The sequence below is a fragment of the Streptomyces sp. NPDC058664 genome (genome assembly GCF_042716635.1).
In the GTDB taxonomy this organism is placed as follows: domain Bacteria; phylum Actinomycetota; class Actinomycetes; order Streptomycetales; family Streptomycetaceae; genus Streptomyces.
The window spans coordinates 1-56,850 of the sequence record NZ_JBHXRW010000013.1; the positions used below are offsets into that span (position 1 = coordinate 1).

45 protein-coding genes and 3 tRNA genes (1 of these 48 only partly in view) are annotated in these 56,850 nt (G+C 72.0%); 24 read left to right on the top strand and 24 right to left on the bottom strand.

Annotated elements, in window-relative coordinates; genetic code table 11:
• Positions 1 to 190: 190 nt before the first annotated feature.
• A complete protein-coding gene (locus tag ACFWUY_RS13080; RefSeq protein ID WP_384106563.1) occupies positions 191 to 1,807 on the top strand; it encodes an MFS transporter in 1,617 nt (538 codons plus the stop codon).
• Between the two features lie 26 nt (positions 1,808 to 1,833).
• Here ACFWUY_RS13080 and ACFWUY_RS13085 read toward each other — a convergent pair whose 3' ends face one another.
• Both ACFWUY_RS13085 and ACFWUY_RS13090 read right to left on the bottom strand, forming a co-directional pair.
• Positions 1,834 to 3,066 carry a PP2C family protein-serine/threonine phosphatase gene (locus ACFWUY_RS13085; protein ID WP_384106565.1) on the bottom strand — a complete coding sequence of 411 codons (1,233 nt, stop codon included), beginning with the start codon at positions 3,064 to 3,066 and terminating at the stop codon, positions 1,834 to 1,836.
• Between the two features lie 112 nt (positions 3,067 to 3,178).
• Positions 3,179 to 4,015 carry a class II glutamine amidotransferase gene (locus ACFWUY_RS13090; protein ID WP_384106567.1) on the bottom strand — a complete coding sequence of 279 codons (837 nt, stop codon included), beginning with the start codon at positions 4,013 to 4,015 and terminating at the stop codon, positions 3,179 to 3,181.
• 491 nt (positions 4,016 to 4,506) lie between these two features.
• Here ACFWUY_RS13090 and ACFWUY_RS13095 point away from each other — a divergent pair, with 491 nt between their 5' ends.
• Positions 4,507 to 6,558: an acyltransferase family protein gene (locus ACFWUY_RS13095; RefSeq protein WP_384106569.1), complete on the top strand. Its 2,052-nt coding sequence runs from the start codon at positions 4,507 to 4,509 to the stop codon at positions 6,556 to 6,558.
• 75 nt (positions 6,559 to 6,633) lie between these two features.
• Here the strand turns inward: ACFWUY_RS13095 and ACFWUY_RS13100 are convergent, their stop codons facing one another.
• Positions 6,634 to 10,749: a tetratricopeptide repeat protein gene (locus tag ACFWUY_RS13100; RefSeq protein WP_384106571.1), complete on the bottom strand. Its 4,116-nt coding sequence runs from the start codon at positions 10,747 to 10,749 to the stop codon at positions 6,634 to 6,636.
• Positions 10,746 to 11,165 (bottom strand): hypothetical protein, encoded by a 420-nt coding sequence (locus ACFWUY_RS13105; protein ID WP_384106573.1) that lies wholly within the window; start codon positions 11,163 to 11,165, stop codon positions 10,746 to 10,748. Before ACFWUY_RS13105 ends, ACFWUY_RS13100 begins: the two co-directional genes overlap by 4 nt.
• A 224-nt stretch (positions 11,166 to 11,389) precedes the next feature.
• Between ACFWUY_RS13105 and ACFWUY_RS13110 the strand changes: the two genes are divergently transcribed.
• The gene (locus ACFWUY_RS13110; RefSeq protein ID WP_384106576.1) at positions 11,390 to 12,433 is read left to right on the top strand and encodes a substrate-binding domain-containing protein; all 1,044 of its coding nucleotides are present in this window, start codon (positions 11,390 to 11,392) and stop codon (positions 12,431 to 12,433) included.
• Here the strand turns inward: ACFWUY_RS13110 and ACFWUY_RS13115 are convergent.
• The 3 genes from ACFWUY_RS13115 to ACFWUY_RS13125 are packed head-to-tail and all read right to left on the bottom strand — an operon-like array spanning position 12,417 to position 15,978.
• Positions 12,417 to 13,127, bottom strand: a complete 711-nt coding sequence (locus ACFWUY_RS13115; RefSeq protein WP_384106578.1) for a sulfite exporter TauE/SafE family protein — start codon at positions 13,125 to 13,127, stop codon at positions 12,417 to 12,419. The genes ACFWUY_RS13110 and ACFWUY_RS13115 overlap by 17 nt on opposite strands.
• Positions 13,124 to 14,542, bottom strand: a complete 1,419-nt coding sequence (locus ACFWUY_RS13120) for an amidohydrolase family protein (protein ID WP_384106580.1) — start codon at positions 14,540 to 14,542, stop codon at positions 13,124 to 13,126. Before ACFWUY_RS13120 ends, ACFWUY_RS13115 begins: the two co-directional genes overlap by 4 nt.
• Positions 14,539 to 15,978, bottom strand: coding sequence for a uracil-xanthine permease family protein (locus ACFWUY_RS13125; RefSeq protein WP_384106582.1), 1,440 nt, complete (start codon positions 15,976 to 15,978; stop codon positions 14,539 to 14,541). The genes ACFWUY_RS13120 and ACFWUY_RS13125 overlap by 4 nt, the downstream gene beginning before the upstream one ends.
• 614 nt (positions 15,979 to 16,592) lie before the next feature.
• Between ACFWUY_RS13125 and ACFWUY_RS13130 the strand changes: the two genes are divergently transcribed.
• The 3 genes from ACFWUY_RS13130 to xdhC are packed head-to-tail and all read left to right on the top strand — an operon-like array spanning position 16,593 to position 21,299.
• Positions 16,593 to 18,074 (top strand): xanthine dehydrogenase small subunit, encoded by a 1,482-nt coding sequence (locus tag ACFWUY_RS13130; protein WP_384106584.1) that lies wholly within the window; start codon positions 16,593 to 16,595, stop codon positions 18,072 to 18,074.
• Entirely contained in the window at positions 18,071 to 20,488 is a 2,418-nt protein-coding gene (gene xdhB / locus ACFWUY_RS13135) for a xanthine dehydrogenase molybdopterin binding subunit (protein WP_384106586.1), read from the top strand. The genes ACFWUY_RS13130 and xdhB overlap by 4 nt, the downstream gene beginning before the upstream one ends.
• A 1-nt stretch (position 20,489) precedes the next feature.
• A complete protein-coding gene (xdhC, locus tag ACFWUY_RS13140) occupies positions 20,490 to 21,299 on the top strand; it encodes a xanthine dehydrogenase accessory protein XdhC (RefSeq protein ID WP_384106588.1) in 810 nt (269 codons plus the stop codon).
• A gap of 205 nt (positions 21,300 to 21,504) precedes the next feature.
• On the opposite strand, the gene ACFWUY_RS13145 is transcribed toward xdhC, so the two are convergent.
• Positions 21,505 to 21,930 (bottom strand): hypothetical protein, encoded by a 426-nt coding sequence (locus tag ACFWUY_RS13145; RefSeq protein WP_384106590.1) that lies wholly within the window; start codon positions 21,928 to 21,930, stop codon positions 21,505 to 21,507.
• A 143-nt stretch (positions 21,931 to 22,073) separates the two neighbouring features.
• Positions 22,074 to 22,733 (bottom strand): HdeD family acid-resistance protein, encoded by a 660-nt coding sequence (locus ACFWUY_RS13150; RefSeq protein WP_384106593.1) that lies wholly within the window; start codon positions 22,731 to 22,733, stop codon positions 22,074 to 22,076.
• Positions 22,734 to 23,191: 458 nt separating this feature from the next.
• Here ACFWUY_RS13150 and ACFWUY_RS13155 point away from each other — a divergent pair, with 458 nt between their 5' ends.
• From ACFWUY_RS13155 to ACFWUY_RS13180, 6 genes are all read left to right on the top strand, one after another.
• A complete protein-coding gene (locus tag ACFWUY_RS13155; protein ID WP_384106595.1) occupies positions 23,192 to 23,377 on the top strand; it encodes a hypothetical protein in 186 nt (61 codons plus the stop codon).
• Between the two features lie 34 nt (positions 23,378 to 23,411).
• On the top strand, positions 23,412 to 23,699 hold the full coding sequence (locus ACFWUY_RS13160) for an SHOCT domain-containing protein (RefSeq protein WP_384106598.1): 288 nt from the start codon (positions 23,412 to 23,414) through the stop codon (positions 23,697 to 23,699).
• 82 nt (positions 23,700 to 23,781) lie between these two features.
• Complete coding sequence (locus ACFWUY_RS13165) at positions 23,782 to 23,967, top strand: CsbD family protein (RefSeq protein ID WP_384106602.1); 186 nt, start codon at positions 23,782 to 23,784, stop codon at positions 23,965 to 23,967.
• Positions 23,968 to 24,200: 233 nt separating this feature from the next.
• Complete coding sequence (locus ACFWUY_RS13170) at positions 24,201 to 25,367, top strand: DUF2254 family protein (protein ID WP_384106605.1); 1,167 nt, start codon at positions 24,201 to 24,203, stop codon at positions 25,365 to 25,367.
• Between the two features lie 241 nt (positions 25,368 to 25,608).
• Complete coding sequence (locus ACFWUY_RS13175; protein ID WP_384106608.1) at positions 25,609 to 26,442, top strand: class II glutamine amidotransferase; 834 nt, start codon at positions 25,609 to 25,611, stop codon at positions 26,440 to 26,442.
• Positions 26,443 to 27,075: 633 nt separating this feature from the next.
• Positions 27,076 to 27,576: a hypothetical protein gene (locus ACFWUY_RS13180; protein WP_384106612.1), complete on the top strand. Its 501-nt coding sequence runs from the start codon at positions 27,076 to 27,078 to the stop codon at positions 27,574 to 27,576.
• Between the two features lie 408 nt (positions 27,577 to 27,984).
• Here ACFWUY_RS13180 and ACFWUY_RS13185 read toward each other — a convergent pair whose 3' ends face one another.
• A complete protein-coding gene (locus ACFWUY_RS13185; protein ID WP_384106617.1) occupies positions 27,985 to 28,485 on the bottom strand; it encodes a DUF6093 family protein in 501 nt (166 codons plus the stop codon).
• A gap of 26 nt (positions 28,486 to 28,511) precedes the next feature.
• The gene (locus ACFWUY_RS13190) at positions 28,512 to 28,742 is read right to left on the bottom strand and encodes a hypothetical protein (RefSeq protein ID WP_384106619.1); all 231 of its coding nucleotides are present in this window, start codon (positions 28,740 to 28,742) and stop codon (positions 28,512 to 28,514) included.
• A 129-nt stretch (positions 28,743 to 28,871) separates the two neighbouring features.
• On the opposite strand from ACFWUY_RS13190, the gene ACFWUY_RS13195 reads away from it, so the two are divergent.
• Positions 28,872 to 29,453, top strand: coding sequence for an HNH endonuclease (locus ACFWUY_RS13195; protein WP_384106621.1), 582 nt, complete (start codon positions 28,872 to 28,874; stop codon positions 29,451 to 29,453).
• A 42-nt stretch (positions 29,454 to 29,495) separates the two neighbouring features.
• On the opposite strand, the gene ACFWUY_RS13200 is transcribed toward ACFWUY_RS13195, so the two are convergent.
• Positions 29,496 to 29,969, bottom strand: a complete 474-nt coding sequence (locus ACFWUY_RS13200; protein WP_384106623.1) for a hypothetical protein — start codon at positions 29,967 to 29,969, stop codon at positions 29,496 to 29,498.
• 495 nt (positions 29,970 to 30,464) lie between these two features.
• Here ACFWUY_RS13200 and ACFWUY_RS13205 point away from each other — a divergent pair, with 495 nt between their 5' ends.
• Genes ACFWUY_RS13205 through ACFWUY_RS13215 form a run of 3 tightly spaced genes read left to right on the top strand, consistent with a single transcriptional unit; the run spans position 30,465 to position 32,923 of the window.
• Positions 30,465 to 30,905 carry a hypothetical protein gene (locus ACFWUY_RS13205; protein ID WP_384106625.1) on the top strand — a complete coding sequence of 147 codons (441 nt, stop codon included), beginning with the start codon at positions 30,465 to 30,467 and terminating at the stop codon, positions 30,903 to 30,905.
• A 30-nt stretch (positions 30,906 to 30,935) separates the two neighbouring features.
• Positions 30,936 to 32,402 carry a hypothetical protein gene (locus tag ACFWUY_RS13210; RefSeq protein ID WP_384106627.1) on the top strand — a complete coding sequence of 489 codons (1,467 nt, stop codon included), beginning with the start codon at positions 30,936 to 30,938 and terminating at the stop codon, positions 32,400 to 32,402.
• Positions 32,399 to 32,923 carry a hypothetical protein gene (locus tag ACFWUY_RS13215; RefSeq protein ID WP_150270512.1) on the top strand — a complete coding sequence of 175 codons (525 nt, stop codon included), beginning with the start codon at positions 32,399 to 32,401 and terminating at the stop codon, positions 32,921 to 32,923. Before ACFWUY_RS13210 ends, ACFWUY_RS13215 begins: the two co-directional genes overlap by 4 nt.
• Before the next feature lie 463 nt (positions 32,924 to 33,386).
• Here the strand turns inward: ACFWUY_RS13215 and ACFWUY_RS13220 are convergent.
• The 3 genes from ACFWUY_RS13220 to ACFWUY_RS13230 form a co-directional block, all read right to left on the bottom strand.
• Positions 33,387 to 33,460: transfer RNA gene (locus ACFWUY_RS13220), tRNA-Ile, on the bottom strand.
• Positions 33,461 to 33,625: 165 nt separating this feature from the next.
• Positions 33,626 to 33,698, bottom strand: a tRNA-Asn gene (locus tag ACFWUY_RS13225).
• A 5-nt stretch (positions 33,699 to 33,703) separates the two neighbouring features.
• Positions 33,704 to 33,776 (bottom strand) — tRNA-Asn (locus tag ACFWUY_RS13230).
• A 159-nt stretch (positions 33,777 to 33,935) separates the two neighbouring features.
• Between ACFWUY_RS13230 and ACFWUY_RS13235 the strand changes: the two genes are divergently transcribed.
• From ACFWUY_RS13235 to ACFWUY_RS13255, 5 genes are all read left to right on the top strand, one after another.
• Positions 33,936 to 34,247, top strand: coding sequence for a YtxH domain-containing protein (locus ACFWUY_RS13235; protein WP_384106629.1), 312 nt, complete (start codon positions 33,936 to 33,938; stop codon positions 34,245 to 34,247).
• Positions 34,248 to 34,277: 30 nt separating this feature from the next.
• On the top strand, positions 34,278 to 35,717 hold the full coding sequence (locus tag ACFWUY_RS13240; RefSeq protein ID WP_384106631.1) for an FGGY family carbohydrate kinase: 1,440 nt from the start codon (positions 34,278 to 34,280) through the stop codon (positions 35,715 to 35,717).
• Positions 35,718 to 35,790: 73 nt separating this feature from the next.
• Entirely contained in the window at positions 35,791 to 37,524 is a 1,734-nt protein-coding gene (locus ACFWUY_RS13245) for an ABC transporter ATP-binding protein (RefSeq protein WP_384106633.1), read from the top strand.
• Positions 37,524 to 39,467: an ABC transporter ATP-binding protein gene (locus ACFWUY_RS13250; protein WP_384106637.1), complete on the top strand. Its 1,944-nt coding sequence runs from the start codon at positions 37,524 to 37,526 to the stop codon at positions 39,465 to 39,467. The genes ACFWUY_RS13245 and ACFWUY_RS13250 overlap by 1 nt, the downstream gene beginning before the upstream one ends.
• Before the next feature lie 34 nt (positions 39,468 to 39,501).
• Positions 39,502 to 40,803: a TerD family protein gene (locus ACFWUY_RS13255; protein WP_384106639.1), complete on the top strand. Its 1,302-nt coding sequence runs from the start codon at positions 39,502 to 39,504 to the stop codon at positions 40,801 to 40,803.
• Here the strand turns inward: ACFWUY_RS13255 and ACFWUY_RS13260 are convergent.
• The 6 genes from ACFWUY_RS13260 to ACFWUY_RS13285 all read right to left on the bottom strand — a co-directional run bounded on the left by ACFWUY_RS13260 (position 40,800) and on the right by ACFWUY_RS13285 (position 48,763).
• Complete coding sequence (locus ACFWUY_RS13260; protein ID WP_384106642.1) at positions 40,800 to 41,975, bottom strand: RNA polymerase sigma factor; 1,176 nt, start codon at positions 41,973 to 41,975, stop codon at positions 40,800 to 40,802. The two genes, ACFWUY_RS13255 and ACFWUY_RS13260, sit on opposite strands and share 4 nt — an antisense overlap.
• Complete coding sequence (gene dnaG / locus ACFWUY_RS13265) at positions 41,918 to 43,813, bottom strand: DNA primase (RefSeq protein WP_384106644.1); 1,896 nt, start codon at positions 43,811 to 43,813, stop codon at positions 41,918 to 41,920. The genes ACFWUY_RS13260 and dnaG overlap by 58 nt, the downstream gene beginning before the upstream one ends.
• Before the next feature lie 26 nt (positions 43,814 to 43,839).
• Positions 43,840 to 45,102: an NAD(P)/FAD-dependent oxidoreductase gene (locus ACFWUY_RS13270; RefSeq protein ID WP_384106646.1), complete on the bottom strand. Its 1,263-nt coding sequence runs from the start codon at positions 45,100 to 45,102 to the stop codon at positions 43,840 to 43,842.
• Positions 45,103 to 45,221: 119 nt separating this feature from the next.
• The gene (locus ACFWUY_RS13275; RefSeq protein WP_384106648.1) at positions 45,222 to 46,553 is read right to left on the bottom strand and encodes a deoxyguanosinetriphosphate triphosphohydrolase; all 1,332 of its coding nucleotides are present in this window, start codon (positions 46,551 to 46,553) and stop codon (positions 45,222 to 45,224) included.
• 35 nt (positions 46,554 to 46,588) lie between these two features.
• On the bottom strand, positions 46,589 to 47,362 hold the full coding sequence (locus tag ACFWUY_RS13280) for a sirohydrochlorin chelatase (protein WP_384106867.1): 774 nt from the start codon (positions 47,360 to 47,362) through the stop codon (positions 46,589 to 46,591).
• A gap of 699 nt (positions 47,363 to 48,061) precedes the next feature.
• Positions 48,062 to 48,763 (bottom strand): hypothetical protein, encoded by a 702-nt coding sequence (locus tag ACFWUY_RS13285; protein WP_384106652.1) that lies wholly within the window; start codon positions 48,761 to 48,763, stop codon positions 48,062 to 48,064.
• Positions 48,764 to 48,838: 75 nt separating this feature from the next.
• On the opposite strand from ACFWUY_RS13285, the gene ACFWUY_RS13290 reads away from it, so the two are divergent.
• The 3 genes from ACFWUY_RS13290 to ACFWUY_RS13300 all read left to right on the top strand — a co-directional run bounded on the left by ACFWUY_RS13290 (position 48,839) and on the right by ACFWUY_RS13300 (position 52,561).
• The gene (locus tag ACFWUY_RS13290) at positions 48,839 to 49,588 is read left to right on the top strand and encodes an aquaporin (RefSeq protein ID WP_384106655.1); all 750 of its coding nucleotides are present in this window, start codon (positions 48,839 to 48,841) and stop codon (positions 49,586 to 49,588) included.
• A 65-nt stretch (positions 49,589 to 49,653) separates the two neighbouring features.
• Positions 49,654 to 50,343 carry a vancomycin high temperature exclusion protein gene (locus tag ACFWUY_RS13295; RefSeq protein WP_384106657.1) on the top strand — a complete coding sequence of 230 codons (690 nt, stop codon included), beginning with the start codon at positions 49,654 to 49,656 and terminating at the stop codon, positions 50,341 to 50,343.
• Between the two features lie 109 nt (positions 50,344 to 50,452).
• Positions 50,453 to 52,561: a molybdopterin oxidoreductase family protein gene (locus tag ACFWUY_RS13300; protein ID WP_384106659.1), complete on the top strand. Its 2,109-nt coding sequence runs from the start codon at positions 50,453 to 50,455 to the stop codon at positions 52,559 to 52,561.
• A 120-nt stretch (positions 52,562 to 52,681) separates the two neighbouring features.
• Here ACFWUY_RS13300 and cutA read toward each other — a convergent pair whose 3' ends face one another.
• The 3 genes in view from cutA to ACFWUY_RS13315 are tightly spaced (each overlapping or abutting the next) and all read right to left on the bottom strand, a layout consistent with a single transcriptional unit that may run on beyond the window.
• Entirely contained in the window at positions 52,682 to 53,404 is a 723-nt protein-coding gene (gene cutA, locus ACFWUY_RS13305) for a divalent cation tolerance protein CutA (protein WP_384106660.1), read from the bottom strand.
• Entirely contained in the window at positions 53,401 to 55,314 is a 1,914-nt protein-coding gene (locus tag ACFWUY_RS13310) for an ABC transporter ATP-binding protein (RefSeq protein WP_384106662.1), read from the bottom strand. Before ACFWUY_RS13310 ends, cutA begins: the two co-directional genes overlap by 4 nt.
• Positions 55,311 to 56,850 carry the 3' portion of an ABC transporter ATP-binding protein gene (locus ACFWUY_RS13315; protein WP_384106664.1) on the bottom strand. 194 nt of this gene lie beyond the right edge of the window, so the window shows 1,540 of its 1,734 coding nt (coding positions 195–1,734); the start codon falls outside the window, past its right edge; its stop codon occupies positions 55,311 to 55,313. The genes ACFWUY_RS13310 and ACFWUY_RS13315 overlap by 4 nt, the downstream gene beginning before the upstream one ends.

The window sequence follows — 56,850 nt, forward strand, 5'->3', positions numbered from 1 at the left end:
CGTTCGCGGAAGCCTACGCCGACCAGAACGAGCGCGACCACCAGGCCCTCGTCGACGCCGTAGCCGCGGGCCGGCTGCCCGCGGAGGAACTGCCGGCGGCCTGACCCGGGCACGCCCGGACGCCGGAGGCCGGGCCGCCGCGCACGGCGGGTTGCGCGGCGCAAATCCGGAATACAGGAACAATACGGTCATGACATCGCGAAAAGGGACCGCCGAAAGCTCTGCGAAGGCGCGACTCGTCCTGCTGACGCTGGCGGCCGGCCAGTTCCTGATGGCACTCGACAGCTCCGTCATGAACGTCTCCATCGCGACGGTGGCCGAGGACGTCGGCACGACGGTGGCCGGGATCCAGGGGGCCATCACGGCCTACACCCTGGTGATGGCGATGTTCATGATCCCCGGCGGCAAGGTCGGGGCGCTGATCGGCCGCAAGCGCGCGTTCATGATCGGGTGCGTCATCTACGGATGCGGCTCCCTGACCACCGCTCTCGCGCCCAACCTCCCGGTGCTGCTCGTCGGCTGGGCGTTCCTGGAGGGCATCGGGGCCGCGCTGATCCTTCCGGCGATCGTGGCGCTCGTGGCGGGCAACTTCGCCACCGAGCGCCGTCCCGCCGCCTACGGTCTTGTCGCCGCGGCCGGCGCGATCGCCATCGCGGTCGGTCCCCTCGTCGGCGGTGTCGCGACGACGTACTTCTCCTGGCGCTGGGTGTTCGCCGGTGAGGTCCTCGTGGTCCTGGGCATCCTCGTCCTCGCCCGTCCGATCGCCGACGCGGTGAGTGACGAACGGCCGCGCATCGACCTCATCGGCACGGTGCTCTCCGCCCTCGGGCTCGGGAGCTTCGTCTACGGTGTGCTCCGGTCGGACGAGTGGGGCTGGTTCCAGCCCAAACCCGACGCGCCCGCGCTGTTCGGGGTCTCCCTGACGGTGTGGCTGATGCTGCTGGGCATCGGGCTCACCTGGCTGTTCCTGCGCTGGGAGGCCCGCCTCGTCCGGCAGCGCGAGGAACCGCTCCTCGACCCCGCCATGCTGCGGAACAAGCAGCTGAACGGCGGGCTGACGATGTTCTTCTTCCAGTACCTCGTCCAGATGGGCGTGTTCTTCGTCGTCCCGCTCTACCTCTCCGTCGCCCTGGGCCTGTCCGCGCTCGCCACCGGTGTCCGGCTCCTGCCGCTCTCGGCGACCCTGCTCGCCGCCGCGGTCCTCATCCCCCGCTTCCTCCCGGACGTCTCGCCCCGACGGGTGGTGCGGAGCGGAGTCACCGCACTGCTCCTCGGCGCGGTGGCCCTGATGGCCGCGCTCGACGCGGACGCCGGCGCGGAGGTGGTGACGATCCCCATGCTCCTGATCGGGCTCGGCATGGGCGCACTCGCCTCCCAGCTGGGATCCGTCACCGTCTCCGCTCTGCCGGAGGAACAGAGCGCGGAGGTCGGAGGTGTCCAGAACGCCGTCACCAACCTCGGCGCCTCGATCGGTACCGCGCTCGCCGGATCGATCCTGATCGCCTCGCTCACCTCGTCCTTCCTGACGAGCGTGGAGCAGAATCCGGCGGTTCCGGCCGACGTGAAGAATCGGTCGGCCGTCGAGCTCCAGAGCGGCGCGCCGTTCCTCTCCGACACCCAGCTGAAGAGCGCGCTCGACGAAGCCGGCACCAGCGAGGAGCTGACGCGGGAGGCGCTGGACGCGAACGCCGCGGCGCGGCTCGACGGGCTGCGCGCCGCACTCGCCGTCCTCGCCTTCGCCGCGCTCGTCGCCCTGTTCTTCACCCAGCGCATCCCCACGACCCAGCCCCGCTCGACCGGGCGCTGACGGCCCGCCGGCCGCGACTCGGACGCTCAGAGCCGGAGAATGACCAGGGCGGTGTCGTCGGTGATGCCGGCGGGCGGGATCAGGTCCCTCAGGAGAGCGTCGGCGAGGCCGTCGGGGTCGGCGGCACGGTGGCGGATGAGGGAGTCGGCAAGCCGGTGGAGGCCGGTGTCGATGTCCTCGTGGCGGCGCTCGACGAGTCCGTCGGTGTAGAGGGCGAGAGTGGAGCCGTCGGTGAAGCCGGTCCGGCTCTGGGGGCGGGGCTCGTGTTCGGGACGGGCGCCGAGCGGGGGGTCGGTCGCCTGGTCGAGGAACGTCACCGTGCCGGCCGGGTCACAGAGCACCGGTGGGGGGTGACCGGCGCTGCTGTAGGTGAGGGTGCGGCCGGCCCGGTCGATGAAGACCGACACGGCGGTGGTGGACTCCGCGCCGTCGACGTGGCGGGCGTACAGACCGAGCGCGTCGAGGGCCTGCGCGGGACCGGTCGCCACCCTGGAGGCGGCGGAAAGGGCGCTGCGGAGCTGGCCCATGACGCCGGCGGCGGGCAGCCCGTGGCCGACGACGTCGCCGACGGCGACGGCGGTGAGGTCACGGTCGGGCATGTCGGTCAGGTCGTACCAGTCACCGCACACGTTGAGGGAGCCGGTGGCGGGCCGGTAGCGCACCGCCGCGCGGTGGTGCACGAGCGGGTCGGGGGCCGGCAGCATGGACCGCTGGAGATGGAGGGCGACCTCGCGTTCGCGGGCGTGGGCCTCGCGCAGGCGTTGGTTGAGTTCCTGGAGTTCCCGGGCACGGGTGTAGAGCTCGGCCTCCAGGCCCCGGGCACCGGCGCCCTCACCACGGGTGCCGCGGGCGCGGATGAGTTCGGTGACCTCCTCCACCCGGTGCAGCACCATCGCCACGGCGCCGCCCGGACCGGGCACCGGGGCGTTGATCGGGCTCCAGTACCGGTCCTCCCACGTCCCCGGTCGGTCGGGGTCCTCCACGTCGTACCGCTGGAGCGCCATGCTGTCGCTCTCCCCGGTGGACACGACCCTGAGCAGGGACGCGTGCAGGTTGCGCATGCCGCTCGCGGCCGGGTCACCGGGGTTGTCGGGGAAGACGTCGAACAGGTAGCGGCCCGTCAGCTGCTCACGGGGGCGACCGGACAGCAGGCTGTACGCCTCGTTCACGTCGACGAACACGAGGTCCGTGCTCAGCAGGGCGACCGCGCCCGGCAGGGCATGGAAGACCGCTTCGAAGTCGATGCCGGTAGCGCCCATGTCCCACCTGCCCGTGCTGGACCGCTTCGGCCCTCCGCCCTCCCACCATAGGCAGGGACGGCCGATCCGGCCCGGTGGCAGGGGGTCTCGGCCGGCCGTCGGCCGGCGGTCGTCATGCCGGTTCCGGCACGAAGGGACGCAGCTCGTCGCCCTCCGCCTGTACGACGCCGTAGCTGCTCTCGGGTACCGCGTTCCACGCGCCGGGCAGATCACCGAGGGGTTCGGACACGATGAGGCGGGACTCGTCGGACGCTTCCCGCAGGAACGCGACATCGGGATGCAGCTTGCGCAGCGCGTCCATACGAGTGCTGTAGAACAAGGACCGGGAAGCGCCCTCGCTCGAGTAGCGGAAGGCCCAGAGGCGTTCGCCGTCGGTCACGGCGATCGTCATCTGCATCGGGAACTCCACCCCGCGGGCGCGGCCGCTGCGCTCCACGACTCCCACCATCCGGGCCACGGCACCCGGTGGGTCCCGGTCCAGGCCGAAGGTGACCGCCAGGTAGAACATCACCTCCGAGTCCGTCGTTCCTTCGACGGCGGAGTACAACCCGGGGTCGATGAGCATGGACAGCTCGCGGCGCACGAGGTGGAAGTCCGTGATGGCACCGTTGTGCATCCACATCCAGCGGCCGTACCGGAACGGATGGCAGTTCGACTGCTGGACCGCCGAGCCGGTCGACGCCCGTATGTGGGCGAAGAACAGCGGCGAGCGGACGTGGTACGCGATCTCCCTCAGGTTGCGGTTGTTCCAGGCAGGGCCGATGTCCCGGAGCAGGGCCGGGGTGGCGCCGCCCTCCCTCGAGTACCACCCGACGCCGAAGCCGTCGCCGTTCGTCGTCTCGACACCCAGCTTGGAGTGGAGACTCTGGTCGATCAGCGAGTGAGCGGGCTGATAGAGGATGGTGTCGAGCAGCAGGGGCGTTCCCGAGTATGCGAGCCATCGGCACATGAGCGATCACCTGTGTTCCTGCTTGCGCCCGCGGAGAGGTCGTGGGTCCCCTCGCGGCTTCCGGAGTCTTCCGGTCCGCGGCTCCGCCTCACTGCCGGAGTCCCGCCGCCGGCCCCTCCGCCCTTCCAGCATCGCATCCGTGTCCGGGGCGCGCCGGGGGAGCGTGCGGTCCGCGGTGGGCCGCGCTTCCGGAGGGGGCCGGACACCGTGGCGTGTGTCACTGTTCGCGTGGTGTACACCCGTGGGACGTGAGCGACCGGGGCGGGACGGGCCGACGGCCGGTCGCCCGGCCCCGGGGATCGGCCCGGGGGCGTGCGTGACGCTTGGGATATATTCGCCGATCAGCACCAGAGCCGGTGTGTCGGCAGGGGAGAGAGCGTCGAGTGCAGGTCGTAGATGTAGCCCAGAGAACGTCGGCGGCGCCCGCACCACCCGGCGCTCCCGTGTCGCCCGGCGTTCCCGCGTCGGGAAGCGCGCCCAAGGGTGCGGGGATGCGGCTGGACATCCAGGGCCTCCGCGCCGTCGCGGTGGGTCTCGTGGTGCTGTCGCACGCCGGCATCAGCCGCCTGGCCGGCGGTTACGTCGGCGTGGACGTGTTCTTCGTCATCTCCGGCTTCCTGATCACCTCGCTCATGCTCCGCGAGGTCGACTCGACGGGCCGAATATCACTGCGGCGGTTCTACGCCCGGCGGGCGCTGCGTCTGCTTCCGGCGTCCACCGTGGTGGTCCTGGCCACCCTGGCCGGCTCCTGGCTCTTCCTCGGACCGCTGCGGTTCGTCGAGTACACCGAGGACGCCTTCGCGAGCGCCCTCTACTTCGTGAACCTGCATCTGGCGGACGCCGGGACCCAGTACCTCAACGCCGACGCCCCGCCCTCCCCGTTCCAGCACTTCTGGTCGCTGGCCGTGGAGGAGCAGTTCTACCTGGTGTGGCCGCTGCTGATGCTGCTGGCCGTGCGGTGGCTGGCACGTCGCCGGCTGGTGCTTGCCGTCCTGCTCACCGCCATCTGCGCAGGATCGTTCTTCCTCAATCTGGACTGGATCGAGACGTCCTCCTCCTGGGCGTACTTCGGATCCCCCGCCCGCGCCTGGGAGCTCGGCGCCGGCGCCCTGCTCGCGCTGACGGGCAACCGGCTCGCGCGGCTGCCCGGCCCGGTGGCGGCGCTGCTCGGCTGGGCGGGCCTGGCGGCGATCGCCTACGCGGCACTGGCCTTCGACGAGTCCACGCCGTTCCCCGGCTGGTACGCCGTGGTGCCGGTGTTCGGCGCGGTGGCCGTCCTCGCGGCGGGCATGAAGGACGGCGGGCCGCGGTACGGCGCCGGAGCGCTCCTCGGCCTGAGGCCCATGGTGTGGATCGGAGGGCTCTCGTACAGCTGGTACCTCTGGCACTGGCCGCTCATCGTGATCCTGCCCGCGGAGATCGGCGAGGACCGGGCCCTGGTCAAGCTCCTCGCGGCGGTCCTCGCGCTGAACCTGGCCTGGCTGACCCTGAAGTTCGTGGAGGACCCGGTGCGGTTCCACCGTGCCTTCAAGGGTCCGTCGTGGCGGGGCCTGTCGCTCGGACTCGTGCTGTCGGTGGGATCGGCGGCGATCGCCCTGCTCGCCGCCCAGATCCCGCTGAAGGTCGCCACCGGCCCCGACGGCCCCGACCTGCGGCAGGCGATCGCCACGGCGGAGCAGCCGGACCGGGCGCTGGCCGACCTGCTGGACGCCGCGCCCACCAAGCTCCCCGGCAACCTGCAGCCGAGGATCGACCAGATCACCGTCACCCCGGACACCCCGTTCCTGGACGGCTGCCACGCCTCGCCCGACACGGTGGAGCTGAAGACGCCCTGTGAGTACGGCGACAGGAACGGCGACCGGCTGGTCGTCCTCTTCGGCGACTCGCACATGACGCAGTGGTTCCCCGCCATGGACGCGCTGGCCGACAAGCACGGCTGGCGGCTCGTGTCCCTCACCAAGGCGCACTGCAAGCCGGGCAAGGTCACCACGATCCACGTCGGCCGCGGCGGCCCGTACGAGCAGTGCAACCAGTGGCGTGCCGAGGCCGTCGAGTACATCGCCTCCCTCCGGCCCGACCTGGTGCTCACCTCGTTCGCGGTGCACAACCCGCTCTACGACACCAAGCTGGACCGGCGGACCGAGTGGACCCGGGGACTCGTCGAGGGTTACCAGGACCTGAAGAAGAGCGGTGCGCGGGTGGCGGCGCTGACCGACATCCCGTACCTGGCGCAGCACGCCCTCGACTGCACCATCGCCCACCCGCTCGACCTCCCGGCCTGCGCGCGCACCACCAAGAACGCGGACGCCGCTCCGCTCGTCACCCAGGCGGTCCGGGACGCCGGGAAGAAGGCCGGTGTCGACGTCGTCGAGACGCGCCCCTGGCTCTGCTCCTCGGGCGGGAACTGTCCTCTGGTGGTGGGCGACACCCTGGTGTACCGGGACCGGCACCACGTCACCGAGGGGTTCGCGGTCAAGATCGCACCGGTGCTGGAGCAGATCCTGACCGACCGGTACGGGTCCGAACTGGGACTGGACGACTGACGGGGAGCCGGTGACCACGCACCGGTGACTCCGCGACCACAGGGCCGGCCTTCCGCCGGCCCTGTGGTCGTCTCTTCACGCCCCCGGCTCGGGGAAGAGGCGGCTTCGGGTCCTCTCCGCGGCCTCGATGTGGTCGGCGACGAGACCGGGTTCCTCGTGAGCCAGGCCCCGGTAGAGGGCGAGGGCTTCCGTGATGTCCTCCCGCGCGGCCCGTGCCGGCTCGGCGTCCGCCAGGAGCCGCGTCGTGGCGGAGGCGTGGAGGGCGAAGCCCAGGTGCGGCTCCTGCCCCGCGCGGCGGGCGACGGTGACGGCCTCCACGGCGGTTCGCACCGCCTCGTCGTGCCGCGCGGCCTCGGCGAGCCACAGGCCGTGAACGGCCAGCGTCCACGCCAGCAGGGGCTCGTGGGCGGTCCGGTCGGCCCGGACGAGACGGCGGGCGAGAGCGACCGCCTCCCCGGTGGTCTCCAGAGCGTCCGGGAGCGGTGTCTCGTCCTCCTGCGGATAGTGGCCGAGAGACGCCAGCGTCCAGGCCAGGGCGGAGTCGTGCGCGGAGTCCGCCGCGGCCAGTCGGCGGGCGATGTCCGTGGCGCGGACGAGGAGGGCCCGTCCCTCCTCGCGTCGCCGACGGCCGACGAGGTACGTGCCCAGGCCGTGCAACGCCATCTGAAGGACCGGTTCGTACGCGGGGTCGGTACGGGCCAGGTCCTCGGCCACCTCCACACCCCGCCGCAGGGTGCGGTCCGCCTCCTCCGCCCCGGCGGCCTGCTGGAGAGCGCCGAGAAGGGGCAGCAGCGGCCCGAGCATCCCCCGCCGGACGGGAGCGTCCTCGAGCGGGCCGTCCAGCAGGCCGACGGCCTCGGCCGCGAGCGGCAGGGCCTGGACGCGGCGCCCGGCCGTCACCAGGAGCTCGACGGTGACGGCCAGGAGGACGGCGAAGTCGGCGAGGTCGCTCGCGGGGTTCTGCCGTGCCTCCTCCCGACGCACGGGCACGGCTTCGAGCAACGCGTCGGCCGCCTCTTCGCGGCGACCCGCCGCGGCCAGCAGCTTCCCGCGCTCCGTCAGGGCGGCGGCGAGCTGCGGGACGTGGAGCGCCGTGTCCTCCTTGCCGTCCTCGACCAGACGGCGGAAGAGGCCGGCCGTCTCGGCCGACAGCTCAAGGGCCTGGTCCCGAAGGCCCGCCTCGGAAAGGAGGATGCCCAGCAGCAGCAGCGTCTTCCCCAGCTGCGGCACGTGCCGCCCCGCGTCCTCCCCCCGGTCTCCCCGTACGAGGCCCCGGAACAGGGCCTCCGCCTCCCGCGCGTCCCGCAGGGCGTCGGCCGGCCGGCCCGCCGCGTACAGCCGGGACGCCCGGGTCGCGAGCATCGTCGCCACGGCGGACAGCGCCGGTGGCGACTCGTCCGCCGCGCGGAGACGGCGGGCGGCGACGACACCCTCCTCGGCCGTCACGAGGGCTTCCTCGTGCGCGCCCGCCTTGCTCAGCCACAGGGAGAGGTTGTTGAGTGCCATGACGAGCGCCTGGAGGAAGGCCCCGGGCCGCTCCTCGGCCGCGAGCCGGTAGAGGGCGACGGCCTCACGGGCGGCGGCCAGCGCTTCCCGGACCTGTCCGGTGGCCTCCAGCCGGCCGGCGTACGTGTTCAGGCTCATCGCGAGGTCCCCCGTGAACACCCCGGGGTTCGCCCGCTCCAGGGAGCGGTAGAGGGCGGCGGACTCGCGGGCGGCGGTCAGCGCTTCCTCCCGGGCTCCGACGTCGTCCAGTTGGTTGGCGTACGTGTTCAGGCTCATGGCCAGCCGCTCCTCGAACGCGGCCGGTTCCCGTTCGTACAGCCGCCGGTAGAGGTGCACGGACCGGGCGCTCGCCTCGACGGATTCCCGCCGCCGTCCCACCTCGCCCGCGTCGACGGCGAAGGAGTTCAGCGCGTGCGCCAGGTCGGGAAGGTGCGCGTCGGGGCGCATCCGGGCCAGGTGGCGGCGGATGGCGAGCGCCTCCTCGGCCGCTCGCACGGCTTCCGCGTACCGGCCGGCGTTCCGCAGGCCGTTGGAGTACGTGCCGAGGCTCCTGGCGAAGCCCTCCCGGAAGGCGTCCGGGTTCTCCTCGGCCAGGGTCCGGTAGTGCTCCACGGATGCGCGGCTCGATTCCAGCGCCTCCTCGTGCCGGCCGCACTCCTTGAGCCAGTTGGACAGGTTGTTCAGGCCGTCGGCCAGTTCCGCCCGTTCGTGCCGCTCCTCCAGCAGCTCGCGCCGGATGCCGACGGTCTCCTCGATCGCCGTGAGCGCCTTGTCCGGGCGGCCGAGTTCGCCCTCGCAGTTGGCGACGGCGTTGAGGGCGTGGGCCAGTTCCGCGCGGTACACCCGGGTGTCGGAGGGCGAGGCGGACCCGGCCACGAGTCGGCGGTAGAGGCAGACGGCCTCGTAGGCGGGTCCCGCGGCGTCGGCCCGCCGTCCGACGGTGCCGAGGCAGACCGAGAGGTTCTGCAGGGAGGCGGCGAGGTGCGGCCGGAACGTCGCGGGGTCCTTCTCCGCCAGGGGTCTCAGCCGGACGACGGCTTCCTCCGCCACCTCGTACGCGCGCTGCCGGTGGCCCATGTCGCGGTGCCGTCGGCAGAGCTTGCGCAGGAGACCGGCCAGGCCGGGCAGATACGCGGGGTCCGTCCCGGCGCGTTCGCGGTGGATGCCGGTCAGCCGCTCGGTGAGGTGCAGCGCCCAGGGGGCGAGGTTGTGGGAGGAGGAGGGGAGACGGTCCAGCAGTCGCATGAGGTCCGCGGGATCCGTGCCGGGGTCGTCGGTGAGCCGGTGGAGGGCCGACACCAGCGGCCGCGGTCGCTCCACCTGGGTGGCGACGTCGACGGCGAGGGGGCCGAGCACCTCGGAGTGCCGGACGCACAGGTCGGTGAGCTGCGCGTCGAGGTGCTCGCGGTGGGCCGGGTGAGTGGCGGCGCGGGTGTGGAGGACCAGCAGCCGGGCGGCCTGGGCCTCGGTCGCCCCGGCGAGGAGGTGATCGGCGAGGCGGGGGGCGGTACGCAGGCGGCTGCCGAGGAAGTACTCGGCCAGCCGGTCCGGTCTCAGGGTTCCCCAGACCTGCGCCGGGTTGGACGGAGGATAGAGGGCGCCGATCCAGTCGGACACGGCCCAGCGGACGTCCGCGGTCTGGCCGTGGAGGGCGGGCACCCGCTCAAGGAGCGCGTCGGCCTCCTCCTGGTCCGCGGCACCGCACAGGAACGCGGCGGCGAGGACGTCGTCGACGCCCCTGCTTCTCTTCAGTCCCAGGTCGGCCTTGACGGCGATCCAGTAGCGGCGCTCGTAGCCCAGCAGCCTTTCCTCCATGGGCCGGGAGCGGCTCGCGCCGTCCCCGGGCCCGTGGGCCGCGTCGAGCAGGTCGACGAGCGCGGTCATCTGCGAGGTGAGTGCCACGTCCATGTCCGGCGTCCGGGCCCGGGACGAGGCGGAGCGTGTGAGGCGCCCGGCATGGGACCTCCACTTGACGAGCCGCTGCCCGGGCACCTGCGGCAGGGCGCGGGCCAGGCTCTCCACGGCGTCCCGGTACGCCTCCGCCTGCCGGTCGGGGTCGGGCTCCAGTGGGCGCAAGGGCGTGACCGGAGCGTCGTACAGCTCCTCCAGTCCGGTCGCCGCGGGCAGGTCGTACCACCAGTCGCCGTCGGTGCGGGCCAGCAGCAGGACCTTGACGCGCACGGTCCCGGGCGCGGCGGTCGCCGCCCTGAGCAGCGCGGGCAGCTGGTCCGTGCGGGTCTCTGCGTTGTCGACCACCACCAGGAGCGGCGACTTCGTGTACCGGAGGACCGGCAGCTCGCCGGCCGGGGCGTCGGGGCTCAGCCACAGGACGCTCCAGGGCGCGTCGCCCGGCCTCTCACCGAGCCGGTCGACGAGGTGGCGCGCGAGGCGGGTCTTGCCCTGTCCGCCCGGCCCGTGCACCAGCCGCGTCCCCAGTCCCGGAGCCTCGCACCACTCCCGCAGCTCCGCTAGCTCGTCGGCGCGCCCGCGGAAGGGCACCACCGCGCGGTGCGCGTTCAGCAGGGCCGCCGGGCTCGTGGGCGCCGACCGGGCCCTCGTGACGCGGTCGTCCCACTCCAGCAGCTTCCGCCGGAGCACCGCCGCGCGGTGCTCCGGCGGCAGGTTGTTGATGATGGTGTTGTCGTTCCCGATCTGTACGGAGACCGGGGAGACGCCCTCGGTCATGTGCCGGGACCGAAGTTGTTCACCATGTGGTTGTGGTCGCCCTTCTGGATCGGGACCACGCCGCCCGACACGTGCACGGACGTGGCACCGTACTGCGTGGACGTACGCTCGCCGAGCAGCGCCCGCAGCTCGGCCACCGCCTCCTCGCGCTCCTCCGGCGGCAGCAGGTCCAGCAGCATCTCGACGCGGCCGCCCCAGTACCCCGCCTGGTGCGCCGCCTCCGGTTCGGCGGCGGCGGACAGGGCCGGCCGGGCCGCGTCGAGACGCTCCAGCTCCGCGCGCTGCCGCTGTTCGCCCAGGCGCCCCCACCACCGGCCCGTCCACGTCCGCATCCCGGCCCAGGCATCGGTTCCCGCCGCCTGCACCAGCGCCGCCCCCGCCGCCGCGGTGAGCGCCATCAGCTCGTCCGGTCCCATCGGCATCCCCCTTCGCGTCGTACCGACGGGCGACCGTAACGCGCACCGGCCGCCAACACGCCCCGAACGGACGGAAATACGTCGGAAACCAGACCGGAGACCGCGCCGCGGGGCGTGGCGGCGGCACCGCTCCGGCGGTGGGTGTCACAGCGGGGCGCTGCCCCGGGGAGGCCGGTAGGCGAAGATGGAGTGCCCCGTCCTCAGCCTGCAAGGAGCGTCCGTCGATGCGCACATCCGGTCCCGGCTCGCGGCCACCGACGATCGCAGACGTCGCGCGGACCGCCGGGGTGTCGCGTACGACGGTCTCCCACGCCCTCAACGGGATCGGCAAGGTCGACCCGCGGACCAGGGAGCGCATCAAGCAGGTCGCCGCCGAGCTCGGGTACCGGCCCAATCTGCGGGCCCAGCGGCTGCGCCGGGGGGAGGCGAAGGCCATCGCACTCGCCTCTTCGATGCCGTTCGCGGTGGCCGGCGGGCCGTCGAGGCTCGGGTTCTACATGGAGATCGCCGCCGCCGCCGCGGAGAGCGCCCTGCTGCACGACTACGCGCTGGTGCTCGTCCCGCCCGTGCAGTCGGGGTCCGCGCTGTACTCCGTCGACATCGACGGGGCCATCGTCGTCGAGCCGGACGTGGACGACGCGGCGGCGGCGCAGTTGAGGGAGCGGGGCCTGCCCTACGTGTCGCTCGGCCGGCCGGTGTCGCCGGACGACACGTCGCCGTACGTCGATCTGCGCGGCGGTCTCGTCGCCGAGCTGTTGCTCGCGCATCTGCGCGAGCAGGGCGCCAGACGGCCCGCGCTGATCGTCGGCTCCGGTTCGCGCCACTCGTCGGTCGACGCGCTCGCCGCGTACGAGCGGGTCGCCGAGCGGTACGGCTGGGTGCCCGTCGTGGCGAGCGCCCCGGAGGCGGGCGGCGAGCAGGCCGGGTACGAGCGCTGTGCCGCCCTCCTCTCCGAGCACCCCGGAATCGACGCGGTCTGCGCGCTGGTGGACGCGTTCGCGGTGGGCGCGGTGCGGGCGATCCGGGACAGCGGGCGGTCCGTACCGGACGACGTCATGGTCGTCACCCGGTACGACGGGCTGCGTGCGCGGACCTGCGAGCCGCCGCTGACCGCCGTGAACCTCCACCTGGACCGGGCGGCGGCCGACGCGGTGGAGCTGCTGATCGGCCGACTGCGCGGCGAGGGCGCCGCCGCCACGGTGGCGACGGCGCCCGAGCCGCAGGTCGTTCCGCGCGCCTCGTCGCTGCGGGTCACAGCCCGAGCATGAGCACGAGCCCGGAGACCAGGGCGAAGACGAGGACGCACAGCCGCGTCCTGCGCGTGTCGAGCCGGTGGTGCACCAGCCGGCTCAGCCACGCGCCCGCTGCGATCACCGGCAGCAGCGCCACCGCGAGACCCAGGTCTCCTGGCTCGCCCTCCCCCGTCGCGAACAGCAGGCCGAGCGACGCCACTTCCCCGACGAGGAAGCAGGCCGCGACGGTCGAGCGCAGTTCCGCGGGCGGCCGGTGCTGGTAGACGAGCGCGAGCGGGGGGCCGCCGACACCGGTCGCGGTCTCCGTGAGTCCGGTCACCACGCCCGCGCCGAGGTAGGCCGCCCGGCCGGGCGCGAAGGCGGGTGAGGCGAGGCTCACGACCGCGGCAAGGACGGTGGCGATGCCCACGAACAGGCCGATGCTGCGGTCCGGGATCAGCCAGAGCAGCGCGAGCCCGGCGGGCGTGGCGGCCAGCCGTGCCCCGGTGATCCAGCCCGCGCCGCGCAGGTCGATCGCGGCGCGTTCGCGCCAGGCGACGTACAGGTTGAGCGGGATCATGGCCGCCAGGACGAACACCGGGAGCAGACCGGGGTCGAGGATCCCGGCCACCGGCGCGACGATCAGGGCGAAGCCGAGACCGCTGCTGCCCTGGACGAACGCGGCGACGGCCACCGTGACGGCGAGGACCACGAGTGCTTCCGTACTCACAGCGCGGTGCTCCGCCGCCGTGCCGCCGTGGACGTGGGGTGCACGCGGGTGATGGGCGCCCTTTCGACGGCGGCACGGGCCAGTTCGGCCGCCTGCCGCACGAGCGCGGGGCCGTCCCAGCCGGTGGGCAGGCCGCGCCACAGGCGCAGCCGTCCGCCGACGAACACGGCGGTGATCTGGTCGCGGTTGCCCCGGCGCACCAACTCCCACGGCACGTCCCAGGAGAGCGCGAGCTCGGGGTTGGTGAGGTCGACGAGGAGGAAGTCGGCGGCCAGTCCCTCGGCGACGGTGCCGGTGCGCGCGCCGAGGCCGACCGCGTCGGCGCCGCCGGCGGTGGCGTGTTCGAGCCAGGTCCAGCCGGCGCCGCACGACGAGTCCCCGGTGGCCAGCCCGTAGGCGATCCGCTGGGCGAACTCGGCCGCGTCCGCGAGCCGGAATCCGTCGCCGCGGGTGCCGTCGGTGCCGAGCCCGAAGCGGATGCCGCGCTCGGCCATGGCGGTGGCCGGGGCGACGGCGTTGCCCTTCCAGGCGCTGGCCACCGGGTTGTAGCTGATGGCGGTGCCGGTGTCGGCGAGCAGGGTCAGTTCGCGGGGGGTGAGCAGGGTGGCGTGGGCGGCGAGCAGTTGGGGGCCGAGCGCGCCGATCCTGTGCAGGTGCTCGAGCGGGCGCAGTCCGTGCCGTACGAGGGAGCGCTCGACACCGGCCAGGTGCTCGTTGACGTGGATCTGCACGATCGCCCCGGCCTCCGCGGCGATGCGTGCGGTGCGGTGGAGCGTCGTGGAGGTGGCCGCTTCGGGGATGGAGACGGCGAGCGAGGGGTGGACCAGCGGGTCGCCGTCGTACCGGGCGAGGTGCTTCTCGGCGCTTTCGAGGACGGCGGTGGTGCGCGTCGTGTCCTCGGTGTCGTCGGCGGCGTCGCCCGGGGCGTCGTTGCAGACGAGGCCGAGGACGCAGCGGATCCCGGCGTCGCGAGCGGCCGACGCGACGACGTCGACGTCCACGGCGGCGCGCGTACCGGCGTCGGTCACGGTGGTGAAGCCGCCGCGCAGGGCCTCCAACGCCGCCAGTTTGGCCGCGACATAGGCCGATTCCTCGTCAAGCGCTCCTTCCAGCGGAACCCAGACCCTGCGGAAGATCTCCGACGGCTCCCCGAAGGCGAGCGCGGAGCCGAAGCTCTGGGTCAGATGGTGGTGGGCGTCGACGAAGCCGGGCATCAGGAGATGGCCGGGCAGCCGTACGGCGTCGAGCTCCGGATGCGTACGCGCCAGTTCCTCGGCGGGTCCGACGGCGCGGAAGGAGCCGTCGGCGACGACCACCGCGAATCCGTCGATCGGCCCTTCCGGCAGCAGCACGGCATCGGGTACGAGGAGGAGCGGGCCGGGGGTGTCGAGGAGGTCGCGGGTGAGCTGGTTCATCGGTCGCTTTCCGTGCGTGCGGGGGCCGGCCGGGCGGCGACGCGCGGCCTGACGTGGTGGAACAGGATGTTGAGTACGGCGGCGACGAACGCGCCGACGGCGACGCCGCTTTCGAGGAGGATGCGGACGTTCGGCGGGAAGCCGGCGTACACACCGGGGATGAGGATCGGCAGCAGGCCGAGGGCCAGGGCGACGGCGCAGATGAACGTGCTGGTGTGCTTGTCGAGGTCGGAACGGCCGAGCATCTGCACGCCGAGCACGGTGATCACCGCGAAGACGACCATGGCCGTGCCGCCGATCACGGCGGACGGGACGACACTGATCGCGCGGGTCACCGGCGCGAGGAACCCGATGACGATGAGGACCACGCCGGCGGCGGCGGTGACGAAGCGGCTGCGGACGCCGGTGACACGGACGATCCCGATGTTCTCGCCGCTGGTCACCATCAGCGGCAGTCCGAAGAACCCGCCGAAGAGCGAGGTCAGCGCGTCACCGCGGACGGTCTTGGGGACGTCGGTGCGCGTGTCGATCTCCTTGCCGACGGCCTCGGCGTTGATGACCGTCTGGCCGGTGGCCTCCGCCATGGAGGCGAGGCTGTAGAGCATCAGCGGCAGCGCGGCGATCAGGCTGAACTGGGGTGAGCCGAACGGCATCAGCTGCGGCAGGCTGACCAGACCGCCCTCGGCGGCGGTACCGAGGTCGACGTGACCGAGGAGCCCGGCGAGGACGGTGCCGGCGACCAGTCCGAGCATCACGGCGAGCTGCCGCAGGATGCCGGTGAACAGCAGGTAGAAGACGACGGTGAACCCGATCGTCGCCATGCCGAGCGCGAGGTTCGTCGTGTCCGCGAACCCCGGCTCACCGGGCCGGCCGGTGACGAGGACCGCGCCGACCTTCACCAGGTTGACCCCGACGATGACGATCATGGTGCCGATGACCAGGGCGGGGAAGAACCTGAGCAGCCGTGAGAAGACCGGCAGGACGACGAAGTAGAAGGCCGCGGTGAGGAGGACCGCGCCGGTGGCGGTGCGCGGGCCGTGCTGCTCGGCGATGGCGATGAACAGGATGAGCGGCGCGCCGCCGGGCAGCATCACGAACGGCAGCCGGGGACCGAACTTCCACGGTCCAAGGGACTGGATCAGCGATCCGACGCCGGAGAGCACGAACGCCGCGGAGAGCAGGTTGACGGTCAGGCCGGCGTCGAGGCGGAGGGTGGCGCTCATCAGGAAGATCGCCGAGATGGGGGTGGCCGCCATGACGAGGACGTGCTGGATCCCGAAGAGGATGATCCGCCCGAGGGGGCGTGACTCGTCGACGGGGTGCGGGGCGGGGTGGACGACGGGGTGCCGGGCGTCGTCGTGAGCGGCGCGGGGTGGGGTGGGCTCCGGCGGCGGTGGTTGTTCCGTACCGGGTGCGGGCTGGCGGTGACTGGACACGTTCGAGCTCCATTCGGGCGTGGGGCATGCTCGGACATCAGCCGCGATCCGGCCCCGAACGGAGGGCCAAATCGATTTGGCCAAATCGATTTGGCCGTCAGTATGGAGAGACCTCACGACGCCGTCAAGAGCTGCGGCGCCGGGCTCGGACGGTGCCCGCGACGCTCGGTCCCGGGCGGCACTCGGTCCCGGGCGGCACGCGTGCGAGGTCCGACGAGGAGCGTCCCCTTGACCTCCTTGAGGGCAGCCACTAATTTGCCGTGAACGCCGACCCATGGCTCTCGAAAGGAGGCGACCGGCCGATGTCCACCTACTCCGATCTTGGTCGCCTCGCCGAGTGCACCGCCTGGGCTCCGGGGCGTATCGCGCACGGCTGCTGAACGCGCCCCTTCTCCTGTGCCCCTCCGCGGCACGTTCCGACTTCTGGAACATCCCGGCTTTCCCGGCTCCCGGCTTACCGGTTTCCGGGCTTCCCGTCCCCTTTTCACGGCGCCTCGCTGTCGCGTGCCGTTCCGCGCCCGCCCTTCTCGCGTGGCGCGTCCGAATGAAGAGAGCTGTCCGAAAGTGACGAAGATGACGAACCGACCGATCGCGCACCGGAACGAGGGCCTGTCGTGACAGCGCCGCGCATCACGGTCAACGGGAACGAAGCACCGATCTCACCGGCCGCACCCCACACCACGGTCCTCGACTTCCTGCGCGAGCGTGGCCTCACCGGCACCAAGGAGGGCTGCGCCGAGGGTGAGTGCGGCGCCTGCGCGGTCCTGGTGGCCCGTCCCGGGACGAACGAGCCCACCGACTGGGTGGCGGTCAACGCCTGCCTGCTCCCGGTCGCGGCGCTCGACGGTCAGGAGGTCGTCACCTCCGAGGGGCTCGCCACCGCCGGCGAGGCCGGCACGCCGGGCACGCTCCACCCGGTGCAGGAGGAGATGGCGGTCCGCGGCGGCTCCCAATGCGGTTACTGCACGCCGGGGTTCGTCTGCAGCATGGCCGCCGAGTACTACCGGCCCGACCGCTGCGCGCACGCGGCCTCCGACTCGCACGCGGACCCGGCCGACGGCACCGACCCCGAGCACGGGCCGAACGGTTTCGACCTGCACGCGCTGAGCGGAAACCTGTGCCGCTGCACCGGATACCGTCCGATTCGCGATGCCGCGTTCGCCGTCGGTACGCCCACCGACGAGGACCCGCTCGCCCGGCGTCGCAAGCAGTCCCCGCCCGCACCGGTCGCCACCGAATACGTCCGGGACGGCAGCGCGTTCCTGCGGAGGGACGCCCTGGGCGAGACCCTGCGGTTGCTGCGCGAGCGGCCCGACGCGGTGGTGGTGGCCGGCTCCACCGACTGGGGCGTGGAGGTGAACATCCGCGCCCGCCGGGCGGATTGCGTGATCGCCGTCGACCGGCTGCCCGAACTGCGGGAGCTGCGCGTCGGATCCGACTCCGTCGAGATCGGTGCGGCGCTGACGCTCACCGAGATCGAACGCCGCCTCGACGGCCGGGTCCCGCTCCTCGCCGAGCTGTTCCCGCTGTTCGCGTCACGGCTCATCCGCAACAGCGCGACTCTCGGCGGCAATCTGGGGACCGGCTCCCCCATCGGTGACAGTCCGCCGGCGCTGCTCGCCCTCGATGCGTCGGTGGTGCTCGCCGACGCCGACGGTGAGCGCGAGGTTCCCCTCGCGGAGTACTTCACCGGTTACCGGCAGAGCGTGCGCCGTCCCGACGAGCTGATCCGCGCGGTACGCGTCCCGCTGCCGCTGTCGCCGGTCACGGCCTTCCACAAGATCGCCAAGCGGCGCTTCGACGACATCTCCAGCGTGGCGGTCGCCTTCGCGCTCGACGTCGAGGACGGGATCGTCCGGAAGGCCCGCATCGGCCTGGGCGGTGTGGCCGCCACCCCGATCCGTGCCCTCTCCACCGAGGCGGCCCTGGAGGGCAGGCCGTGGACGGCGGAGACCGCCGAAGCCGCGGCCCCGGTACTGCGGGCGGAGGGCACGCCGATGGACGACCACCGCGCCAGCGCCGCCTACCGCTCCGCGATGCTGGGCCAGAGCCTGCTGAAGCTGTACGCGCAGACCACCGAGGCGGTTTCCTCATGAGTCATCTGTCCCAGCGTCCCGAGAAGCCGGTCGTCGGCGTGTCGATGCCGCACGAGAGCGCCACCCAGCACGTCACCGGCACCGCGCTCTACACCGACGACCTGGTCCATCGCACCAAGGACGTGCTGCACGCCCACCCGGTCCAGGTCATGAAGGCCCACGGCAGGATCACCGGGCTGGACACCGGGCCCGCGCTCGCCGTGCCCGGAGTGGTCCGCGTGCTGACCGGTGCCGACGTGCCCGGTGTCAACGACGCCGGCATGAAGCACGACGAACCGCTGTTCCCCGACACGGTCATGTTCCACGGCCACGCGGTCGCCTGGGTGCTCGGCGAGACCCTGGAGGCGGCCCGGCTCGGTGCGGCGGCCGTCGAGGTGGAACTCGAGGAACAGCCCTCCCTGATCGCGCTGCGGGACGCGATCGCGGCGGAGAGCTTCCACGGTGCCCGGCCCGTGATGCTCACCGGCGACGTCGACGCCGGCTTCGCCGACTCCGCGCACGTGTTCTCGGGCGAGTTCGAGTTCTCCGATCAGGAGCACTTCTATCTCGAGACGCACGCGGCGCTGGCCCTGGTCGACGAGAACGGGCAGATGTTCGTCCAGAGCAGCACCCAGCATCCTTCGGAGACGCAGGAGATCGTCGCGCACGTGCTCGGCCTGCACAGTCACGAGGTGACCGTGCAGTGCCTGCGGATGGGCGGCGGCTTCGGCGGCAAGGAGATGCAGCCGCACGGGTTCGCGGCCGTCGCCGCGCTCGGCGCCAGGCTGACCGGCCGGCCGGTCCGGGTCCGGCTCAACCGCACCCAGGACCTGACCATGTCCGGCAAGCGCCACGGGTTCCACGCCGAGTGGAGGATCGGCTTCGACGCCGACGGCCGCATCCAGGCCCTGGACGCCACCCTGACCGCGGACGGCGGCTGGAGCCTGGACCTGTCCGAGCCGGTGGTCGCCCGTGCCCTGTGCCACATCGACAACACCTACTGGATCCCCAACGCCCGCGTCGCCGGCCGCATCGCCAGGACCAACAAGGTCTCCAACACCGCCTTCCGCGGTTTCGGCGGACCGCAGGGCATGCTGGTGATCGAGGACATCATGGGCAGGTGCGCGCCGCTGCTCGGCCTGGACCCGATGGAGCTGCGGGAACGCAACTTCTACCGGCCGGGGCAGGGCCAGACGACGCCGTACGGGCAGCCGGTCACGCACCCCGAACGGATCTCCACCGTCTGGCAGCAGGTCCAGGCCGACGGCGGCGTCGCCGACCGGCGGCGCGAGATCGCGGCGTTCAACGCCGCGCACCCGCACACCAAGCGGGGCCTCGCGCTCACCGGGATCAAGTTCGGCATCTCGTTCAACCTCACCGCCTTCAACCAGGGCGGCGCGCTGGTCCTTGTCTACAAGGACGGCTCGGTCCTGATCAACCACGGCGGCACCGAGATGGGCCAGGGCCTCCACACCAAGATGCTGCAGGTGGCCGCGACCACCCTGGGCATCCCGCTGCACAAGGTGCGCCTCGCCCCGACACGGACCGACAAGGTGCCCAACACCTCCGCCACCGCCGCCAGCGCCGGGACGGACCTCAACGGCGCGGCGGTGAAGAACGCCTGCGAGCAGATCCGCGAACGGCTGCTCCAGGTGGCCGGCACACAACTGGGTGCGCCCGCCTCCGACGTACGCATCGTCGAGGGCGTCGCGCGCGCGCTGGGCAGCGACAAGGAGCTGGCCTGGGACGACCTGGTGCGCACCGCGTACTTCCAGCGGGTGCAGTTGTCGGCGGCCGGTTTCTACCGGACCGAGGGTCTGCACTGGGACGCGAAGGCGTTCCAGGGCTCGCCGTTCAAGTACTTCTCGTACGGTGCCGCCGCGGCCGAGGTGGAGGTGGACGGTTTCACCGGCGCGTACCGCATCCGGCGGGTGGACATCGTGCACGACGTCGGCGACAGCCTCTCCCCGATGATCGACATCGGCCAGGTCGAGGGCGGTTTCGTGCAGGGCGCGGGCTGGCTGACGCTCGAGGACCTGCGCTGGGACACCGGTGACGGGCCGAACCGCGGCCGGCTGCTGACCCAGGCGGCGAGTACGTACAAGCTGCCCAGCTTCTCGGAGATGCCGGAGGAGTTCCACGTCCGGCTGTTGGAGAACGCCACCGAGGAAGGCGCGGTCTACGGCTCCAAGGCCGTGGGCGAGCCTCCGCTGATGCTGGCGTTCTCGGTACGGGAGGCACTTCGGCAGGCCGCCGCGGCGTTCGGGCCCGCCGGGGTCGGCGTGGAACTCGCTTCGCCCGCCACGCCGGAGGCGGTGTACTGGGCGATCCAGGCGGCCCGCCGGGCCGATCCCGCCCCGGGCGGTCGCCCCGACGACGGGTTCGCCACCGGGGCCGGGACGCGGACCGAGTCAGAAGCGCCGGTCGGTGCCTGACATGACCTGGGTCGCCGCGGTCGCACGGCTGCGGGCACGCCGGGAGGCCGGCGTGCTGGTGACCGTCGCGACCGTGCGCGGCCATGCCCCTCGTGACGCCGGCGCGAAACTCGTCGTGGGGCGGACGGAGACGTGGGGCTCGATCGGTGGCGGCAACGTCGAGGCGGTCGCGATCGACCGGGCCCGGGAGATGATCGTCGCGTCCACGACCGAACCGGAGCTGATCGACTTCGCCCTGAACGACAAGGTGACCAACCGGCACGGCGTGCAGTGCTGCGGCGGCACGGTCTCGGTGCTGCTCGAACCGCTTCCGGTGGTACGGGCGGTGGCGATCTTCGGCGTCGGACACGTCGGGATGGAACTGGCGCGCGTCCTGGCGCGTCAGGACCTCGACCTCCATCTGGTCGACAGCCGCTCGGACGTCCTCGCGGAGGAGCGGCTCGCCGTCCTCGCGGACGCGGTGGCGGGGGTCCGGGTGCACCACACACCGCTGCTGCCCGAGGAGGTCCTCGAGGAGTTGCCGCCCGGCACCCACGTCCTGATCATGACCCATGACCACGCCGAGGACGCCGCCCTGTGCGACGCCGCCCTGCGCACGGCCCACCTCGGCTCCATCGGGCTGATCGGGTCGGCGGCCAAGTGGGGGCGGTTCCGCAAGCGCCTCCTCACGGAGGGCGGTCACGACGAGGCCACCGTCGACCGGATCAAGACCCCGATCGGGCTGGCCGACATCACCGGCAAGGAACCCGCGACGATCGCCGTGAGCGTCGCCGCCGATCTGCTGCGCCTCTTCGAGACCGAGGGGAACTGACACCCCCTCCACCCGGACCGGCAGGGGTGCCCCCGCGCGCGTGCCGACGCACACGCGCGGGGCACCCTCCGGACGCGGAAATTCGGCGCGGTGTTCGGTCCCGGTCGTGGACCCGTCCGCCAGGAGCTTCCTCAGGCCGTACGGCAGGCCCGCCCCGATGGTGCCGCCGTCAGAGGGGAAGGGCTCACCGCCTGACGCGGTCGCCCTACGTCAGCGGACCTTCGTCACGCTTCACCACGCACAGTGCCCAGATGATGAATCCCGACATGGCGATCATCAGGATCGACCAGGCCGGGTAGTAGGGCAGGGACAGGAAGTTGGCGATGATGACGAGCGCGGCGATGCCCACGCCCGTCACGCGTGCCCACGTGGCCGTCCGGTACAACCCGAAGCTCACGAGGAGTGCGATGACGCCGAGGACCAGGTGGATCCAGCCCCACGAGGTCAGGTCGAACTTGAAGACGTAGTTGGGAGTGGTGAGGAAGACGTCGTCCTCGGCGATCGCCATGATGCCGCGGAAGACCCCGACGAGTCCGGTGATCCCGAGCATGACGGCGGCGAAGACGGTCAGTCCACCGGCCCAGGCTTGGCGCGTGGTGTCTGTCGGCCGTGTGGTGTGTGTGGAGGCCATCGTGATCCCTCGCTTCTCGGTTCGAGTCGTCGGGCGCGGTCAACGTCTGGGGGCGGAGGCACGGCGGGCCGGGGCTCGGGGCGGGCCGGTCGCCGTGGACGAGAAGTGGGCGTACGGGGGCCGAGCGGGTGGCGCTGCTGTCGTCAGATGGCCGGGCCGGGCGTGTCGTGGCCCGTGATGCCCGCCCTGCGCAGCGCCGACCGCCACGCCAGCGCGACCGCCGTCTCCGCCAGGCCGAGGAGGACGAGCCACAGGCCGAGCAGCCTGGTCAGGGTCCGGGCCGACTCCGCCGGCAGCGCCAGGACCACGATCCCCGCGACGATGCCGAGGGCCGCGACGGCCATGACGATGCCGCGGTGCGGCATGTCCTTGGCGGCGATGGCCGTGTAGAGGGTGACGATGCCGGACACCAGCCAGACGGCGCCGATGATCAATGAGAGCGCGGCGATCGTCTGGAGCGGGTTCCTCAGGCACAGCACCCCGCCCAGGACACACAGGACGGCCACGATCAGGCCGGGCACGCGGTCGCTGTCGCGCCCGAACACGGCCACGAACCGGAAGGCACCGATCAGCAACAGGTACACCCCGATGAGCACGGCCAGGGCGTGCAGGGTGACGTCCGGCCAGACGAGCGCCAGGATGCCCGGGACGAGTGTCGCCGTCGCGGCGCCGAGGAGCCAGACCCACGAGCGGCCGAGACGCGCCAGCTGGTCCGCCGGGTCGATCGAGGGAGCGGGGGACGACGCCCCGCCGACGCCGTCCTCCGGTCCGGCACGGGGCCCGGAGCCTTGTGACGTTTCCATGTGCTCTCCTCCCGCTTGCCCGAGTGGGTCGTCCCGGAACTCCTCGGAGCTCCGGCGGTCGCCACGTCTCCACGACGTTCAGGTCGAGCGACTGGAGGGGGCCGGCGGTTCGTGCGGATGGGCCTCGCCGATGAAGGGCCGGACAGGAGTGTGCGGAACTTCAGGACCAGTGTGCACCCTTCGCCCGCCCGCCGCCTCACCTCATGAGGAGCGGGCAGGGCGGTGCCGGGCACCGGCAGCACGCCGCTGACGACGCAGCGGGCGGATCCTGGTCGACCGTCCGTACGCCTCCGTCAGGGAAGGGAAATCAGAAGGATCTGAAGTTCGAACAGAAGCGCTCCGTCTCGCGACCGCCCTGAAAGGCGGCGGGGAAATCGAGTGGAACATCGGTCACGGCGAGCTGGGCCTTTACCTTGCGGACGGGCTCCGGAGTGAGATCGGACGGGAACCGGGCACTGATGCGCACACGGACCTTTGGTGATGGAATGGGAGGCGATACGCACCCGATCGGCATGGCGAGGCCTTCAGGCGAAAAGCTGAAGATCATCGGGCAAGGAGGCGTTATGGACGTCGACGATGTTCCCGAGGTGGGGCCCATCGATCACCTGGCCCTGAAGTCCCTTGAGGAAAGCTCCGCGGCCTGAGGCCTCCAATCACCTGACGACAAGGATCTCCGCCATGCCCGGACTTCTGCGCGGCGTCGCTCGTACCGCGGTCATCTCCGGTACCGCCACCGCCGTGTCCAACCGTGTCTCACGCCGTCAAGCCGGCCGCTGGGCCCAGCAGAACGAGGAACACGCCGCCCCACAGGCCTCCGCCCAGCAGGCCTCCAGCACGGCGCCCCCCGCCGCGGCGCCCATGGACGCCAAGATCTCCCAGTTGCACCAGCTCGGTCAGCTGAGGGACCAGGGCGTGCTCACCGAAGAGGAGTTCGGGGCGCAGAAGCGCCGCATCCTCGAGTTCTGAACCGCGCCCCTCAAGGGTGGACGCCACCGTGTGCGCGGCGTCGGCGGGCGACCGGATGAAACGATCCGAAGGAAACACGGACATGAGCGGTGCCACGGACAAGTTCAAAGGCAGGATCAAGGAGATCACCGGAAAGATCACCGGTGACCAGAGGCTCGAGTCGGAAGGCAGGACCGACCAGGCGAGGGCGAAGGCCCGTGAAGCCGTGAGGGACGTCCGTGCACGCGCACGTGGCGTCAGGGACTCGCTCAGGAGGGACCGCTCCTGAGACGTGCCCCGTAGAACTGCCGGCACGCCCGGCCCGGCCACCGCGAGGGCCCCGGGGTGCGCACCCTGTTCCCGATCCGCCACGGACCGTTCACGTACCGCCGGCTCATGACGCGGCAGGGCCGTGGTGAACCCGGAGGAGGCCGGATGCCCGACCACTCCCCTGCCCCCGCCCGTCCCGGGATACGGCGACTTCGCTGGCGGACCGCGTCGTTCCGACGGCCTACGCGCGCCATGCGCAGGGACCTGTCCCAGCTGTTGTGCGCTGTCGTCGGCCTGGGACTGGGGCTGCTGGCCCCTCTGATCACAGCGGGGCCCCGGGCGGACGCGGGCCGGGTGGTCAACGTGCTGTTCACCCTGGGCTTCGGTGTCATCAGTCTGGTGAGCATCATCTACTCGGTGCTCTTCCTGGTGGTGCAGTTCTCCGCGAGCACGTTCTCCCCCCGCCTCGGCCTGTTCCGTCAGGAACCGATCGTCTGGCGGACGTTCGCCCTCACCATCGGCGTGTTCGTCTTCTGCGTCACCTCGGGCCTGGCCATCGGATCCCGGAAAGACGTCTCCGTCCTCGTTCCCGGCGCGGCCATGGTCCTCGCCCTGGTCGCGCTCGGCATGATGCGCACGCTGCAGATGAAGGCGTTCGACTCGATCCAGCTCGGCCACGCGCTCACCGCGATCGCCGCCCGCGCGCACCGCCTGTACGACACCCTGTACGTCCGCCCGTACGTCCCGGCCCGAACGGCGGCCGCCGCCCCGCCGCCCCCGGTGGCCGACACGGGCGTGACGGTCCGCTGGACGGGGTCGCCGGTCGTGCTGCAGGGCATCGACGTGCCCGCCCTCCTGGACATCGCCCGGAAGAACGGCTTCTCGGTCGCCTTCCACGTCTCCCCCGGCACGACCCTGACGGACGGCACGGTGATCGCCCGGGTGACCCCGGGCGGCGCGTGGGAGGAAGCGCTCCGCGCGGTCCTGTCGACGGGGGTCGAGCGCACCTTCGACCACGACCCCGAACTGCCCTTCAGGCTTCTCGCCGACATCGCCCTCCGCGCCCTGTCACCCGCGGTCAACGATCCGGCCACGGCGGTGGAGGCCCTGGAACGCCTCGAGGGCCTGCTGGTCCGCCTCTCCGACCGCGACCTGGACATCGGCCGGTTCGACGACCCGGACGGACGGACGAGAGTGAGCGTTCCGGCTCCGGGATGGGACCGGTACGTCCGGACCGCCGTCGACGACGTGATCCTCGCCGCCCGTGGGTCTCCGATGGCACTGCGCGGAACGCGCGACCTTCTGCGCAGGCTGTCGGAGCGGACCCCCGATGACCGGCGCGCTCTCGTGCACGACCGGCTCCAGTGGGTCGAGCGGACCGGCTGCGAGGAGTACCCGCTCGTCTGGAGGGACACCTGAGCCGGACGGGACCGTGCCGGCTCCCTCCTGCGTGGGGGGGGCGGCCACCGGCCGGCCACGAGCGTGGCCGTACCGGCGCAGGGGACGCACACGTGGCACCACCGGACGAGGAGGCCGAGAATGGGAAGGCCGGACGATCCCCTTCGACGTCGTCTCACGGAGCTACGGGCAAGGCGCCGGGCTCCGCCGGACACAGCGGATTCCCCGACCCGGAACACGGCAGAGACCCAGGTGGTGACCTATGTGCCGATGGCTCGCTTACTCGGGCACTCCCGTACTGCTCGACACCATTCTCTACAGACCGGCGCACTCCCTGATCGACCAGAGCCTGCATTCGAAGCTCGGGGTGGAGACCACCAACGGTGACGGGTTCGGCGTCGGCTGGTACACGGAGAGCAACGAATCCCCGGCCCTTTTCAGGGAGATCGGCCCCGCCTGGAACAACCGGAACCTGCGGGAACTGGCGGACCACGTCCATTCCCCCCTGTTCTTCGCCCACATCCGGGCGTCGACCGGAACCGCGGTGCAGCAGTCGAACTGCCACCCCTTCCGGCGCGGCCGCTGGATGTTCATGCACAACGGCGCCATCACGGGATTCCATCTCATGCGCCGTGACCTCACGATGCTCATCGACCCCCGGCTGTACGCCGACATCGAGGGGACGACGGACTCCGAGGTCATGTTCAACCTGACCCTCACCTTCGGCCTCGACCAGGACCCGCCCGCCGCCGTCGCCCGGATGGCGGGAGTGGTGGAACGCGTCGGTCACGAGCACGGCGTGGAACTCCCCCTCCAGATGACGCTCGCCCTCACCGACGGCGAACGCACCTGGGCCTTCCGCTACTCCAGCGGACACACCTCCCGGTCCCTGTTCTACAGCAGCCAGGTGGAGGCGCTGCGCAGACTGCATCCCGACGTCACGTTCCTGCGGGACATCTCCGAAGAAACCCGCCTCGTCGTGTCCGAACCCCTCGGCGACCTGCCGGGCGCGTGGAACGAAGTACCGGAAAGCACCTACGGGGTCATCCAGCCCGGCGCCGACGAACTGCACCCCTTCGCCCCGGCAGCGGCGTGACACGGCCCACGGCGTCTCCCCTACGTCACCACGGTCACCTTTTGCCCCGGGTCGGGGGCGGGGTCGCGATGGTTGCACGAGCCTCACGTCCGTGAGGACGGCACCCACTACGACCCGGTCCGTCCCGCCGTTCGGGAGAGGGCAAAGGGGCTGGTGAAGCCGTGGTGATCGACCTGGTTCTCATCGGTCCGGTGGTCACGCTCTTCCCGTTGCCCGCCATGGCCTTCGCGCTGGTGCTGACTTCTCCTCGGGGAGCACGGAAAGGCCTGGCGTTCATCCTCGCCCGGCTGGCATGCCTGGTGGCCGTGACAGCGGCTGTCCTCCTCCTCACCGGCGGACAGCCGCCCCCGCCCCGCGCTCCCCGCCGTCCGTCGCCGCGCTCGCGGCCACGCTGCTCATCGGCGTGGGCCTGGTCGTCCACGGCGAGCGGCGGCGTCGCCGGAACCGCCGTGCCGCCCAAGCGCGGGCGCCCTCTACGCACCCGCCGGCGCCGCGCTCACCGTCGCGCTGGTCGGCGTCCTGATCTACTACGCGGCACGCGCGCTGGGAGCCAGAAGCGGCCGCCTGCCGCCCGGCGGCCGGTTCGCGCCGTACCTGCTCTCGGTCTGCGGCCTGGTCCTCTTCGCGCTCGGCATGCTCGGCGGGCTCGGCGTGTGGGGCGCCGGGGCGATGGACACCCCGCTGCTGCTCGGCAGCGGACTGGTGCCGGTCGTGCACGGCAGGGCCCTGTTCATCAAGCTGAACGGCGCCGACCACCCGGTGGCGCGCGAGCGGCTGGCGCTCGCGCTCGTCGCCGCGCTGGTCGGCTTGTCGTCCTTCTGGGCGGTCCACGCGTACGCGAAGCAGCACGGCAACGACGACGGCCGGTATCTGGCGCGGAATCTGTGGCTGCGCCCGGCGGTGACCGTCGACACGGCGGAGCGGCTCCACTTCCCGCCCCGGCAGGTACGCGAGACCGTCCCGCCCGCCGCCGACCACCCGCAGCGGTTCCGGTACCGGTACGAGGGCCTGCGCCTCCTCGCGGAGGTGAACGGCCGGATGTTCCTCATCCCCGAGAACTGGTCCGAGACGGGCGGCAGCGTGCTCGTGATCCCGGCGAACAGCGCGGTCCGCGTCGCCTTCCGCGCGGACTGAGGCGTCCGGGTGACTCCGGGCGTGTCGCTGCCGTGATGCGCGTCACGACGGGTGCACCGTGGGAACAAGAAGACCGTGGTCGCGGAGAAACCTTCCTGCGGCCACGGGCGTGGTGGGGCGGGTGGGACTCGAACCCATTTCGGTGACGCGTCTCACCTGCGACGATGCAGAAGGACCGGACATATCCATCCGTTCCCATCCGGCTGCATCCTCCTCGATCCCGCTCGATCGGGAATCGTTAGGCGTTCGCCACACCGCCTCCCTCGCTCCTATCGCACCTGCGGAGCTCAGGAAGACTCTGCCCGCCAGCGTCCCCGAATCACTGCGTGGGTTGCTATGGGCTCCCCACGCCCTGGCCCATGTTTGCCCACTCCGCGCAGTCACGTTGCGTAGTGCCGTGCCTGTGGCTCAGAGGGTTTGGGCTAGCTGATGGGGCAGGTCGCGGATGGCCCGCGCCCGCACCGCCGACCCGAGCCCCGCCAGCGCCGCCGCCAACTCGACCGAATCCCGGGTGCAGGGTTGCCACCAGCACTCGATCATCTCCAGTCGCACCACGCGCACGACCGCGTACGTCCCGACCGCGACCTCCGTCCCCCAAAACCGGCGGCCGAAGAGCTGTTCGTCGCGCACGGACCGGGTGACGTTCAGCTCATCGTCAGCCAGCACCGCCGGCACGGACAACGGAAGCAGCGCCTGATACGCGGTCGGAGCAGGACACGGGGCCACAACGGCGTCGAGCGGTGGCAGGGGCAGCAGCTGCCCGGGCCAGACGATCGCCCCCCGGCCCCCACCCCCAGCGGCACAACCGCACCGCCGCCGGTCCTCAGCTCCCCGCTTTCCTCGTGCGGTTCCTCGCCGGTGATCCATCCGGATCCCACCACGGTCGAACCTCGTCGTCGAGCATCCCATCCACGACGCGCCGCACTCCCGACAGTTCAAGCGCCACGGACCCACGCCACCAGCTGCCGCAGCACCGCCGCTGTCCCCTCGCCCGGCACGTTCTCCACATCCATCCGCCCGAACGCCGCGCGCTCCACCTCCAGCGGGTCCATCGCTTCCAGGAACGCGGCGGCGACCGAGCCGGGGTCGGCAGGCGTGCCGACCTCAACCAGGGCCAAAAGGTCCAGCTCGGCAGGCCACGTCGCCGTGGGGCGCAGCTGCAACACGACACGTGACAGCTCATCTGGAAGCCCGATGCCTGCCAGGTGGGCAGCGGGGCGTGTCAACGAGTCGGCTGGGTGATCCTGCTGCCGTACTGGGGGGGCGGTCACGGCCGCACGCGCAGAATGAGACCCATGAGCCAAGAACGCCCCACCACGGTGCAAGGGGACGAGCGGAACCGCGAAGTGCGTCGCCATGTCATCGAGGTCAGCGGGGGACGTCCCGGTCAGTGGACATTCGACGTGCTTGATCAGAACCGATGGTCCCGTCTCACAGAGGAGGAGCGGAAGGCGGAGCGTCACAGGGCCATCAAGCGACGGCAGAATCGCCGGCGCGCCCAGCGCATGCGGGAGAACGGCCCGCGGGAGAGATACACGCTGGTAGAGGTCGGGGACCGCGACGGGTGGCGCTGCGTGATCTGTCACAGCGCGGTGAACCGCGAGTTCAGACCGCCGCACCCTTGTTCCCCGAGCGTCCATCACCTCCTCGAGATCGTGGCAGGCGGTAGTGACACTCTGAACAACGTCGCCCTTGCCCACCAGTTCTGCAACAGCGACTCCTACAACTGGGGCCAGAAAACACCGACTGTGGCCCGGCAACGGCTGGCGGACCGCCTGCTCTACGGCAAGCACGGGCCAGGGCGCCGTGAGCGCGTGCCTGACGCGGACGCTGTAGCCCTGGCCAACGAGATCACGGACGCTCCTGACTGCTGTTAGGCGGCTCCGCTGCCAACCGCCGAGGGCACGGCTCGCCGACTGTCACGCGCCTTCGGCGCCCGCCTTCTCCAGATTCGCCAACGCCTGCTCGGCCACCTTGCGTGCCTGAGCGTTGAGGTCCCGCTCGGTCACCACGTGAGCCGGCGAGTACCTCTCGACGAAGAGGAACTGACCGGCGCCGATGTCCACCGTCAGCGACGCCCGCCAGTCGTCGCCGTACATGACCTGCCGTGCCGCACCGCGTCCCTTCACCATGACCGGAACAGCTTTCGTGGGGCTGGGGTCCGTGCCGTCGGCGGTCCCCAGCAGGGCCTCCTCGTTCCTGAAAACGGAGACCACGTACCCGGCTGGGTTGTCCTCGTCCGGGGTCATGGAGAAGTAGCAGCTGACCTCGCCCTTGCCTGACATCGGCTCCGCCTCCCACACCCCGATGGCCTTCTGCTGGGCCTCCGTGAGTGTGGCTTCGCAGACGGAGCCCTCCTTCACTCCAGCGGTGTTGACGGGCGTCGCGGCCACGTGCTGCCCGGGACTCGGCTTCGCAGACGTGGCCGGCTGCTGGCCGGACGCGGCACACGCCGTCGCCAGAACGACAAGCGGCACCACGGGCCACACGCGCAACTGCGGACGCACTACTACTCCTTGTGGTTTCGGTAGGACTACACCGTGGTGCGGGGAAGGTGATCACCCTAACCAGTCACAAGTCGGCGCCGGGCAGGACCAACCGGATCCGGACCACGCGATCACCCGAAGTGGCCAGATCCGCTCTCCAGGTCGTCCGTACCGTGACCGCAGTCCGCACATGGCCGGATACTCCGGGCTCGGCTGATCGCTCCCCGCGCGAAGCGCTGCGAGCGAGGGGCGCCCGGGCCCTGGACTCCCACCCGCACCGCTTCGGAAGCGTGCGGTAGCTGGGGGGTGATTCAGCCACCCCATCAACGTCGGCCGGATCAAACTTTCTGTGCGCGATTCTGTTCCGTAAGTTACTTGAGGGGCTATCAGCGGGGGAGATTCATGGCTTGGGATGAATGGGAGCAGATCAAAGCGGGCACGGCCGCCCAGCAGCCCGCGTCGATGCGACTGAACCAGGTTGCCCCAGGAGCGGGAGGCGGAGGCGTCGGCAGGCCGGACATGGCCTCCAGCCCGGCGGCCAAGAAGGCGGCGGCGAAGGCGATCGGCGAGGACGTGGAGCCGGGGGTCACCCGGGACGGCAAGCACGCCGCCGAGAGCACGAACGCGGCGGTCAAGGAGTTCGGACCGAAGGACGGCCACGGCTGGGACACGTCCAGCGCGCTGAAGAGGGCGCAGGAGACCTGGGAGAAGCAGGTCAGGATGTTGCTCGGCCGCCTGGCCTCGGAGAAGCAGGCTCTGAGCGCGACCGGCATCAGCTTCCAGAACAACGAACTCGACACCACCGCGCGCCTGGCTCGGCAGTCGCGGATCAACGGCATCTGACCGGCCGACTGGTTCCAGGAGAGGGGGGAGATGCCGACATACCACGAGGTCCTGACGACGGACCTGTCCGGACTCACCACTGCCGCGGGCAAGTGGGAGGAAATGGCCACCAGGTTCAAGACGCTGGAGGAGCGGTACGAGAAGGACGTCCACGGCATCTCGCTCGGCGAGTCCTGGATCGGCCTGAGCGCCCAGGCAGCCAACGACAGGTTCACCATCACCCTGAAGGAGCTACAGGGAGCGCAGAAGGAGGCGAAGGCCGTCGCCGGCGTCCTCCGTGACGCGCACACGCAGCTCACCGACCTGCGCAACCGGGTCAAGGCGATCCGTGACGACGCCGTCAAGGCGGGCATGCGCGTCTCCGACCAGGGCACCGTCGCCTTCGACACCGCACAGCTCACACAGGCCGAACGTACGGTGTTCGCTCACGACCCCGACTTCCAGCAGACCGCCCGTACCCAGGCGAACGAGTGGGCCGAAAAGCTCGTCCAAGCGGTCAAGGCGGTCACCGACGCCGACGACGGCATCCGCGTGGCCCTCGATGCCGCCGTCTTCGACTCCGACCCCATAGACGGCACCTTCAACGGCTTCAACCGGAACCCCCAGGACAGCCCCTATCCGTCCCTGGAGGAGGCCGGCAAGGCCGCCAACATGCCCAAGGACCGCAAGGACATCCCCGCCTGGTGGCAGAGCCTCGACCCGGTCACCCGCGGCATCCTGCTGAAGGAGAAGGGCGACGAACTCCGATCCGCCGGAATCATGGACCCGCGGTACCAGTGGCATTCCGCCGACCCCGGCTCCGGACGGTTCGACGCGGAAGAGCCCGCCCCCGAGGACCTTTGGTTCCACGCCCGAGCCCTGGCAATCGCGACGGCCGGCGACGCCATCGGAGAGACCGGAGCCTCCCGCAACATGCTGCACTACCTGCGGGGCACAGGCGAAACACTCGACCTCGACGTGGACCGGATACTGGCCGACGACTCCGACTTCCGGTCAAAGATCGAGAACAAGCATGTCGGTACGAACCAGGACGCCTGGCGGCGGCAGGCACTGAACGAGTTCCACGAGGCCGGAGGCGACAGGACCGTGGTCGTCCCGGTCGAGAGCAGGACCAGGCACACAAACCTGCAGAGCGACGAGTGGTTCCACGCGGTGGGAGCCCACGCGCAGAACGTCTCCGGGTTCGTCACCGTCACCCCGGACGCTCACGGCGGCGCACCCAAGGTCTCACTTGACTACCAGGTCAACGTCTGGGACCGCTACAACTGGGACCCCGGCAAGTCCACACCCTTCGCCGACGGCCTCATCAATATCTCGGACGGCGACATGGGCCGGCTGCACAAGGTGGGGTTCGCCCAGGAATTCGACATGCAGGGCAGCAGCTCCACCTACCACCACGATCTCAACAGCCCCACACCCCCGACCACCATTCCAGAGGACCAGGGGCGCGAAGGCACCCGGGGCGACGTGTCCCGAGGCGAGGAGAAGAACCGATGAAGCTCCGCCGCACCGCGCGAGCCCTCCTGCTGGCCTCGGCCGCCACTCTCGCCGCAGGGCTGACACTCGGCGGCTGTACGTCCGCTCCCTCGGGCCACGCCACGCGCACGGCTCCCTCCCCCAGCTGGAAGAAGGGAGCAGATGCCGAAGAGTCGGCGGCATTCATGAAGATCCAGGTCCCCCAGGGGGCAACGGAGGTAAAGGGGGCTGTACGGGTCCAGCCACAGGAGAACGTCTACCTGCTGTCCTTCGTCACGAGCGAGCAGGCCGCGGAGGCGATCACCAAGGACCTGCACCCCGACTACCCCTTGGCCGTGGAAAGCCCGTCCTCCTCGTCGCTGAGCGGAGACGGGTTCAAACACCTCGGGCTCACCCCACCGCAAGAGCTCAAGAGCGTGCGGACGACAAGTGCGTGTCCGCCCTGCGTCGGCGACTCAAGGCGGCGCCATATCCAGGGCATCGAGATCCACATCGGCGAGGTCACTGAGAATCGCGTGCGGGTCTACCTGGCGGCCTACTGACGCTTTCAGTGAGGCCACCGAAGAGCTACGCCCGCGTGCCCGAACGACAGGCCCTGCGTATCGTCCCGGCCTACCCGCCCACCTGCGTCACCTCAGAGCAAAGCCCAGGCGCCGGGAGCAAGGGAAACCAACGAGACTCCTGTGCCCCCCCATCGCGACCACCTCCGCAAGCGACGCCGGGCCGACCCGCAGCGCCCAACTGACCGATGAGGCGAAGAGTGCCGACAAGGACGCAAAAAATCGGCACGGTGTGCGGCGTGTCACATGCAGGGGCCGTGGGATCGCCGTGGGATCATCGTCGTGGATCTACACCCAGGCTCCACCTAAAACCCCAGGTCAAGAAGGTCGGGGCCTGGTGAGGCGGATCAGGACCGCCCGTTTCGCCACACCGATGCGAGGCGATCACCACGCGCGAAAACACCCCTCCAGGGGCGTTTTCGCAGGTCAGAACGTTTTTCTTCAGTGGGGCGGGTGGGACTCGAACCCACGGCCGACGGATTATGAGTCCGCTGCTCTAACCGGCTGAGCTACCGCCCCGATCGGTGAGGCGCGTACATGTGTGCGCGCCGTCTGCCGCAGCATAGCCGCTCATACGATCTCCTGCTCCGGAAGATCGGCTCTGCTGACCATCAAGACAGCGGCGCGCTCCGCGTGGTTCCCCGAGACGCGAAAAAGGACCCCGAAGGGTCCTTTTCCGTCTCGCTCCCCCGGCTGGACTCGAACCAGCAACCCTCCGGTTAACAGCCGAATGCTCTGCCAATTGAGCTACAGGGGACCGCGCTCCCCCGACTGGACTCGAACCAGTAACCTGCCGGTTAACAGCCGGCTGCTCTGCCAATTGAGCTACAGGGGATTGCTGCGTTGCACCGAACGTACCCACTCCGGATGCTCCGGGCGGGCGGTTGCTCGCTGCGACACATACATTAGCGCAAGCAGGGGGGTGCTCCGCCAATCGGTATCGCCGTGGGCACCAGCGATGCATCAGAGAAGCTCTCCAGGGAAGGTGGTGGCCATGCGATACAAGCTGACGTTCGCCATGGGACTCGCCCTCGGTTACGTGGTCGGCACGCGTGCCGGACGCGAGCGCTACGAGAAGTTGAAGAAGTCCGCCCAGGGGTTCGCCCAGAACCCCGCCGTGCGCAACGCCGCCGAGTCCGCCGCCCAGACCGGGCGCCAGGTCGCGGGCAAGGCCATGCACGTCGTGGGCGACAAGGTGGGCGACCGCCTGCCGCCCTCCGTGACCGACCGGGTCCACGCGCTGCGCGAGCGGAGCATGGGCAACGGGAAGGTCGGGGAGGACGAGTGGGGCACCAGCAACACCTGAACCGCCTCACGTGCGGCAGAATCACATGTCATGGGGATAGTCGCCGGACTCGACAGCTCAGCGGAGTTCACACGCATCGTCGTCTGTGACACGGACACGGGTGCCGTACTGCGGCAGGGATACGCCCCTCACCCGGGCGAACCCAAGGCCGTCGACGTCGACCCGCAGACCTGGCTGCTCTCCCTCGGGGAGGCCGCGACCGGCGGCCTCCTGGAGGGCGTGCAGGCCATCGGCGTGTCCGCGCAGCAGCACGGGCTCGTACCGCTCGACGCGCAGGGCGGCCTCGTGCGGCCCGCGCTCGTCCGCAACGACAAGCGGGCCCAGGTGGCCGCCGCCGATCTCGTGGAGTCGCTGGGCGGCCGACAGGCCTGGGCCGAGGCCGTCGGCTCCGTGCCCGGCGCCGGGCAGCCGGTCGCCAAGCTGCGCTGGCTCGCCCGTACCGAGCCCGAGCACGCCCGGCGGATCGCGATGGTCCTCCAGCCGCACGACTGGCTGGTCTGGCAGCTCCTCGGCCGGCCCGCCCGTCGCACCACCGACCGCGGCGCCGCCTCCGGCACCGGCTACTGGTCGGCCCGCACCGGCACGTACCGCCCCGACCTGGTCGAACTGGCCCTCGGCCACCAAGCCGTGCTGCCCGAGGTCCTCGGTCCCTCCGACGCGGCCGGCACCACGCCCGAGGGGCTGCTCATCTCCGCCGGCACGGGCGAGACGATGGCCGCCGCGCTCGGTCTCGGTCTCGGCCCCGGCGACGCGGTGGTCTCGCTCGGCGCCTCCGGCTCCGTGATGGCCGTCCACCACGAGGCGCTCGCCGACCCCGGCGGCATGATCACCTCCTTCGCCGACGCCACCGGCATGCACCTGCCCGTCGTCCACACATCGAACGCGGTACGGGCGCTGCGCGGCACCGCCGAGATGCTGGGCGCCGAATCCCTCGACGAACTGTCCGCGCTCGCCCTGAAGTCGACCCCGGGCGCCTCCGGGCTCGTCCTGCTGCCCTATCTGGAGGGCGAGCGGACCCCGGGCCTGCCGCACGCCGCGGGCACGCTCAGCGGGCTGCGGCGCGAGTCGATGAAGCCGGAGCACCTGGCGCGGGCCGCCTTCGAGGGGATGCTCTGCGCGCTCACCGACGCCATGGACGTGCTGCGCGGCCGGGGCGTCGAGGTGCGGCGGGTGTTCCTGCTCGGCGCGGCGGCCGCGCTGCCGGCCGTGCAGGCGCTCGCGCCCGCGCTGTTCGGCGCGCAGGTCGTCGTCCCCCAGCCGGCCGACTACGCGGCGCTCGGTGCCGCCCGGCAGGCGGCCTGGGCCCTCGGGGTGGCGCGGGGCACGCTGTCGCCGTCCGCTCCCCCGGCCTGGCAGGGCGCCGCCGCGCAGATCCTGGAGCCGGGCGAGGAGCTGGCGGCCGGGCAGTCGGTCCGGCAGCAGTACGTGGCGACCCGGGAGCAGATCCATCCGGGCGCGTTCGGTTCGTAAAGTCTTCGCCAGGGCTCGCCGCGCCCCGTAAACGAGTCGTAACGTCTCGGGGGCGCGGGCGATAGTAGGAGCCGTGCTCATAAGACTTCTCCGAACCCATCTCGGGCCCTACCGAAAACCCATCGCCCTGCTCGTGCTGCTGCAATTCCTGCAGACCTGCGCGAGCCTCTATCTGCCCACCCTGAACGCGGACATCATCGACAACGGTGTCGTCGAGGGGGACACGGGCTACATCCTGCGGTTCGGCGCCCTGATGGTCGGCGTCTCCGTCGTCCAGGTCGTCTGCAACATCGGCGCCGTGTTCTACGGCGCGCGGACGGCCTCGGCGCTGGGCCGGGACGTGCGCGGCGCGGTCTTCGACCGGGTGCAGTCGTTCTCCGCCCGGGAGCTGGGGCACTTCGGCGCGCCCTCGCTGATCACCCGTACGACCAATGACGTGCAGCAGATCCAGATGCTGGTCCTGATGGCGTTCACCCTGATGGTCTCCGCGCCCATCATGTGTGTCGGCGGCATCGTGATGGCCCTCGGCCAGGACGTGCCGCTCTCGGCCGTGCTGCTCGCCGTGGTGCCGGTCCTCGGGATCTCCGTCTCGCTGATCGTCCGGAGGATGCGGCCGCTCTTCCGGACCATGCAGGAGCGGCTCGACACGGTGAACCGGGTGCTGCGCGAGCAGATCACCGGCAACCGGGTGATCCGGGCGTTCGTGAAGGACGGGTACGAGGAGGAGCGGTTCCGCGGCGCCAACGCCGACCTGACCGACGTGTCGATGGCCACCGGCCGTCTGATGGCGCTGATGTTCCCGACGGTGATGACCGTCGTGAACGTCTCCAGCGTGGCCGTCGTCTGGTTCGGCGCGCACCGCATCGACAGCGGCGGGATGCAGGTCGGCGCGCTGACCGCGTTCCTCGCTTATCTGATGCAGATCGTGATGGCGGTCATGATGGCCACCTTCATGTTCATGCAGGTGCCACGGGCCGAGGTCTGCGCGGAGCGCATCGAGGAGGTCCTCGGGACCGAGTCGAGCGTGGTGCCGCCGTCGGAGCCGGTGCGGACGCTGGACCGGCGGGGGCATCTGGAGGTCAAGGGCGCGGTCTTCCGCTACCCGGGTGCGGAGGAGTCGGTGCTCAAGGACGTCGGGCTCGTCGCCCGGCCCGGTGAGACCACCGCGATCATCGGCTCGACCGGCAGTGGCAAGTCGACGCTGCTCGGGCTCGTGCCCCGGCTCTTCGACGCCACCGGCGGCGAGGTCCTCGTCGACGGCGTCGACGTCAGGAGGCTCGACCCCGAACTGATGGCCAGGACTGTCGGACTTGTGCCGCAGAAGCCGTACCTCTTCTCCGGGACCGTCGCCACCAACCTCCGGTACGGCAGGCCCGACGCCACCGACGAGGAACTCTGGCACGCCCTCGAGGTCGCCCAGGCCGCCGACTTCGTACGGAACCTGGAGAACGGGCTGAACGCCCCCATCGCCCAGGGCGGCACCAACGTCTCCGGCGGGCAGCGGCAGCGGCTCGCCATCGCGCGGACGCTGGTCCAGCGGCCGGAGATCTATCTGTTCGACGACTCGTTCTCCGCGCTCGACTACGAGACGGACGCCCTGCTCCGGGCCGCGCTCGCCCGGGAGACGGCCGACTCGACCGTCGTGATCGTCGCCCAGCGGGTCTCCACCATCCGGGAAGCCGACCGGATCGTCGTCCTCGACGAGGGCCGGGTCGTCGGTACAGGACGGCACCAGGAGCTGATGGCGGACAACGAGACGTACCGGGAGATCGTCCTCTCCCAGCTCACCGAGGCGGAGGCAGCCTGATGGCCGGTCCTGGCGGACGCATGATGGCCGGTGGCGGCCCCGACCAGCGGTCGATGGACTTCAAGGGCTCGGGGAAGCGGCTGCTCAAGCAGCTGGCGCCCGAGCGCGGCGCGCTCTGGGTGATGCTGATCGCCGGTGTGCTGTCGGTGGCGGCCTCCGTCATAGGCCCGAAGATCCTCGGCAGGGCGACCGACCTCGTCTTCGCCGGCGTCATCGGGAACCGGATCGAGGGCGGGACGAAGGCGGAGGCCATCGCGGGGCTGCGCGCCGCGGGCGACTCCGGCATGGCGGACATGCTGACCGGCGTCGACTTCACGCCTGGGCAGGGGATCGACTTCTCCGCCGTCGGCGAGGTGCTGCTCGTGGTCCTCGGCATCTACGTGGCGGCGGGCCTGCTCATGCTGGTCTCCACCCGCATGTCGATCAAGGTGATCAACCGGACGGTCTACCGGATGCGGGAGGACGTCCAGACGAAGCTGTCGCGGCTCCCCCTGTCGTACTTCGACAAGGCGAAGCGCGGCGAGGTGCTGTCGCGGGCGACCAACGACATCGACAACATCTCGCAGACGCTCCAGCAGTCGATGGGCCAGCTGATCAACTCGCTGCTGACCATCGTCGGCGTGCTCGCGATGATGTTCTGGATCTCGCCGCTGCTCGCGCTCGTGGCGCTGGTGACGGTGCCGGTCTCGGTGTTCGTCGCGGCGAGGATCGGCAAGCGCTCGCAGCCGCACTTCGTCCAGCAGTGGAAGTCCACGGGCACGCTCAACGCGCACGTGGAGGAGATGTACAGCGGACACGCCCTGGTGAAGGTCTTCGGCCGGCAGGCGGAGTCCGCCGCGGACTTCCGCGAGCAGAACGAGGCCCTCTACGAGGCCGGTTTCAAGGCGCAGTTCAACAGCGGTGTCATGCAGCCGGTGATGTTCTTCATCTCGAACATCAACTACGTCCTGGTGGCCGTCGTCGGCGGTCTCCGGGTGGCGAGCGGCACGCTCTCCATCGGTGACGTGCAGGCCTTCATCCAGTACTCGCGGCAGTTCTCGATGCCGCTGACGCAGGTCGCGTCGATGGCGAACCTGGTGCAGTCCGGTGTCGCCTCCGCCGAGCGGATCTTCGAGCTGCTCGACGCCGAGGAGCAGGAGCCGGACGCACCGAAGAGCGCGAGCGGGACGCCCGCGGACCTCAGGCCGGACCTCAAGGGCAAGGTCGCCCTGGAGGGCGTCTCCTTCCGTTACGAGGCCGACAAGCCGCTCATCGAGGACCTGTCGCTCACGGTGGAGCCGGGGCAGACGGTCGCGATCGTCGGCCCGACGGGCGCCGGCAAGACGACCCTGGTGAACCTGCTCATGCGGTTCTACGAGGTGACGGGCGGCCGGATCACCCTGGACGGCGCGGACATCGCGAAGATGTCCCGGGAGGAGCTGCGGACCGGGATCGGCATGGTCCTCCAGGACACCTGGCTGTTCGGCGGCACCATCGCCGACAACATCGCGTACGGCGCGACGCGCGCGGTGACCCGGGCGGAGATCGAGGAGGCGGCGCGGGCCGCGCACGCCGACCGGTTCGTCCGCACCCTTCCCGAGGGGTACGACACGGTCATCGACGACGACGGGGCGGGGGTCAGCGCGGGCGAGAAGCAGCTGATCACCATCGCGCGGGCGTTCCTGTCCGACCCGGTGATCCTCGTCCTCGACGAGGCCACCAGCTCGGTCGACACCCGCACCGAGGTCCTCATCCAGAAGGCGATGGCCCGACTGGCCCACGGGCGCACGTCGTTCGTCATCGCGCACCGGCTCTCCACGATCCGCGACGCGGACGTGATCCTGGTGATGGAGAACGGCTCGATCGTCGAACAGGGCACGCACGAGGAGCTGTTGAAGTCCGCCGGGGCCTACGCCCGGCTGTACGCGGCGCAGTTCGCGCAGGCGGTCGCCGAGGTCGACTGATCCGGCATGTGACCCGTGCCGCATGATGTGCGGCATGGGTCACACAACCGAGAGTTCCTGGGTGCCTTCGGTCACCCTGTTGGTCGGCATCGGAAACGCGGACATGGCGGCGCTGTTGCTCGGTGCGGACGGCCGGGTCCGCGGAGACGCGGACATGGTCTTCGCGGGGCAGCCCGTCCACCCTTCCGGCGCGGTACGGCACAAGAACACGTCGCTGGTCCTCGCGCTGCACGAGGTGGAGCCGGAGGTCGAGCGCATCGTGATCGCCGGTCCGGCGACCACCGGCTCGCTGGCGGCGATGGCCCCGGACAGGGCGGTGGTCGTCGCATGGTTGATAGCGCATCCGGACGACGCGAACGCCGTCGTGTTCGGTGAGTTCTTCCGCGAGTCGGGCGGCTGGAAGTTCACCGGGATCGGGAAGGGGTACGCCTCCGGGCTCGCGGAGCTCGTCACGGCGTACGGGGTCGAGGTCGCCGAGGAGGAGCCGGTCGCGGCTCCGATGGAGAAGGCGTTCCCCGGCGCGATGGAGAAGCCGGTCGCGGAAGCGGCGGCCACTCCCCCGGCCGCGGCTCCTGCCAACGGTCCCGTCCCGCTGCCCGGTGTGGTGAAGGTACCGATGCACGCCCCGCCCACCCCAGGAGCCCCTCAGGCAACGCGGGGCGGGGCGGGCGCCGTGGGTGAGCCGGTCGCACCGGACCCGTCGGTCTTCCCGCCGGCCGAGCGGGAGTACCGGCTCCTGGAGGGCTGGGAGTTCGGCCCGGTCTTCAAGCCGTTCACCGTCACGGGGCGCGGCAGCGACGTCATCACCACGCCCGCGCGCGTCCCCGCCGGTCCCGTCCTCTTCGAGGTCGCGCATCAGGGCGGTGGGCACTTCGCCGTCGTCCCGCTCGACAAGCGGAACAAGGAAGGGAGCTCCCTCTTCAACACCACCGTGCCGGACTACCGGGGCAGCACGGTCACCCCGGCCCCCGAGGACCGGCCACTGCGCCTGCGGCTCATCGGCGAAAACGACTGGGTCGCGCGGGTGAAGCCCGTCGCCGCGGCCCGCAGGCTGGAGCCGGCCATGGTGGGGTACGGCGACGAGGCCCTGCTCCACCTGGGCGGAGCGGCCGACCTCCGGGTGGACTTCAAGGGCTCCCCGGGCGGCGGCGGCAGCATCGCCCTGTGGGTCCACGAGGTCACCGGCCAGACGGCACTGACCCACGTGGGGCGCACGCTGGCGCTGAACACGAGCGGCCGGATCCTGCAGACGGTCCCGCTCCCGCCGGGCCCCGCACTGCTCCTCCTGATCGCCGACGGCCCCTGGTCCCTGACCGTCCGCGAGCTGGGGTTCTAGTCCAGATACCCCCGCAGCTGGTCCGCGTAGGCGTGGTCCCGCAGTTTGGAGAGGGTCTTGGACTCGATCTGGCGGATGCGTTCGCGCGTCACGCCGAAGAGCTGTCCTATCTCCTCCAGGGTGCGGGGCCTGCCGTCGTCGAGGCCGTAGCGGAGCTGGACGACCTTCCGTTCGCGTTCGCCGAGGGTGGAGAGGACGTCCTCCAGGTGGCGGCGGAGCAGCAGGAAGGCGGCGGACTCGACGGGTGAGGCGGCGTCGCCGTCCTCGATGAGGTCGCCGAGGGAGACGTCGTCCTCCTCGCCGACGGGGGCGTGCAGGGAGACCGGTTCCTGGGCGAGGCGGAGCACTTCGCCGATCCGCTCGGGGGCCACGTCCAGCTGGGCGGCGACCTCCTCGGCGGTGGGTTCGTAGCCGCGTTCCTGGAGCATGCGGCGCTGGACGCGGATGACCCGGTTGATGAGTTCGACGACGTGCACGGGGACGCGGATGGTCCGGGCCTGGTCGGCGAGGGCCCGGGACATCGCCTGGCGGATCCACCAGGTGGCGTACGTGGAGAACTTGTAGCCGCGCGCGTAGTCGAACTTCTCGACGGCCCTGATGAGGCCGAGGTTCCCCTCCTGGACGAGGTCGAGCATGGTGAGGCCGCGGCCCACGTACCGCTTGGCGACGGAGACGACGAGGCGGAGGTTGGCCTCGATCAGCTTGCGCTTGGCGGTGCGGCCGAGGACGACGAGCCGGTCCAGGTCGCCCGCGAGCCGGGTGTCGAGGTCGGGGGCGGTGGCGAGCTTCTCCTCGGCGAAGAGCCCGGCCTCGACGCGACGGGCCAGTTCGACCTCCTCCTCGGCGGTGAGCAACGGGATGCGGCCGATCTCGCGGAGGTACTGACGGAAGAGGTCGGAGGAGGGGCCGTTGCCTCCGGGGTCGGGACGGCGGCGCTGGACGGGGACCTCGGGGAGTTCGGCCTGCTCGTCCGGTTCGGTGGTCTGGATCTCGGTCTGCACGACGGGCGACCTCCAGGAGGGGCGGAACGGCACCGTCACCCAGTGTGGAGTACGACACATCGCCGCCACGAGGGGCGTGCGGTGACTTTTTGAGACCGGGGGGTTACCAGCCGTTAGAGCGCGGCGGCGCCGTTGTTCCTCAGGGACTGCCCGTACTGGGTGAGGACCCACAGTTCGTTCTGGACGGCCGCGATCCGTTCCGGGTCGCCCTGCGGGCCGAGCCGGGCCAGGGTGCCCTGGACCTCGCGGATGCGGCGGTCGACGGCGCGGAGGCGGACGGTGACGAGCTGGTCGCCGGCGTAGGCCTCGTCGACGGTCTTGGCGAAGATCGTCTCGACGCAGAGTTCGGTGACGAGGGCGCGGACCGTGTCGTTGGGCGCGGCCTCGCGGACGGCGTCGAGGTAGTCGGAAGGGGCGCCGGTGGCGCCGCCCGCGTCCTGGATGCACTGCCGGACGGCCGCGTACGGCGGGGCGGTGAACTCGTCGGTGCCGTACGCGTCGAAGGCCGGGGAGACCAGTTCGGGGCGCTGGAGGGCGAGTTTGAGGAGTTCGCGTTCGGTGCGGTGGGCGGGGCTGCGGAGGTTGAGCGCGGGGCCCGCGGGTCCGGCGGGCCCGGTGGGCGCCGCGGTGTCGTAGCCGCGCGGGGGGGGCTGCTGCGCGGGACCCTTGCCGCCGCGGTCGCGGGCCCAGCGGGCGAGCTGGGCGACCCGCTTGACGACGAACTGGGTGTCGAGGATGCCGAGCATGCCGGCGAGCTGGACGGCGACCTCGTGCTGGGCGCCGATGTTCTTGATGCGGGCGACGACGGGGGCGGCCTCGTCGAGGGCGGCGGCCCGGCCCGCGGGGGTCTCCAGGTCGTACCGCTTCACGATCTGGCGGAGGGCGAACTCGAAGAGCGGGGTGCGGGGCTGGACGAGGTCGGCGACGGCCTCGTCGCCCTTGGCGAGCCGCAGGTCGCACGGGTCCATGCCGTCGGGGGCGATGGCGATGTACGTCTCGGCGGCGAACTTCTGGTCGTCCTCGAAGGCGCGCAGGGCGGCCTTCTGGCCGGCGGCGTCGCCGTCGAAGGTGAAGATGACGCGGGCCGAGCCGTTGTCCATGAGGAGCCGGCGGAGGATCTTGATGTGGTCGCCGCCGAAGGCGGTGCCGCAGGTGGCGATGGCGGTGGTGACCCCGGCGAGGTGGCAGGCCATGACGTCGGTGTAGCCCTCGACGACGACGGCCCGGCTGACCTTGGCGATGTCCTTCTTGGCCAGGTCGATGCCGTAGAGCACCTGGGACTTCTTGTAGATCGGGGTCTCGGGCGTGTTGAGGTACTTGGGCCCGTTGTCGTCGTCGCGGAGCTTGCGGGCACCGAAGCCGACGATCTCGCCGCCGACGTCCTTGATCGGCCACATGAGGCGGCCGCGGAAGCGGTCGATGGGGCCGCGGCGGCCGTCCTGGGAGAGGCCGGAGAGGACGAGTTCCTTGTCGGAGAAGCCCTGGCCGCGCAGGTAGCGGGTGAGGTGGTCCCAGCCGGCCGGGGAGTAGCCGACGCCGAAGTGGGCGGCGGCGGACTGGTCGAAGCCGCGCTCGGCGAGGAACTTCCGGCCGATCTCGGCCTCGGGGGAGTCGAGTTGGTCGGCGTAGAACCGGGCGGCGACCTTGTGCGCCTCGACCAGGCGGATGCGTTCGCCGCGCTGGTGGCCGGGGTTGTAGCCGCCTTCCTCGTACCGCAGGGTGATGCCCGCCTTGGCGGCGAGGCGCTCGACCGTCTCCGAGAAGGAGAGGTGGTCGATCTTCATCACGAAGGCGATGGTGTCGCCGCCTTCCTGGCAGCCGAAGCAGTGGAAGAAACCCTTGCTGGGGCTGACCTGGAAGGAGGGCGACTTCTCGTCGTGGAAGGGGCAGAGGCCTTTGAGGTTTCCGCCGCCCGCGTTGCGGAGCTGGAGGTACTCGGACACGACGGCGTCGATCGGGACCGCGTCCCGGACCGCCTTCACGTCGTCATCGTTGATCCTGCCTGCCACGCGTGAAGTCTACGGGGACGCGGACCCTAGGAGATCAGACCGTCCAGGGGGACGGAGGGGTCGGCGAGGGCCTCGGGGTCCACGGCCGCACGGGACCGGATGAGCTTCTGGATCGGGTCTGTGACGTCCCACACATTCACGTTCATGCCCGCGAGGACCCGGCCCTCCTTGAGCCAGAAGGCGATGAACTCGCGCTTGCCGGTGTCGCCGCGGACCACGACCTGGTCGTACGAGCCGGGGGGCGCCCAGCCGGAGTACTCCATGCCCAGGTCGTACTGGTCGGTGAAGAAGTAGGGGACGCGGTCGTAGGAGACGTGCTGCCCCAGCATGCCGCGGGCGGCGGCCGGGCCGCCGTTGAGGGCGTTGGCCCAGTGCTCGACGCGGAGCCGGGTGTGCAGGAGCGGGTGGTGGGCGGCGGCCACGTCACCTGCGGCGTAGATGTCGGGGTCGGAGGTGCGAAGGGATTCGTCGACGGCGATGCCGCCGCCGTCGGCGCGGTCGACGAGGGCGAGCCCGGAGTTCTCCGCGAGGGCGGTGCGGGGGGCGGCGCCGATCGCGGCGAGCACGGCGTGCGCCGGGTGCTCCTCGCCGTCGTCGGTGCGGACGGCGAGGACCATGCCGTCCTGGCCGACGATCTCGGTGAGCCGGACGCCGAAGTGGAAGCGGACGCCGTGGTCGGTGTGGAGGTCGGCGAAGAGCTGGCCGAGCTCGGGGCCGAGGACCCGGTGGAGCGGGGTGGGGTCGGATTCGACGACGGTGACCTCGGCGCCGTAGCCGCGGGCGGCGGCGGCGACCTCGAGGCCGATCCAGCCGGCGCCCGCGATCACCAGGTGGCCGTTGTCCCGGCCGAGACCGGCGAGGACCTGGCGGAGCCGGTCGGCGTGGGCGAGCCGGCGCAGGTGGTGGACGCCGGCGAGCTCGGTGCCGGGGACGTCGAGGCGGCGCGGCTCGGAGCCGGTGGCGAGGAGCAGCTTGTCGTAGCGGATGACGGTGTTGTCGCCGAGGCGGACGGTGCGGGCCTCGCGGTCGACGGCGGTGACGGGCTGCCCGAGGTGCAGCTCGATGTCGTTCGCCGCGTACCAGGCGGCCTCGTGGACGAAGGCGCTGTCGCGTTCCTTGGCGCCCGTGAGGTAGCCCTTGGAGAGGGGTGGGCGCTCGTAGGGGTGGTCGCGCTCGTCGCCGATGAGGATCACCCGGCCGTTGAACCCCTCGGAGCGGAGGGTCTCCGCCGCCTTGGCGCCGGCCAGGCCCCCTCCGACGATGACAAAGGTCTGATCCGCGTCGACCACGTCGTTTCCTCCTCGTTGCGACCGTTTCCAACCTACGCCCCCGGGCGTGTGTCCGGCCGTACCGCCTCCGGACCTGCATGCGAGCGTCCCGCACGGAGGGTGGCGGGGGAAGAGGGCCGTTACGAGGAACGGGGGTGGCGGAGGCGGGCGTGGAGGGCGCGGGCGGAGGCGTCGGTGAGGGAGGCGATCTGGTCGACGATGACGCGCTTGCGGGCCCGGTCGTCCCGCGCGGCGTCGAACAGGGACCGGAACTGCGGTTCGAGTCCGTCGGGCGCGCGGACGACGAGGGCCTCGGCGAGTTCGGCGACGACGACGCGCTGGTCGGCGCGGAGGGCCTCCTGCTCGGCGCGCTGCATCACGTACCGGTCGGCGACTGCCTTGAGGACGGCGCACTCGTTGCGCGTGGCGCGGGGGACGACGAGCTCGGCACCGTAACGGGTGAGGCGGCCCGAACCGTACGCCTGCCGTGTCGCCCCCTCGGCGGCCAGGCAGAAACGGCCGATGAGCTGGCTGGTGGCGTCCTTGAGGCGGGCCTGGGCGACGGCCGAGCCGTCGTAGCCGTGCGGCCACCACTCCTGGTCGACGAGCCGGTCGAGGGCCTCGGCGAGCTCCTGCGGGTCGGTGTCCTCGGGTACGTAGCGGCCGATGGCGACGGCGAAGACGTCGGCGCGCTCGGGCTCGGCGAACAGGAGGTTCGGGTCGATGTGCCCGGCGTGCAGGCCGTCCTCGAAGTCGTGCACCGAGTAGGCCACGTCGTCGGACCAGTCCATGACCTGGGCCTCGAAGCACTTGCGGTCGGCGGGGGCGCCCTGCCGGATCCACTCGAAGACGGGCAGGTCGTCCTCGTACACGCCGAACTTGGACGAGCCGGGGTCCTCGGGGTGCGCCCCGCGGCCCCAGGGGTACTTGGTGGCGGCGTCGAGGGCGGCCCTGGTGAGGTTGAGTCCGACGCTGACGAGGTCCCCCTCGGCGTCCTTCACGAAGCGCTTGGGCTCGATGCGGGTGAGGAGGCGGAGCGACTGGGCGTTCCCCTCGAAACCGCCGCAGTCCTTGGCGACGTCGTTGAGCGCCTGCTCGCCGTTGTGCCCGAAGGGCGGGTGGCCCATGTCGTGGGAGAGGCAGGCGGCCTCGACGAGGTCGGGGTCGCAGCCGAGGGCGGCGCCGAGCTCCCGGCCGACCTGGGCGCACTCCAGGGAGTGGGTGAGCCGGGTGCGGGGGCTGGCGTCCCAGGCGTGGCCGCGGGTGCCGGGGGTGACGACCTGGGTCTTGCCGGCGAGCCTGCGGAGCGCGGCGGAGTGCAGCACGCGGGCGCGGTCGCGCTGGAAGGCGGTGCGCCCGGGGCGTTTGTCGGGCTCGGCGGCCCAGCGGTCGGTCGCGGCGGAGTCGTAGCCGGGGGTGTCTGTGATGTCCGGGCTGTCCTTGGTGTCTGCGGTGTCTGCGATGCCTTCCATGCCTCGAAGGTAACCGGAGGGACCGACAGAAGCGCTCAGACGGCGGCGAGTTCCCTCATGGGGAGGGTCGCGCGGACCCGGTCGTAGCGGTGGAGGACGAGCCGGGCGAGGGCCGGGTGGGCGCCGAGCGGGGCGGCGGCGATCCAGGGGGCGTCGGCGGCGGCGCGGGTGGCGAAGAGGCCGGGGGCGGTGAAGCAGGAGGCGACGGCGACCCGGTGGCGGCCCCGGGCGGCGAGCGCGCGGACGGCCTCGGCGACGGTGGGCGCGGCGGCGGAGGCGTAGGCGGGGACGACGGGGACGCCCCCGAGGCGCTCGCCGAGGAGCGCGGCGATACGGCGGATCTCGGCGCCCGACAGGGGGTCGCGGGACCCGGCGGAGGCGAGCACGACCCCGGTGCCCCGGGAGGTCCCGTCCTCGGGGCCCCAGCCGGCCTGCGCGAGCCGGTCGGCGAGGGCCTCGACGAGGAGCGGGTGCGCGCCGAGCGGTTCGGCGACCCGGGCCCGGAGGGCGGGCACGGCGGCGACGGCGGCGGGCAGGTCGTGGGTGACGTGGTACCCGGGGGCGAAGAGCAGGGGTACGAGCACGGCGTCCCGGTTCTCGGCGGCGAGCTCGGCGAGGGTGGCGTCGAGGAGCGGGGCGTTCAGCTCGATGTGCGCGAGCCGCGCGTCGAGTCCGGGCCGCAGCTCGCGGACCCGGTCGAGGAGACGGCTCAGGGTGGCGCGGGCGCGGGGGTCGCGGCTGCCGTGCCCGACGGCGACGAGGGTGGGGGCGGGGACGGGGGGCGGTGCGACGAGGGTGGTGACGTTCATGGGCGGGCGGGCCTCCTCGTCGTGCTTCCGTGGCCGACGGCCGTACGGATGCACGTGGCCGAGCTGGGTCCCGAGCTGCTCGGTGATCCTGCCGAGCAGCTCGGCTGCGCTGTCGAACGTGCTGTCCGGGTCCGTCATGGACCGATCCTGCCGGGGGCGCGTTGCCTGGCCGTTTCGGGCGGGTGACGGGTCTTTGCCGTGACCTCACAGCACCGGGGCCCGCCCCGCCGGGACGGCCGCCCCGCCCCCGTTGCGGGCACGCACTCCGCTGGACGTTGCCCACCCTCGTTGGGGGCAATCGTCCGCCAGGGGCGATGGGGGTCCCCCCTGCTCGAGCGAAGCCGGGAGCTTGGGGGAGGGTGGGCACGACGGACGGCGCCCCTGCCGGGCCCAGGCTTTCGCGCCCGAACCCGCACCCGGTGGGCGCCGCACAGTTCGTGCAGCCCGCACCCCGGGTGCACCGCCGCTGGTGGTGAGGGTTCAGGCGCAAGGGGCGGAGGTGCCCGCCGAGGGCGCCGTCCCGTGTGCCCACCCGTCCCGCCCCAGCGGGACGATTGCCCACACGGGGGGGGTGGCTGGCCCAGGCGGGTGGGCGCCCGGCCCAGCGGGGCGAATGCCCACACCGGGGGGCTGGCCCAGGCAGGTGGGTGCCCGTACGGCGGGCGGCGGGTGCGGGGCGGTCGCCCGCACGTGGGTGGGTCAGGTGCTCAGCCAGACTCGCAGGGGGGCGAGTTCCTCGAAGCCGGCGGCGAGGGCCGGGGGCAGGCCGCCGCCGGACTCGTAGCCGACGACCGGGCGGTCCTCGGGGGCGGCGGCGAGGGCGCCCGCCCAGGTGTAGGACGGGTCGGTGTCCCCCGTGGCGAAGAGGTTGGAGAGGCCGGTGACACGGGCGCTCGCGGTGAGGACCGCGCCGCCGAGGATCCGGCCGTCGTCGGCGTACCCGGCGACGATCGTCGTCGCCGGGTCGGCGAGGAGCCCGGGGCGGAACAGCGCCGCGTCGTCGGCGTCGTCGCCGCTCCAGGCGAGGGCCCAGGCGGCGAGTTCCTCCGGGGTGCGGACGGGGCGCCAGCCGGGCGCGGCCGGGGGGCGCTGAAGTCCCGCCGCCCGGTGGATCCAGCGGGCCTCGAAGAGGAGGCGGAAGCCCTCGGCGGCCAGGTCGAGGCGGGCGAAGCTGTCCTTCACCGAGGCGCCGGGGGTGGTGCGGTCGATGCCGGCGAGGACGTCCTTCGCGTCCGCGTCCTCCGTGAGGGTCACCGCGTCCGGGTAGTAGAGCGGGGTCCGGTCGGCACTGGTCCAGGCGCGGGGGGCGAAGGTGCCGGTGAGTCCGTGGACGGCGCACATGGCCTGGCACCACTCGGCGTTGTTGCGGACCGCGTCCCCGAGGACGGCATCGATGATCATGCGCGGATCGTACGGGGCCCCGCACCTTCCCCTCCCCCCTTTTTTCATTCCGAATCACGGAATATCTTTTCCACTATGAGAATGTCCCCGCCCGCGCTCCCCCGGCGCGCCGCCGCCGAGTTCATCGGCACCGCCGCCCTCGTCGCCGTCGTCGTCGGCTCCGGCATCCGCGCCGACACCCTCAGCCAGGACATCGGCGTCCGGCTGATCGCCAACGCCGCCGCCTCCGCCCTCGGCCTCGGGCTGCTCATCGCCCTCATCGGGCCGCTCTCCGGGGCCCACTTCAACCCCGTCGTGACCCTGTCGGAGTGGTGGTCCCGGCGCCCCGCGCGCTGGGGGTCCCCCCGGACGGAGTCCGGGGGAGGGCGCGAGGCGCTCGCCTACATCGGCGCCCAGCTCGCCGGGGCCGTCGCGGGAGCCCTGCTCGCCGAGGCGATGTTCGGGCGGGCGCCCGGCGCCTGGGCCACCGAGGCGCGTTCGGCGCCGCACCTGCTGCTCGGCGAGGCCGTCGCCACCGCCGGGCTCGTCCTCGTCGTGCAGGGGCTGCGCCACATCGGCAGGCCCGGACTCGCCCCCGTCGCGGTCGCCGGGTACATCGGCGCGGCGATCTGGTTCACCTCCTCCGGTTCCTTCGCCAACCCGGCCGCCACCGTCGGCCGCGCGTTCTCCGACTCCTTCACCGGGATCGCCCCCGCCTCGGTGCCCGCCTTCGCCGCCGCCCAGCTGCTCGGCATGCTGCTCGGGATGGTCCTCGCCGGTGTGTTGTACGGAACAGACCGGGGCGCCGGCGAACCGAATCCCGCCGCCGCGCGTCGGACGGAGTGACAGCACGACGACGGGGTGACGGGGTGACAGACCGACACCCGCCCACGCTCCCCGGAGGTTCCCGCATGCCGGCACGGCTCACCCGGTTCGTCCCCCGCACCACCCGGGCCCGCCGCCGTACCGTCCAGGCCGTGGTGGCGGGCGCCGTCCTCGCCCTGCTCCCGTCCACCTGGATGCACACCGCCGCCGCCGGGAAGGTCCGTACCACCGCCGACGTGCCCGCCCGGGACGTCGGCGTCGTCTTCGGCGCCGGGCTGTGGAACGGGCGCCCCACCCCGTACCTCGCGCACCGGCTCGACACCGCCGCCGAGCTGTACCGGACGGGCAAGGTCCGGGTCCTCCTCGTCACCGGTGACAACAGCAGGACCGCGTACGACGAACCCAGCGCCATGCGCGCGTACCTGACCGCGCGCGGGGTGCCGGACGGCCGGATCGTCAGCGACTACGCGGGCTTCGACACCTGGGACTCCTGCGTCCGGGCCCGCAAGGTCTTCGGGGTCGACCGGGCCGTGCTCGTCACCCAGGACTTCCACATCAAGAGGGCCGTCGCCCTGTGCGGGCGGGCGGGCGTCGACGCGTACGGCGTCGGGGTCCCCGAACCCCACGACCGCACCTGGTACTACGGCACCACCCGGGAGCTGTTCGCGGCGGGCAAGGCCGCCCTCGACGCCGGCCTGCGGCCCGACCCGCGGTTCCTCGGGCCGGAGGAGGAGGGCGTCACCGAGGCGCTGGCCTCACCCCGGGACCGCGGGTGACCGACGCCGCCCGGCCTCACCTCCCGGCCGGCCGTGAGCTGAGCGGAGAGCACCGCGCCCGTAATACGCGGCGCCGCCCCGCGTAACACGTCTGACGCACGCTGGCCTCATGTCCGAGGTCACCGCCGTACCCACCCACTGCCCCTACTGCGCCCTGCAGTGCGGCATGTCGCTCCGCCCCACCGGCGTCCCGGAGCTGCCCGCCGAGGTGGTCGACCGGACCGACTTCCCCGTCAACAGGGGCGCCCTGTGCGGCAAGGGCCGCACCGCCCCCTCCGTACTCTCCTCCCGGGTCAGGCTCACCGAGCCCCTGGTCCGATGCCCTGACACGGGGGCCCTGACGCCCGCGACCTGGGAGGAGGCACTCGCCGCCGTCGCCGAGGGGCTGAGCCGGACCCGCGCCGACCACGGCCCGGACGCCGTGGGGGTCTTCGGCGGCGGCGGCCTCACCAACGAGAAGGCGTACACGCTCGGGAAGTTCGCCCGGCTGGTCCTCGGCACCTCGCAGATCGACTACAACGGGCGCTTCTGCATGTCCTCGGCCGCCGCCGCGCACGGCAGGGCCTTCGGCCTCGACCGGGGACTCCCCTTCCCCCTGGAGGACATCCCGCGGACCGGCTGCGTGATCCTCGTCGGCTCCAACCTCGCCGAGACCATGCCGCCCGCCCTCCGCTACCTCACCGAGCTGAAGGAGAACGGCGGCAAGCTGATCGTCATCGACCCGCGCCGCACCCGCACCGCCGAACAGGCCGATCTGCACCTCGCGCCGCGCCCCGGCACCGACCTCGCGCTCGCCCTCGGCATGCTGCACCTCGTCGTCGCCGAGGGCCGGGTGGACGAGGAGTTCGTCGCCGAGCGCACCTCCGGCTGGGAGGCCGCGCGCGCCGGGGCCATGTCCCACTGGCCCGAGCAGGTCGAGCGGATCACCGGCGTGCCCGTGCCGCGGCTCCGGGAGGCCGTCGCGCTGTTCTCCGACGCGCCCACCGGCATGGTGCTCACCGCGCGCGGCCCCGAGCAGCAGTCCAAGGGGACGGACACCGTCGGCGCCTGGATCAACCTGTGCCTCGCCACCGGAAAGGCGGGGCGGCCGCTCAGCGGCTACGGCTGCCTCACCGGCCAGGGCAACGGCCAGGGCGGCCGCGAGCACGGCCAGAAGGCCGACCAGCTGCCCGGCTACCGCAAGCTCGACGACCCGGCCGCACGCGCGCACGTGGCCGGGGTGTGGGGAGTGCCGCCCGAGTCGCTGCCGGGCCCCGGGCGGAGCGCGTACGAGCTCCTCGACGCGCTCGGCGGCGACGTGAAGTCCCTGCTCCTCATGGGCTCCAACCCGGTGGTCTCCGCGCCGCGCGCCGCGCACGTCGAGGAGCGGCTGCGGTCGCTCGACTTCCTCGCCGTCGCCGACGTCGTCCTCTCCGAGACCGCCGCGCTCGCCGACGTCGTGCTGCCCGTCACCCAGTGGGCGGAGGAGACCGGCACCATGACCAACCTGGAGGGCCGGGTGCTGCTCCGCCGCCGCGCCCTCACCCCGCCCGCCGGGGTGCGCAGCGACCTGGAGGTGCTGCACGCGCTCGCCGGGCTCCTCGGCTGGGAGAAGGGCTTCTCCGCCGACCCGGAGGAGGTCTTCGAGGAGCTGCGCCGCGCCTCGGCGGGCGGGCCCGCCGACTACGCGGGCATCAGCTACCGGCGGATCGAGGAGGAGCAGGGCGTGTTCTGGCCCTGCCCCACGCCCGAACACGAGGGAACGCCCCGGCTGTTCCTCGACCGGTTCGCGACCCCCGACGGGCGGGCCAGGTTCGTGCCGGTGGTGCACCGGGCGGCGGCCGAGGAAACGGACGCCGAGTACCCGGTCGTCCTCACCACCGGCCGGGTCGTCTCCCAGTACCAGTCGGGGGCGCAGACCCGGCGGGTCGCCGAGCTGAACGCGGCGGCGCCCGGTCCCTTCGTGGAGCTCCATCCCCGGGTCGCCGAGCGGCTCGGGGTGGCCGAGGGCGAGCGGGTCGCGGTGGTCTCGCGGCGCGGCCGGGCCGTGGCCCCGGCCCGGATCACGACGGCCATCCGGCCGGACACGGTCTTCATGCCGTTCCACTGGTACGGGGAGGGGCGGGCGAACACGCTCGTGAACCCGGCGCTCGACCCTATCTCCCGGATGCCCGAGTTCAAGGTGTGCGCGGTCCGCCTGGAGCCGGCCGCTCCCGAGGACACCGCGGGCCCGGCCTGACCGGTGGACCCGGCCTGACCGACGGATCCGACCTGACCGACGGGCCCGGCCCGACCGACGGGCCCGGCCCGACCGACGGGCCCGGCCCGACCGACGGGCCCGGCCCGACCTGCGGGTTCCCTACGCCCGGTTGAACCAGTCGCCGCTCTCGATGACCGGGCCGAGGGGCGCGTCCGCCGCCGCCGCGAACACCCAGGCGGAGACCCGCGCCCCGTCCCGTACCCGTACGACGTCCATCGCCACCCGCTCGTACCCGACGGGCAGCTCGAGGCGGTCGAGCAGGCCGAACAGCTCGCCGTAGTCGCCGGACGCGGGCGTGAGCAGGGTGCCGACCACCCGGCCCCCCTTCGCCGGGACGACGTACGGATGGCCGGGCCCGTCGTGCAGGACCGCCCCGTGCAGCACGGCGTCCGTCTCGGTCCCGATCCGGCCGGCGAGGAACCGGTCGTGGTTGTACGCGCCGGGGCGCAGCGTCCCGTACACGAAGAACGGCCGCTCGGCGGCCGCCGGGCTCTCGATCATCGGGGCCGCCGCCGAGGTCTCCCGCTCGACCCAGCGGGCGTAGTCCTCGGAGACCCGGGTCACCCGGACGGCGAGGATCTCGGGCGTCTCGTAGTCGTGGGCGGCGAGCAGGTGCGCCTCGAGGGCCGGGTGGCGGGCCTCGGTGGTCTTGAAGACCACCTGCCACTCCTCGGCGGTCTCGATCGCGCCCCGCCAGTGGTAGACGGAGGTGACGGGCCCGACGACCTGCGCGCAGGCGGCGAGCCGGGCCTCGACGGCGCCGCGCGCCAGGGCGTCGGCCTTGGCGCGCGCGTCGGTGGTGGTGGTGACGGTGACGATCACGTCTCCACCGTACGGGCGAACTGGGCGGCGTGCAGCCGGGCGTACGCCCCTCCGGCGGCGAGCAGTTCCTCGTGGGTTCCCTGCTCGGCGATCGAGCCGCGCTCCATCACCAGGATCGTGTCGGCGTCCCGGATCGTGGAGAGCCGGTGGGCGACGACGAAGCTGGTCCGCCCGGCGCGCAGCGAGGACATGGCCTGCTGCACGAGGAGTTCGGTGCGGGTGTCGACGGAGCTGGTGGCCTCGTCGAGGACGAGGATCACCGGGTCGGCGAGGAAGGCGCGGGCCAGGGTGATCAGCTGCTTCTCACCCGCGCTGAGGCCTCCGCCGTCCTCGTCGAGGACGGTGTCGTACCCCTCGGGCAGGGTGCGGACGAACCGGTCGGCGTGCGCGGCCCGCGCGGCCTCGACGATCCGCTCCCTGGAGACCTCGCCGGGCACCCCGTACGCGATGTTGTCGGCGATGGTGCCGCCGAACAGCCAGGTGTCCTGGAGGACCATGCCGGTGCCGGAGCGCAGTTCCTCCCGGGTCATCGCGGCCGTGTCGACGCCGTCGAGGGTGATCCGGCCGCCGGTGACCTCGTGGAAGCGCAGGAGCAGGTTGACCAGGGTGGTCTTGCCCGCGCCCGTGGGGCCGACGATGGCGACGGTGCTGCCGGGTTCGACGGTGAGCGACAGGTCCTCGATGAGCGGCTTGCCGTCCTCGTAGTGGAAGGCGACCTTCTCGAAGGAGACCCGGCCGCGGAGCTCGGCGGGCCGCCGCGGTTCCTTCGGGTCCGGGGACTCCTCCTCGGCGTCGAGGAGGTCGAAGACCCGTTCCGCGGAGGCCACTCCGGACTGGAGGAGGTTGGCCATGGCGGCGACCTGGGTGATGGGGCCGTTGAAGTCGTACGAGTACTGGACGAAGGCCTGCACGTCGCCGACGGAGAGGGTGCCGCTCGCCACCCGCAGGCCGCCGACCACGGCGATGACGACGTAGTTCAGGTTGCCGACGAAGGTCAGGGCCGGCTGGATGAACCCGGACACGAACTGGGCGCGGAAGCTCGCCCGGTACAGCTCCTCGCCGAGCTCGTCGAAGCGGCGAACGGCCTCGGCCCGCCGCCCGAAGGCGACGACCTCGGTGTGGCCGGTGATCATCTCCTCGACGTGGCTGCCGAGCCGGCCGGTGACCGCCCACTGCTTCACGAACTGCGGCTGGGCGCGGCGCCCGACGAAGGCGGCGACGGCGACCGAGACGGGGACGGTGGCGAGGGCGACGAGGGCGAGCAGCGGGGAGATCCAGAACATCATCGCGAGGACGCCGACCAGGGTGAGGAGGGCGCGGACCATCTGGCTGAAGGCCTGCTGGAGGGTCTGGACGATGTTGTCGATGTCGTTGGTGGTGCGGGAGAGGACCTCGCCGCGCGACTGCCGGTCGAGATACGTCAGGGGCAGTTTCGCCAGCTTGTGCTGGGCCCGCTTCCTGAGCCGGTGCCCGGCCCGCTGGACGACGGTGGTGGCGATCCGCAGCTGGACCCAGGTGAGCAGGGAGGAGCCGGCGACGACGAGGACGGAGAGGGCGAGGACCCGGCCGACGGCCGCGAAGTCGACCCCGGCCGGGCCGGTGGCGCCGGTGACGACGAGGTCGGTGGCGCGGCCGAGGAGGAGCGGGCCGAGGACGGAGAGGGAGACGCCCGTGGCGCCGGCGGCGAGGACGGCGAGGAGCCGGGCCTTGTCGGGGGCGAGGGTGCGCAGGAGCCGGAGCCCCGAGGAGCGGAAGGAGAGGGAGCGTTCGAGGGAGGGGGCGGCGGGGAGGCCGGGGCCGCGCTGGGGGGTGGGGCCGGTGCGGGCGGGGGCGGGGGAGGCGGTGGACGGCTTCTCCGTCGTGCGCGTGCTTCCGGTGCCCTCCGCGCGGCTCTCCGTGGCCGTACTCATGCGGCTTCCTCCTCGGTGAGCTGGGAGAGGACGATCTCCCGGTAGGTGGCGTTGTCCGCCATCAGGGACGGGTGGGTGCCGTCGCCGACGTTCCGGCCCCGGTCGAGGACGACGATCCGGTCGGCGTCCCGGATGGTGGAGACCCGCTGGGCGACGATCACGACGGTCGCGTCGGCGGTCTCCTCCCGCAGGGCGGCGCGGAGCCGGGCGTCGGTCCGGGGGTCGAGGGCGGAGAAGGAGTCGTCGAAGAGGTAGAGGCGGGGGCGGGCGACGAGGACCCGGGCGATGGCGAGCCGCTGCCGCTGGCCGCCGGAGAAGTTGGTGCCTCCCTGGGAGACGGGCGCGTCGAGGCCGTCGTCGAGTTCGCGTACGAAGTCGGCGGCCTGGGCGACCTCGAGGGCGTGCCAGAGTTCCTCGTCGGTGGCGTCGGGCCTGCCGTACCGGAGGTTGGTGGCGACGGTCCCGGAGAAGAGGTACGGCTTCTGCGGGACGAGTCCCACGGTCTTCGCCATCAGTTCGGGGTCGAGCCTCCTGACGTCGACGCCGTCGACGAGGACCTCGCCGCCGGTGGCGTCGAAGAGCCGGGGCACGAGCCCGAGCAGCGTCGACTTGCCACTGCCGGTCGAGCCGATGATCGCGGTGGTCTCACCGGGCCGGGCGACGAGCCCGACGTCCTTGAGCACCGACTCCTCCGCACCCGGGTAGCGGAAGACCGCGCCCTTGACCTCCAGATGCCCCCGCCGGTCCAGCGTCCGCACCGGCTCCGACGGCGGCACCACGCTCGACTCGGTCGCCAGGACCTCGCCGACGCGCTCCGCGCCCGCCTCGGCCCTGGGCATGTGCATGAGCAGGAAGAGGACCATCATCACGGACATGGAGATCTGGAGCTGGTAGCCGAGGAAGGCGAAGAGCTCGCCCGGCCGGAGGGCGCCCGTGTCGATGCGGTGGGCACCGGCGTACACGAGGGCGACCGTCGTCAGCTGCCAGACGATGAGCACCGTCGGGAACATGAGGGCCTGGAGCCGGCCGGCCCGGAGGCCGACGGAGAGCAGTTCGTCGTTGGCGGCGGCGAACCGCTCCCGCTCGTGCCGGTCCCGGACGAAGGCGCGGACCACCCGGACGCCGGTGATCTGCTCGCGCAGCACCCGGTTGGCGCGGTCGACACGCTCCTGCATGCCGCGGAAGAGGGGCCGCAACCGCAGGACGACGGTGCCGACGGCCCCGGCCATCACGGGCACGAAGAGGAACAGGACCAGGGCGAGCGGCACGTCCTGGCGCAGGGCCATGGCGATGCCGCCGATGCAGAGGAGCGGCGCGGCGACCAGCATGGTCAGGACGAGGACGGTGAACGTCTGGATCTGCTGGACGTCGTTGGTGGTACGGGTGATGAGGGAGGCGGCGCCGAAGCGGCCCCGCTCCCGCGCGGAGAAGTCCTGCACCCGGCGGAAGACCTCGGAGCGCAGGTCACGGGCGACGCCCATGGCGATCCTGGCGCCGGTGTAGGTGGCGGCGGCCGCGGCCGCCGCCTGGAGGAGG

Coding starts and splice junctions, on each gene's coding strand:
- ACFWUY_RS13080 (WP_384106563.1), top strand. CDS start 191: ATGACATCGCGAAAAGGGACCGCCGAAAGCTCTGCGAAGGCGCGACTC.
- ACFWUY_RS13085 (WP_384106565.1), bottom strand. CDS start 3,066: ATGGGCGCTACCGGCATCGACTTCGAAGCGGTCTTCCATGCCCTGCCG.
- ACFWUY_RS13090 (WP_384106567.1), bottom strand. CDS start 4,015: ATGTGCCGATGGCTCGCATACTCGGGAACGCCCCTGCTGCTCGACACC.
- ACFWUY_RS13095 (WP_384106569.1), top strand. CDS start 4,507: ATGCGGCTGGACATCCAGGGCCTCCGCGCCGTCGCGGTGGGTCTCGTG.
- ACFWUY_RS13100 (WP_384106571.1), bottom strand. CDS start 10,749: ATGACCGAGGGCGTCTCCCCGGTCTCCGTACAGATCGGGAACGACAAC.
- ACFWUY_RS13105 (WP_384106573.1), bottom strand. CDS start 11,165: ATGGGACCGGACGAGCTGATGGCGCTCACCGCGGCGGCGGGGGCGGCG.
- ACFWUY_RS13110 (WP_384106576.1), top strand. CDS start 11,390: ATGCGCACATCCGGTCCCGGCTCGCGGCCACCGACGATCGCAGACGTC.
- ACFWUY_RS13120 (WP_384106580.1), bottom strand. CDS start 14,542: ATGAACCAGCTCACCCGCGACCTCCTCGACACCCCCGGCCCGCTCCTC.
- xdhB (WP_384106586.1), top strand. CDS start 18,071: ATGAGTCATCTGTCCCAGCGTCCCGAGAAGCCGGTCGTCGGCGTGTCG.
- xdhC (WP_384106588.1), top strand. CDS start 20,490: ATGACCTGGGTCGCCGCGGTCGCACGGCTGCGGGCACGCCGGGAGGCC.
- ACFWUY_RS13145 (WP_384106590.1), bottom strand. CDS start 21,930: ATGGCCTCCACACACACCACACGGCCGACAGACACCACGCGCCAAGCC.
- ACFWUY_RS13150 (WP_384106593.1), bottom strand. CDS start 22,733: ATGGAAACGTCACAAGGCTCCGGGCCCCGTGCCGGACCGGAGGACGGC.
- ACFWUY_RS13155 (WP_384106595.1), top strand. CDS start 23,192: ATGCGCACACGGACCTTTGGTGATGGAATGGGAGGCGATACGCACCCG.
- ACFWUY_RS13160 (WP_384106598.1), top strand. CDS start 23,412: ATGCCCGGACTTCTGCGCGGCGTCGCTCGTACCGCGGTCATCTCCGGT.
- ACFWUY_RS13165 (WP_384106602.1), top strand. CDS start 23,782: ATGAGCGGTGCCACGGACAAGTTCAAAGGCAGGATCAAGGAGATCACC.
- ACFWUY_RS13170 (WP_384106605.1), top strand. CDS start 24,201: ATGCGCAGGGACCTGTCCCAGCTGTTGTGCGCTGTCGTCGGCCTGGGA.
- ACFWUY_RS13175 (WP_384106608.1), top strand. CDS start 25,609: ATGTGCCGATGGCTCGCTTACTCGGGCACTCCCGTACTGCTCGACACC.
- ACFWUY_RS13180 (WP_384106612.1), top strand. CDS start 27,076: ATGCTCGGCGGGCTCGGCGTGTGGGGCGCCGGGGCGATGGACACCCCG.
- ACFWUY_RS13185 (WP_384106617.1), bottom strand. CDS start 28,485: ATGGGATGCTCGACGACGAGGTTCGACCGTGGTGGGATCCGGATGGAT.
- ACFWUY_RS13195 (WP_384106621.1), top strand. CDS start 28,872: ATGAGCCAAGAACGCCCCACCACGGTGCAAGGGGACGAGCGGAACCGC.
- ACFWUY_RS13205 (WP_384106625.1), top strand. CDS start 30,465: ATGGCTTGGGATGAATGGGAGCAGATCAAAGCGGGCACGGCCGCCCAG.
- ACFWUY_RS13210 (WP_384106627.1), top strand. CDS start 30,936: ATGCCGACATACCACGAGGTCCTGACGACGGACCTGTCCGGACTCACC.
- ACFWUY_RS13215 (WP_150270512.1), top strand. CDS start 32,399: ATGAAGCTCCGCCGCACCGCGCGAGCCCTCCTGCTGGCCTCGGCCGCC.
- ACFWUY_RS13235 (WP_384106629.1), top strand. CDS start 33,936: ATGCGATACAAGCTGACGTTCGCCATGGGACTCGCCCTCGGTTACGTG.
- ACFWUY_RS13240 (WP_384106631.1), top strand. CDS start 34,278: ATGGGGATAGTCGCCGGACTCGACAGCTCAGCGGAGTTCACACGCATC.
- ACFWUY_RS13250 (WP_384106637.1), top strand. CDS start 37,524: ATGGCCGGTCCTGGCGGACGCATGATGGCCGGTGGCGGCCCCGACCAG.
- ACFWUY_RS13255 (WP_384106639.1), top strand. CDS start 39,502: ATGGGTCACACAACCGAGAGTTCCTGGGTGCCTTCGGTCACCCTGTTG.
- ACFWUY_RS13275 (WP_384106648.1), bottom strand. CDS start 46,553: ATGGAAGGCATCGCAGACACCGCAGACACCAAGGACAGCCCGGACATC.
- ACFWUY_RS13280 (WP_384106867.1), bottom strand. CDS start 47,362: ATGAACGTCACCACCCTCGTCGCACCGCCCCCCGTCCCCGCCCCCACC.
- ACFWUY_RS13285 (WP_384106652.1), bottom strand. CDS start 48,763: ATGATCATCGATGCCGTCCTCGGGGACGCGGTCCGCAACAACGCCGAG.
- ACFWUY_RS13290 (WP_384106655.1), top strand. CDS start 48,839: ATGAGAATGTCCCCGCCCGCGCTCCCCCGGCGCGCCGCCGCCGAGTTC.
- ACFWUY_RS13295 (WP_384106657.1), top strand. CDS start 49,654: ATGCCGGCACGGCTCACCCGGTTCGTCCCCCGCACCACCCGGGCCCGC.
- ACFWUY_RS13300 (WP_384106659.1), top strand. CDS start 50,453: ATGTCCGAGGTCACCGCCGTACCCACCCACTGCCCCTACTGCGCCCTG.
- ACFWUY_RS13310 (WP_384106662.1), bottom strand. CDS start 55,314: ATGAGTACGGCCACGGAGAGCCGCGCGGAGGGCACCGGAAGCACGCGC.